The 57671-nt window shown below is 44.9% G+C and carries 49 protein-coding genes and 1 pseudogene (1 of these 50 running past the window's edge); 6 read left to right on the forward strand and 44 right to left on the reverse strand.

Going from position 1 to position 57671, the window contains the following annotated elements; all coding sequences use genetic code 11:
- Positions 1-978: 978 nt before the first annotated feature.
- From DW694_RS07950 to DW694_RS08025, 16 genes are all read right to left on the reverse strand, one after another.
- Positions 979-1767 carry a DUF975 family protein gene (locus DW694_RS07950; RefSeq protein WP_092069774.1) on the reverse strand — a complete coding sequence of 263 codons (789 nt, stop codon included), beginning with the start codon at positions 1765-1767 and terminating at the stop codon, positions 979-981.
- A gap of 100 nt (positions 1768-1867) precedes the next feature.
- Positions 1868-3076, reverse strand: a complete 1209-nt coding sequence (locus tag DW694_RS07955; protein WP_059086692.1) for an aspartate kinase — start codon at positions 3074-3076, stop codon at positions 1868-1870.
- A gap of 21 nt (positions 3077-3097) precedes the next feature.
- A complete protein-coding gene (locus tag DW694_RS07960; protein WP_021652697.1) occupies positions 3098-4309 on the reverse strand; it encodes a homoserine dehydrogenase in 1212 nt (403 codons plus the stop codon).
- A 4-nt stretch (positions 4310-4313) separates the two neighbouring features.
- Positions 4314-4766, reverse strand: coding sequence for an ACT domain-containing protein (locus DW694_RS07965; protein WP_021652696.1), 453 nt, complete (start codon positions 4764-4766; stop codon positions 4314-4316).
- Positions 4767-4937: 171 nt separating this feature from the next.
- Positions 4938-6057 (reverse strand): peptide chain release factor 2 gene (prfB, locus tag DW694_RS07970; RefSeq protein WP_110104007.1). Its coding sequence is split into 2 segments (ribosomal slippage): positions 4938-5981 and positions 5983-6057, totalling 1119 coding nucleotides; the frame shifts between segments, so codons are not numbered across the junction.
- A gap of 73 nt (positions 6058-6130) precedes the next feature.
- Positions 6131-6964: a carbon-nitrogen hydrolase family protein gene (locus tag DW694_RS07975; protein WP_118752828.1), complete on the reverse strand. Its 834-nt coding sequence runs from the start codon at positions 6962-6964 to the stop codon at positions 6131-6133.
- 255 nt (positions 6965-7219) lie between these two features.
- The gene (secA, locus tag DW694_RS07980; RefSeq protein ID WP_021652694.1) at positions 7220-9799 is read right to left on the reverse strand and encodes a preprotein translocase subunit SecA; all 2580 of its coding nucleotides are present in this window, start codon (positions 9797-9799) and stop codon (positions 7220-7222) included.
- A 232-nt stretch (positions 9800-10031) separates the two neighbouring features.
- Positions 10032-11831 (reverse strand): fibronectin type III domain-containing protein, encoded by a 1800-nt coding sequence (locus DW694_RS07985; protein ID WP_118752829.1) that lies wholly within the window; start codon positions 11829-11831, stop codon positions 10032-10034.
- Between the two features lie 70 nt (positions 11832-11901).
- Positions 11902-12771, reverse strand: a complete 870-nt coding sequence (locus tag DW694_RS07990) for a hypothetical protein (protein ID WP_118752830.1) — start codon at positions 12769-12771, stop codon at positions 11902-11904.
- Between the two features lie 173 nt (positions 12772-12944).
- The gene (gene raiA / locus DW694_RS07995) at positions 12945-13472 is read right to left on the reverse strand and encodes a ribosome-associated translation inhibitor RaiA (protein ID WP_015526242.1); all 528 of its coding nucleotides are present in this window, start codon (positions 13470-13472) and stop codon (positions 12945-12947) included.
- Between the two features lie 247 nt (positions 13473-13719).
- Entirely contained in the window at positions 13720-14490 is a 771-nt protein-coding gene (gene hisA, locus DW694_RS08000) for a phosphoribosylformimino-5-aminoimidazole carboxamide ribotide isomerase (RefSeq protein WP_118752831.1), read from the reverse strand.
- An 80-nt stretch (positions 14491-14570) separates the two neighbouring features.
- Positions 14571-15029 (reverse strand): hypothetical protein, encoded by a 459-nt coding sequence (locus DW694_RS08005; protein WP_118752832.1) that lies wholly within the window; start codon positions 15027-15029, stop codon positions 14571-14573.
- A 179-nt stretch (positions 15030-15208) separates the two neighbouring features.
- On the reverse strand, positions 15209-15964 hold the full coding sequence (gene dapB, locus DW694_RS08010; RefSeq protein WP_015526245.1) for a 4-hydroxy-tetrahydrodipicolinate reductase: 756 nt from the start codon (positions 15962-15964) through the stop codon (positions 15209-15211).
- 35 nt (positions 15965-15999) lie between these two features.
- The gene (dapA, locus tag DW694_RS08015) at positions 16000-16896 is read right to left on the reverse strand and encodes a 4-hydroxy-tetrahydrodipicolinate synthase (protein ID WP_015526246.1); all 897 of its coding nucleotides are present in this window, start codon (positions 16894-16896) and stop codon (positions 16000-16002) included.
- A 35-nt stretch (positions 16897-16931) separates the two neighbouring features.
- Positions 16932-17438 (reverse strand): cob(I)yrinic acid a,c-diamide adenosyltransferase, encoded by a 507-nt coding sequence (locus tag DW694_RS08020; protein WP_015526247.1) that lies wholly within the window; start codon positions 17436-17438, stop codon positions 16932-16934.
- Between the two features lie 131 nt (positions 17439-17569).
- Positions 17570-18196, reverse strand: a complete 627-nt coding sequence (locus DW694_RS08025) for a single-stranded DNA-binding protein (RefSeq protein WP_015526248.1) — start codon at positions 18194-18196, stop codon at positions 17570-17572.
- A 201-nt stretch (positions 18197-18397) separates the two neighbouring features.
- Here DW694_RS08025 and typA point away from each other — a divergent pair, with 201 nt between their 5' ends.
- Together typA and adhE are read left to right on the forward strand one after the other, a co-directional pair.
- The gene (gene typA, locus DW694_RS08030; protein WP_059086972.1) at positions 18398-20230 is read left to right on the forward strand and encodes a translational GTPase TypA; all 1833 of its coding nucleotides are present in this window, start codon (positions 18398-18400) and stop codon (positions 20228-20230) included.
- 788 nt (positions 20231-21018) lie between these two features.
- Positions 21019-23655, forward strand: coding sequence for a bifunctional acetaldehyde-CoA/alcohol dehydrogenase (gene adhE, locus DW694_RS08035; protein WP_044962213.1), 2637 nt, complete (start codon positions 21019-21021; stop codon positions 23653-23655).
- Positions 23656-23810: 155 nt separating this feature from the next.
- Here adhE and DW694_RS08040 read toward each other — a convergent pair whose 3' ends face one another.
- From DW694_RS08040 to DW694_RS08105, 14 genes are all read right to left on the reverse strand, one after another.
- Positions 23811-25001, reverse strand: coding sequence for a pyridoxal phosphate-dependent aminotransferase (locus DW694_RS08040; protein WP_118752833.1), 1191 nt, complete (start codon positions 24999-25001; stop codon positions 23811-23813).
- Positions 25002-25157: 156 nt separating this feature from the next.
- On the reverse strand, positions 25158-25712 hold the full coding sequence (locus DW694_RS08045) for a phosphatase PAP2 family protein (protein WP_021652681.1): 555 nt from the start codon (positions 25710-25712) through the stop codon (positions 25158-25160).
- 354 nt (positions 25713-26066) lie between these two features.
- Positions 26067-26741, reverse strand: a complete 675-nt coding sequence (locus DW694_RS08050) for a V-type ATP synthase subunit D (RefSeq protein WP_022427340.1) — start codon at positions 26739-26741, stop codon at positions 26067-26069.
- Positions 26742-26755: 14 nt separating this feature from the next.
- A complete protein-coding gene (locus DW694_RS08055) occupies positions 26756-28129 on the reverse strand; it encodes a V-type ATP synthase subunit B (RefSeq protein ID WP_015526254.1) in 1374 nt (457 codons plus the stop codon).
- A 1-nt stretch (position 28130) separates the two neighbouring features.
- Positions 28131-29900 (reverse strand): V-type ATP synthase subunit A, encoded by a 1770-nt coding sequence (locus DW694_RS08060; protein WP_118752834.1) that lies wholly within the window; start codon positions 29898-29900, stop codon positions 28131-28133.
- A gap of 24 nt (positions 29901-29924) precedes the next feature.
- The gene (locus DW694_RS08065) at positions 29925-30245 is read right to left on the reverse strand and encodes a V-type ATP synthase subunit F (protein WP_021652678.1); all 321 of its coding nucleotides are present in this window, start codon (positions 30243-30245) and stop codon (positions 29925-29927) included.
- On the reverse strand, positions 30238-31209 hold the full coding sequence (locus DW694_RS08070) for a V-type ATPase subunit (protein WP_118752864.1): 972 nt from the start codon (positions 31207-31209) through the stop codon (positions 30238-30240). Before DW694_RS08070 ends, DW694_RS08065 begins: the two co-directional genes overlap by 8 nt.
- 30 nt (positions 31210-31239) lie before the next feature.
- The gene (locus tag DW694_RS08075) at positions 31240-31833 is read right to left on the reverse strand and encodes a V-type ATP synthase subunit E family protein (protein WP_015526258.1); all 594 of its coding nucleotides are present in this window, start codon (positions 31831-31833) and stop codon (positions 31240-31242) included.
- Positions 31834-31852: 19 nt separating this feature from the next.
- A complete protein-coding gene (locus DW694_RS08080) occupies positions 31853-32323 on the reverse strand; it encodes a V-type ATP synthase subunit K (protein WP_015526259.1) in 471 nt (156 codons plus the stop codon).
- 4 nt (positions 32324-32327) lie between these two features.
- Positions 32328-34334, reverse strand: coding sequence for a V-type ATP synthase subunit I (locus tag DW694_RS08085; RefSeq protein ID WP_118752835.1), 2007 nt, complete (start codon positions 34332-34334; stop codon positions 32328-32330).
- 16 nt (positions 34335-34350) lie between these two features.
- On the reverse strand, positions 34351-34659 hold the full coding sequence (locus tag DW694_RS08090) for a V-type ATPase subunit subunit G family protein (RefSeq protein ID WP_022427344.1): 309 nt from the start codon (positions 34657-34659) through the stop codon (positions 34351-34353).
- A gap of 313 nt (positions 34660-34972) precedes the next feature.
- The gene (locus DW694_RS08095; protein WP_021652672.1) at positions 34973-36070 is read right to left on the reverse strand and encodes a substrate-binding domain-containing protein; all 1098 of its coding nucleotides are present in this window, start codon (positions 36068-36070) and stop codon (positions 34973-34975) included.
- A gap of 140 nt (positions 36071-36210) precedes the next feature.
- On the reverse strand, positions 36211-36909 hold the full coding sequence (locus DW694_RS08100) for an RluA family pseudouridine synthase (RefSeq protein ID WP_118752837.1): 699 nt from the start codon (positions 36907-36909) through the stop codon (positions 36211-36213).
- Between the two features lie 2235 nt (positions 36910-39144).
- A complete protein-coding gene (locus tag DW694_RS08105) occupies positions 39145-41403 on the reverse strand; it encodes a hydratase (protein ID WP_118752838.1) in 2259 nt (752 codons plus the stop codon).
- A 229-nt stretch (positions 41404-41632) separates the two neighbouring features.
- Between DW694_RS08105 and DW694_RS08110 the strand changes: the two genes are divergently transcribed.
- The gene (locus tag DW694_RS08110) at positions 41633-41899 is read left to right on the forward strand and encodes a hypothetical protein (RefSeq protein ID WP_015526267.1); all 267 of its coding nucleotides are present in this window, start codon (positions 41633-41635) and stop codon (positions 41897-41899) included.
- A gap of 32 nt (positions 41900-41931) precedes the next feature.
- On the forward strand, positions 41932-42132 hold the full coding sequence (locus tag DW694_RS08115; protein ID WP_021651433.1) for a hypothetical protein: 201 nt from the start codon (positions 41932-41934) through the stop codon (positions 42130-42132).
- A 171-nt stretch (positions 42133-42303) separates the two neighbouring features.
- On the opposite strand, the gene DW694_RS08120 is transcribed toward DW694_RS08115, so the two are convergent.
- The 5 genes from DW694_RS08120 to DW694_RS08140 all read right to left on the reverse strand — a co-directional run bounded on the left by DW694_RS08120 (position 42304) and on the right by DW694_RS08140 (position 48370).
- The gene (locus DW694_RS08120) at positions 42304-42903 is read right to left on the reverse strand and encodes a hypothetical protein (protein ID WP_118512691.1); all 600 of its coding nucleotides are present in this window, start codon (positions 42901-42903) and stop codon (positions 42304-42306) included.
- 149 nt (positions 42904-43052) lie between these two features.
- Positions 43053-44441 carry a UDP-N-acetylmuramoyl-tripeptide--D-alanyl-D-alanine ligase gene (murF, locus tag DW694_RS08125; protein ID WP_118752839.1) on the reverse strand — a complete coding sequence of 463 codons (1389 nt, stop codon included), beginning with the start codon at positions 44439-44441 and terminating at the stop codon, positions 43053-43055.
- Positions 44442-44505: 64 nt separating this feature from the next.
- The gene (locus tag DW694_RS08130; protein ID WP_330575605.1) at positions 44506-45621 is read right to left on the reverse strand and encodes a D-alanine--D-alanine ligase; all 1116 of its coding nucleotides are present in this window, start codon (positions 45619-45621) and stop codon (positions 44506-44508) included.
- Complete coding sequence (locus tag DW694_RS08135; RefSeq protein WP_118752840.1) at positions 45614-47014, reverse strand: L,D-transpeptidase family protein; 1401 nt, start codon at positions 47012-47014, stop codon at positions 45614-45616. The genes DW694_RS08130 and DW694_RS08135 overlap by 8 nt, the downstream gene beginning before the upstream one ends.
- A gap of 72 nt (positions 47015-47086) precedes the next feature.
- Positions 47087-48370 (reverse strand): hypothetical protein, encoded by a 1284-nt coding sequence (locus DW694_RS08140; protein ID WP_021651427.1) that lies wholly within the window; start codon positions 48368-48370, stop codon positions 47087-47089.
- A gap of 393 nt (positions 48371-48763) precedes the next feature.
- Between DW694_RS08140 and DW694_RS08145 the strand changes: the two genes are divergently transcribed.
- Both DW694_RS08145 and DW694_RS08150 read left to right on the forward strand, forming a co-directional pair.
- Positions 48764-49627, forward strand: coding sequence for a class I SAM-dependent methyltransferase (locus tag DW694_RS08145; protein WP_092069884.1), 864 nt, complete (start codon positions 48764-48766; stop codon positions 49625-49627).
- 61 nt (positions 49628-49688) lie between these two features.
- Positions 49689-49877, forward strand: coding sequence for a hypothetical protein (locus tag DW694_RS08150; RefSeq protein WP_118752841.1), 189 nt, complete (start codon positions 49689-49691; stop codon positions 49875-49877).
- 197 nt (positions 49878-50074) lie between these two features.
- Here DW694_RS08150 and DW694_RS08155 read toward each other — a convergent pair whose 3' ends face one another.
- The 9 genes and pseudogenes from DW694_RS08155 to DW694_RS08195 form a co-directional block, all read right to left on the reverse strand.
- Positions 50075-51001, reverse strand: a complete 927-nt coding sequence (locus DW694_RS08155) for a site-specific integrase (RefSeq protein WP_118623222.1) — start codon at positions 50999-51001, stop codon at positions 50075-50077.
- Between the two features lie 52 nt (positions 51002-51053).
- Positions 51054-54038, reverse strand: coding sequence for an HsdR family type I site-specific deoxyribonuclease (locus tag DW694_RS08160; protein WP_270426797.1), 2985 nt, complete (start codon positions 54036-54038; stop codon positions 51054-51056).
- A gap of 69 nt (positions 54039-54107) precedes the next feature.
- Positions 54108-54608: pseudogene (locus DW694_RS17190) on the reverse strand (restriction endonuclease subunit S); the annotation flags it as partial.
- A gap of 95 nt (positions 54609-54703) precedes the next feature.
- Positions 54704-54934, reverse strand: a complete 231-nt coding sequence (locus tag DW694_RS08165; RefSeq protein ID WP_118623218.1) for a hypothetical protein — start codon at positions 54932-54934, stop codon at positions 54704-54706.
- Positions 54927-55439, reverse strand: coding sequence for a DUF3990 domain-containing protein (locus DW694_RS08170; RefSeq protein ID WP_118752843.1), 513 nt, complete (start codon positions 55437-55439; stop codon positions 54927-54929). Before DW694_RS08170 ends, DW694_RS08165 begins: the two co-directional genes overlap by 8 nt.
- Positions 55436-55654, reverse strand: a complete 219-nt coding sequence (locus DW694_RS08175; RefSeq protein ID WP_118623214.1) for a DUF3791 domain-containing protein — start codon at positions 55652-55654, stop codon at positions 55436-55438. The genes DW694_RS08170 and DW694_RS08175 overlap by 4 nt, the downstream gene beginning before the upstream one ends.
- Positions 55655-55862: 208 nt before the next feature.
- Positions 55863-56144: a hypothetical protein gene (locus DW694_RS17420; RefSeq protein WP_330673189.1), complete on the reverse strand. Its 282-nt coding sequence runs from the start codon at positions 56142-56144 to the stop codon at positions 55863-55865.
- Positions 56145-56500: 356 nt separating this feature from the next.
- The gene (locus DW694_RS17050) at positions 56501-57652 is read right to left on the reverse strand and encodes a restriction endonuclease subunit S (RefSeq protein ID WP_207664236.1); all 1152 of its coding nucleotides are present in this window, start codon (positions 57650-57652) and stop codon (positions 56501-56503) included.
- Position 57653: 1 nt separating this feature from the next.
- A protein-coding gene (locus DW694_RS08195; protein WP_118623210.1) for a type I restriction-modification system subunit M crosses the window boundary here: on the reverse strand, positions 57654-57671 show its 3' end. It continues 1590 nt past the right edge of the window; the window shows 18 of its 1608 coding nt (coding positions 1591-1608); its start codon lies beyond the right edge, outside the window — the gene reads right to left on this strand; it ends in the stop codon at positions 57654-57656.

Below are 57671 nucleotides of genomic sequence, written 5' to 3' on the forward strand. Positions count from 1 at the left end.
TACATTGCAATCTTTTGGAATACTATGTTCTAACTAAATGGCATTGGGCCGTCTCCCCTTCTCGCGCTCTTCCCCTCCTGGCCACGCCGCTGTGATGCGTTGTGGAATGTGTAAGTGTATCGGCTCAGTCCTGTATTCTGCTGTATCGGCAGTGACAGGCTGAGCCGATTATTGATTCGGCCTTGCATTCTGCTGCACTGGCAGTAGCAGGCTAAGCCGATTATTGATTCGGCCATGTATTCTGCTGCACTGGCAGTGACAGACTGAGCCGATTATTGCTTCTGCCTTATATTCTGCTGTACTGGCAGTGACAGGCTGAGCCGATTATTGATTCTGTCTTGTATTCTGCTGCACTGGCAGTAGCAGGCTGAGCCGATTATTGATTCGGCCATGTATTCTGCTGCACTGGCAGTAGCAGGCTGAGCCGATTATTGCTTCGGCACTGTATTCTGCTGTACCGACAGTAGCAGGCTGAGCCGATTGTTGCTTCGGCACTGTTTATTGCTTCTTCACTGTTTATCGCTTCTGGCTGAATGGGAAAGTGGCCTGCGTAGCGGGCCTGTTCTCTGGATTGTGGTGTATCGCTGTTATTCAGGAACAGGCTTCGCCAATATATTTACGTCAGCATAAATCGGCTCAACCTTCCACAGCCAACGTAGTAGAATCCATCGCCCCTCCAATATCTTCACATATTCCTACAACCTACAATAGCTGCGTGCCCGGAAAGGGGGAGCTCGAGGGGGAAAAGCGGGCTTCGCAACTTTGAGTGCTTTCCCCCTCGTACCTGCCCATGCCAAAATGGTCCCCCTGAAAGGGAAAGTACCTGTGTTTCAAGCATCCCCCCGGAAAGGGCATCACCTGCGTTTCAAGCATCCCCCCGGAAAGGGCATCACCTGCGTTTCAAGCATCCCCCCGGAAAGGGCATCACCTGCGTTTCATGCATCCTCCCGGAAAGGGAAAACATCCTCCGGAAGGCGATCAGGCTTCGGTTTCATCGTGGAACTGCGGGATCGGAGTTACCGGGGGATAAGAATCCACCGGAGGTTCATCAAACTCTCCGGAAATATTCCGATAGAAAACTGCCATACAGGTTTCTATATAAGGCACCAGCCAGATCAGTGCCAGATACAATGTAAATATGGAAAAAATGATCCACGGAACAAAACTTAAGAGCATTTTCATATATTCCCAGTAATGTCCCTTCATAAGCTTTGCACTGGCTTTCAGTGCCTGCACTCCTTTTATGTCCGAATTATCGGACAGGATGTAATAGCTCATGGTGAACGGCATAGCTGCCAGCAGGTTCAGCGCGAACCCGAGAAGTGTGAGCAGCATGTAAGTTACTGCCCAGTTCATCTGCTCCTCCGTTGTATTTCCCATATTGCTTGTAAAAGAAAACCACGCCAGTGGAAGTGATGTCACCAGATTGATCAATGCCAGCACAAAGGATGCCACGATCACATGATCCGGCTGATGGCTGAAAAAGTACAGAAGGTCTCCGAAAGAGTAGGCTTCCCTTCTGGAAATATTCAGATAGATCCGGTAAAGTCCTGCGGAAAAAATACAGATCACCAGAGAAAGGACAAAGCTGAATACCTCTCCTCCAATGATCGCATACAGGGAATCTCCCGGAAAAAGTGCTGTAGAAATATAGCTTGAAACTGCGCTCATCGCCGCAACCGCAATACTCCCGATCACAGGGACCGTAAAATTGCCGGCCAGAGTTTCCCCTGCCAGCTTCTTACAACCCTTCAGATTTTTTCTCATAATTCTGTATCCCTTCGTTATAGAAGGCGGAGACTCATCCAAGCCTCCGCCCCGTCATTTTTTACTTCAGATATATCATATTCTCATATTTCACATCTGTTTAGTCTGCAAGATTAAACGCATCATGTACCGCATTCATGGCACGTACGCCATCTTTCTCGTTAATGAGAACCGTCACACGAATCTCAGATGTTGCGATCATATTGATGTTCACACCCTCATTGTAAAGGCTTTCGAACATTTTTGCAGCAACACCCGGATTGCTCATCATACCTGCTCCTACAATAGAAAGCTTGGCAATGTTTTTCTCCGCATGAAGCTCAGAATAGGCGATGCGTGCCTGGTTAGCTTCCAGAACACCCATTGCATCGTCCAGATCATTTTTATCAACAGTAAAGGAAATGTCCTTGGTTCCGGCACGGCCGATAGACTGAAGGATCATATCCACATTGATATTTTTCTTAGCCAGGGTATCAAAAAGCTTAAATGCCACTCCTGGTGAATCTTTAAGTCCGATCACAGCAATACGTACTGCATCTGTATCCAGAGCAACACCGCTGATCAGCATTCTCTCCACTGTTACTTCCTCCTTTACCACAGTTCCTTCGCTGTTGTTGAGACTGGAACGTACCACCAGCGGCACGCCGTATTTCTTTGCCATCTCCACAGAACGGTTATGAAGCACTCCCGCACCCAGAGTTGCCAGATCCAGCATTTCATCGTAAGTGATCTCCTTAAGCTTGCGGGCATTCGGAACCTTACGCGGGTCAGCGGTATAAACACCGTCCACATCGGTATAGATCTCACAGGCATCTGCATGAAGCGCTGCCGCAAGAGCTACGGCTGTGGTATCAGAACCGCCACGTCCAAGTGTGGTATAGTCATTATATTTATCAATGCCCTGGAAGCCTGTGACCACAACGATCCTGCGGTTATCCAGCTCTCTGCGGATACGTGCCGCCTCGATCTTTTTCAGGCGTGCGCTGCCATGTGCACTTGTTGTGTGCATAGCTACCTGAAAGGCGTTCAGAGAAACAGCCGGTACTCCCAGACTGTCCATAGCCATGGACATCAGTGCCACTGACATCTGCTCTCCGATGGTAAAAAGCATATCCATCTCACGTTTCGGAGGTTTGTCATTGATATCCTTTGCCATGGTGATCAGCTCATCGGTATACTTACCCATTGCAGAAAGCACGATCACCACGTCGTTTCCTTTTTTGTAATCTTCGATACATCTTCTGGCAACATTAAAGATACGCTCTTTGTTTGCCACAGAAGTACCACCGAATTTTTTTACAATCAACATGTTCTTTTCTTCCCTTCGGCATCAATCCTTTACACGGATCATTGCCAGTACTTTTCCGGTGAGCTTGCTGATCTTCTCATAATATTCAGCCTGCTTCATCACCGGTGTGATAAATCCGAATTCGTCCGGAAGGTCATCCGGCTCGATGGTCTGTACATCACCAAAAGCTTTTTCCACTTCATCCATAGTAGTATCAGACACACGTACAAAGAAACGTCCCTCAACTTCATCCATATCCATAAGCTTCAGGGCATAGCTGCTCCAGTTTGTCATGATATTTCTGTGGAGATGCTTTGCTTCATCCACAACATCTGCAACTACTGCACTTGCAGTCGGAAGCTTACCTGCTCCGCTTCCGTAGAACATGGCATCTCCAAGAACATTTCCGTGCACAAATACTGCATTAAACACATCATTTACACTGTAAAGCGGGCTACTCTGGCCTACCAGGAACGGCGCTACCATTGCATAGAAAGAATCTCCGATCCTGCGGCTTGTGGCAAGAAGCTTGATAGTCATGCCAAGCTCTTTTGCATATTCCATATCTGCCGGTGTAATCTTTGTGATTCCTTCTGTATAAATATCCTCGTAATTCAGGAATTTTCCGTATGCAAGTGAAGAAAGGATGGCGATCTTACGGCATGCGTCAGCACCTCCTACGTCTGCAGTCGGATCTGCCTCTGCATAGCCCTTTGCCTGAGCTTCCTTCAGAACCGTATCGAAATCACAGTTCTCTGTGCTCATCTTGTAAAGCATGTAGTTGGTGGTTCCGTTAAGGATTCCTGTGATCTCATCGATCTCATCTGCTGTCAGTGAAGAATTCAGTGCGCGGATGATCGGGATACCGCCGCCGCAGCTTGCCTCAAAAAGGAAGTTGATATTTTTTTCTTTTGCGATCTCCATGAGCTCGGAACCATGCTTGGCTACCAGAGCCTTATTGGATGTGCTTACGCTCTTTCCTGCCTGAAGCGCTCTTTTTACAAAGGTATAAGCCGGCTCGATCCCGCCCATAACCTCAACAACAATATCTACCTCCGGATCGTTTACGATCACTTCATAATCATGAACCAGAACTTTCTCAACCGGATCTCCCGGAAAATCTCTTAAATCAAGAACGTACTTGATGTTAATCTCATCTCCAGCTCTCTTGTTAATGCTCTCATGATTGGTGTTGATGACTTCAACAACTCCGCTTCCTACTGTACCGTAGCCTAATACTGCTATGTTTATCATATGCTTACTCCCTGCCTAAAATTTTCAAATAGTGTATACCGTCTCTCTGCTCAATATTCTCCACCATAGCCTCTGCGTCGCCTTCTCCCGGAAGGATGTCAACGCTCAGCGTCAGCGTTGCGACTCCGTTAATGGGAATACTCTGATGTATGGTCAGGATATTACCGTGAAAACGGGCAATCGTCTGCAGCACCATTGATAAAAGCCCCGGCTCATCGTCCATCTGAATGATAAAGGTGATGGTCTTTCCCTTGGTCTCCTCGTGGAAAGGAAAAATATCGTCCTTATATTTGTAAAAAGAACTGCGGCTGATCCCGGTCCTTTCAGCAGCTTCCTGAACAGTAGCCACCCGTTTGGATTCCAGCAGTCTCTTGGCCTCAACCACCTTGAGAAGTACCTCCGGCACTGCCCGTTCTCTTACTACATAGTATTTTTTCTTTTCAACCTGTTTCTGCATAGCAACCTCTCTGACTGCTGTTCACATTGTGGCCAGCAGCCTTCTGTCCGTTTCATAAAGACAACTGTTTTTGTACAAGAGATATATTATCATAATAAAAGAAACTCCACAAGCGCTTTTTTGCCTGCGGAGTCCTTTTCTCTGTCTTTATGGGGTTCCGTGACAGTAATGTTATTCTTTCTTTTTCGCCAGCGCGATCCATTTCAGGTATGCATTGATAAAAATGTCAATACCACCGTCCAGAACTGCGTCAACATTACCGGTTTCTTCATTGGTTCTATGGTCTTTTACCATGGTGTATGGCTGCAGGACATAGGAACGGATCTGGTTTCCCCAGCCGATATCTGTCACTTCGCCTCGAATGCCGGAAAGCTTCTCCTCAGCTTCCTGCTGTTTCAGCAGATACAGCTTGGCCTTCAGCATCTGCATAGCCTTATCCTTGTTCATGTGCTGAGAACGTTCATTCTGGCACTGTACCACGATTCCTGTCGGGAAATGTGTGATACGGATCGCAGAGGATGTCTTGTTGATATGCTGTCCACCGGCACCACTGCTTCGGTAGGTATCGATACGGATATCGTCATCATTGATCTCAACATCCAGATCCTTCTTGATATCCGGCATAACATCGCAGGATACAAAAGAGGTCTGTCTCTTTCCTGCTGCATTAAACGGAGAAATACGTACAAGACGATGAACACCCTTCTCGGATTTCAGATAACCGTAGGCGTTCTCTCCGTTCACCTGGAAGGTTACGGATTTCACACCGGCCTCATCACCGTCAAGGTAATCCAGGACCTCCAGCGCAAAGCCTTTCTTCTCCGCCCATCTGCTGTACATACGATAAAGCATTCCGCACCAGTCGCAGGCCTCTGTTCCGCCGGCTCCTGCGTTCAGCTTGATGATGGCGTTCTCTCCGTCGTACTCTCCGGAAAGGAGTGTCTTCACACGGATGCTGTCAAAGCTTGCCTGGAACTCGTCCAGCATTTCCTGGATCTCAGGGACGATCTCAGGATCATTCTCCTCATATCCCATCTCGATCATGGTTTCCATATCTTCCATCTGCGTTTCCAGATTATGGTATGTCTCAATATCGTCCTTGAGACTCTTTAACTGTTTCATCTTCATCTGGGATGCTTCCGCATTATCCCAGAAATCAGGCGCTTCCATCTCGCGCTCTAATTCTTCGACCTTCTGCTCTTTGTTAGCGAGGTCAAAGTGAATCCCTCACTTCCACTAATGGCTCTGTGTATGTTGCAAGAATACTCTTGAACTGATCTAACTCAACCACAGCTTCACCTTCTTTCTATATATTGATACAGGATTTCCTGTCTGTCTTATACAATACCATATGGGCATGGAAATTACAACGAAAACGTGGTCAGGGCGTAAATATCCCCTCTCCTGTGCTTCAGAAGCGGCAGCTGCTCCCGGACTTTTTTTACCTCGTCCAGATCCAGTTCCACAACCTTCACAGCCGGCTTCTCTTCCATCTCCATGAGGACTTTTCCCCAGGGGTCTGCGGCAATGGAGTGGCCCCAGGAATGATACCCGGCGTTCAGGTCTCTGGCGGGGGCAGCTCCGATGGTGTATACCTGGTTATCCACGGCTCTCTGGCGGAACATCAGCTCCCAGTGAAGGGGCCCTGTTGTCATGTTAAAAGCAGCCGGCGCGATGATCACCTGGGCACCTTCGTCCACCATCAGCCTGGCAAGCTCCGGAAAACGGAAGTCGTAGCAGATGCAAAGGCCCATTTTACCAAATTCTGTATCAAAAACCGTCACCTGGTCTCCCGGTGTCAGGGTATCGGATTCTTTAAAATACTGACCGCCTTTTACATCAATGTCAAAAAGATGCATCTTCCGGTGCTTACCGATCTGATGACCATTTCTGTCAAAGACATAGGAAGTGTTATAAATATTGCCGGCTTCATCTCTCTCCGGCATACTTCCTGCTACGAGATAAATTCCGTATTCCGCTGCCAGCCTGGAGCATTTTTCCCAGGTATCTCCGCCCTCAATTTCGGCATATTCCGGAAAGTATTTATTTTCGTAGGGGCAGCAGAACATTTCGGGCAGGACTGCCAGATCGATCCCCTGAAGCTCCGGGCTGGCAAGAAGTTCTGCTGCCTGGGTGATATTGCGAAATTTATCAGTATATACATGTGTCTGAAGAATTGCAGTTTTTATAATTGCCATATTATCATGTCCCTTCTCTTACAGCGAAAATTAAGTATCTGCTCTATTGACGCAGGATGACTTTCTCATATGCAGGGCGGGAGAATGAAGCGTAGCGGTGGCTACGGCGATTGACGACAACGCAGCATATAAAAAATCAGACAAGTCTATATGACTATTATTTAATATTCGCTGTACTCTGTTCCTATGTAACAGAAATCCCAGAAAAAATAGCCCCACCACATCATCCGGGTGAGACTATTTTTATCTTCCTTCTCAGATCTTGGCAGCCTTACGTCCGCAGCACTGTTTGTATTTCTTGCCGCTTCCGCATGGGCACGGATCATTCGGGTATACTTTATCTTCTTTTCGCTGAACCGGTTTCTTCGGGCCTGCGCTGTCATCTTTGTTTGTGCCGGTTACCTTAGCAACCTGCTCACGCTCGATCTTCTGCTCCACATGAACATGATACAGCATACGTACAGTGTCTTCCTGAATGGAGCTGATCATGCTGTTAAACATCTCGAATGCGTTCATCTTGTACTCAACAACCGGATCTCTCTGGCCGTATGCCATCAGACCGATACCCTGACGGAGCATTTCCATATCATCGATGTGATCCATCCATTTGCTGTCGATGCATTTCAGAAGGACAACTCGCTCAAGCTCACGAAGCTGTTCCGGTTCCGGGAACTCAGCCTCCTTCGCTTCATAAAGCTTCACAGCCTCTTCCTTCACAATATGCTTGATCTCATCTTTCTTATGGCCTTTTACCTTCTCTGCGGTCAGCGGGTGAATCGGGATGATCGGAGTGATCGCAGTGTTGAACTCATTAAGATCCCACTCAGAAGAATCCATGTCATCGGAAAAGCACATGTCTGTCATGCTGTCTACGATATCTGTGATCATCTTGTAGATGGCATCACGCATATTCTCACCGTCAAGTACCTGGCGACGCTCCTCATAGATGATCTCTCTCTGCTCATTGTTAACCTGGTCATAGTCGAGAAGATTTTTACGGATACCGAAGTTGTTGAACTCGATCTTCTCCTGGGCTTTCTCGATGGCATTGGAAAGCATCTTGTGCTCGATCTGCTCATTCTCCTCAACACCAAGGGATGTGAACACCTTCATCAGTCTCTCGGAACCGAACAGACGCATCAGGTCATCCTCAAGGGAAATGTAGAAACGGGATTCACCCGGATCTCCCTGTCGTCCGGAACGTCCACGGAGCTGGTTATCGATACGTCTTGACTCATGACGCTCGGTACCGATGATCTTCAGACCGCCGGCCTCTCTTGCCACATCGTCAAGCTTGATATCGGTACCACGGCCTGCCATGTTGGTCGCGATGGTAACGGCATCTGCCTGTCCTGCCTGAGCTACGATCTCAGCCTCAAGCTCATGGAACTTGGCATTCAATACATTGTGGGGGATTCCCTCTCTCTTCAGCATTCTGCTGAGAAGCTCGGAAGTCTCGATGGTGATCGTACCAACCAGTACCGGCTGATGTTTTGCGTGAGCTTCCTTAACTGCCTCTACAACGGCGTTGAATTTCTCTTTCTTTGTCATGTAAACAGCATCATCAAGGTCTTTACGCTGTACTACACGGTTGGTCGGGATCTCTACAACGTCCATGCCGTAAATATCACGGAACTCTTTTTCTTCGGTAAGGGCTGTACCTGTCATACCGCCTTTTTTATCATATTTGTTGAAAAAGTTCTGGAAGGTAATGGTTGCGAGAGTCTTGCTCTCTCTCTTAACCTTCACATGCTCTTTCGCCTCGATCGCCTGATGAAGACCATCGGAGTAACGACGGCCCGGCATGATACGACCGGTAAACTCATCAACGATCAGGATCTCGTCATCTTTTACAACATAATCCTGATCCTTGTGCATCAGATTATGTGCACGAAGTGCAAGGATGATGTTGTGCTGGATCTCCAGGTTTTCCGGATCTGCCAGGTTCTCGATATTAAAGAATTTCTCAACCTTCTTGATACCCTGCTCGGTAAGGTTGACGATCTTATCTTTCTCATTTACAACGAAGTCACCGGTCTCGATAACCTCCTCACCCATGATGGCTGCCATCTTGGTCATCTCATGGCTGGCCTCACCACGCTCCAGCTGCTGTGCAAGGATATCGCACACCTCATAAAGCTTGGTGGACTTGCCGCTCTGTCCGGAAATGATCAGAGGTGTACGTGCCTCATCGATCAGAACAGAGTCGATCTCATCGATGATACAGTAGTGAAGATCTCTCTGAACAAGCTGTTCTTTATAGATGACCATATTGTCACGAAGATAATCAAATCCAAGTTCATTGTTTGTTACGTATGTGATGTCACATCCGTATGCCGCACGACGCTCTTCCGGCTTCATGTCGTTAAGTACCACGCCTACAGTCAGGCCAAGGAACTCGTGAACCTTACCCATCCACTCAGCATCTCGTTTTGCCAAGTAGTCGTTGACGGTTACGATGTGGACACCTTTTCCCTCAAGGGCATTCAGATATGCAGGAAGTGTGGAAACAAGAGTTTTACCTTCACCTGTTTTCATCTCGGCGATACGGCCCTGGTGAAGGATGATACCACCGATGATCTGTACACGGTAATGCTCCATTCCAAGTACACGCTTGGCTGCCTCACGTACGGTGGCAAATGCCTCCGGAAGAAGATCATCCAGTGTTGCACCTTCTGCAAGACGTTTCTTATATTCTCTTGTTTTGTCTCGTAACTGCTCATCCGTAAGCTGCTGCATCTGAGACTGATAGCTTTCGGTTTTTTCAACCAGCGGCATGATACGTTTTACCTCACGCTGGCTGCGGGTTCCAAATACTTTTGAAAAAACATTCATGTTTCTGCTCCAATCATTTTATTCGAATAAGACTGCTGTCTCTGATCTGTCCAATTTTGGATCATTCCAGTTCTCTGTTGATATCCGTTATACTGGATCACATATGGTATATATTCTACCACTTTCCTGTTATAAAAACAATGAACAATTATTTAACAAATCATGTCAGGAACAACAGAAAATATCCCGCATAGGATCCTGTTTTCGAGGATCCCGCGGGATATTACAGATCTTATTTTCTTACTTTTACATTTTTCACACTGCTCCAGGCACCGTAATATGTCTTTCCGCTCACTTTTTTGTATGCACGGATACGAACATAATAAGTGCTTCCCTTTTTCAAACCGGAAAGTGTTCGGGTCAGTGCACTGGCGGACACTGTCCTGGACCCTCTCATGGACCTTGATGCCGCATACTGGATCTGATAGCCGGAAGCACCAGCTGCTTTTTTCCAGCGGACAGTCAGCTTCCCGGAAGCCTTGCTGGACGGTTTGTACTGCACCGGAGCTGTCAGACGGACGATCCGGCTGCCGTTTTTGTTATAAGCACTTAAAGCAGAACCCTTGTATGCGCGGACTGTATAGGTATACATGGTTCCTGATTTTACTGATCCGTCTGTATAGACCAGCGTATTGCTTCCGCTTACGGTAGCGATATTGACCCACTTGCTGCTGTTTCCGGTCCTTCGATAAATCTTATAGCCGGAAGCATTTGCAGCTTTTTTCCATTTGAAGACGATGCCGGCAGGGCTGTTGGAAGTGCCGGATAATCCGGGCGTGGTAAGCTTTACCGTTGTAAGGGCCGCGGAACGGAACTGGTATACGGCTGACTGTACTTCATCAGTCTTTTTCCATTCAGATTTCTGATAAACATACTTCTGGAAAAAGATATACATGTTATAAGTTGCGGCTTTGTTTATTCCTTTGGCAGATCCGATCCGCCATGTAGTATTCTTCCTGTTATCGGTTGGATTTGGTGAAGTACTCCAGTAAACCGGCACCCACTTCACATCTCCGGGCCCGGGATTTGTATTCGTAGTTCCCGCACCGGTCACAGTAAAATTATAATATTTATTCGGAGTAAATTTCAGCGGAAAATCCAACCCTCTTACAAAACTATCTTTGACATCTGGTATAGAAGGTATATAGGTCGGTGTCGGCGTCACATCATATTTCGGGCGGGTTCCCCTGTAATTCAACTTTAATTTTTTCAGGTTGCTGGTTCTTCCGTCTGAACCCAATACCTTAAGATACAGATCAAATTCTTTCTCTGTATCCAGATTCTTAAGATATATCACAAAGCTTCTGTTTGCAGTAACCGCCACACGAGAGTTTCCCGTATCGACCCTCGGAACATCAGAAGTTCCGTCCTTTTTTCTCGCTACAGCTTTATAGTAGCAGGCTCCGTTTGCATCAACTTTAAGTGTCACATTTACAGAATTGCGGCTTACCCATTTTTCTCCGGTCCATTTTACGTTTATTTTTGGCACCGGTGTTGGTGTCACTGTCAGTTCAGGATCCGCTGTCGGTGTCACTGTCGGTTCCGGATCCGTTATCGGTGTCACTGTCGGTTCCGGACCCGCTGTCGGTGTCACTGTCAGCTCCGGATCTGACGATGACATAGCTTCTGCGTTTTCTTCTTCCATACTGTCTCCTGCTTCTTCAGGTATCAGTTCTGTCAATAATACTTCCGGATCATCCTCACTGGAGATCTCTTCTGAAACTCCTTCCTCAGCTCCGCCGAAAGCATCCTCGCTGTTCTCCGCATTTTCTGCGTTTTCCACATCTTCCATGGTTGCATCGGAAGAGTTATCCACCATTTCCTCAGAAATATCCTCACTGTCTTCTGCAGGCTGCTCAGTCTCTCCCATAGACTCTGTAGTTTCCTCTGCGGAAAACACTTCCTGGCTGTCCGCAGCATTTTCTGTGATTTCTGCATCACCGCTGCCAAACTCTGCAGCCATACCGGTTGCCGGAAGCACCGTCACACAAAGTGCAGCACTTAAAAAAAGTGCCAGAACTTTTTTCTTCATTTACCTTCCTCCTTTTCTCCGTGAGTTACATATTTGTTATGTCAAGGAGATATTCGCACTCCACACAGTATTATTTTTCAGAAAGTGGGGCTGACTGAAACTTGTACTGTACAGACTGTATCTTATCCGTAGACTGCCATTTGGAATCCTTGCAGGTATATTTGCGGAAGAAAACATACAGATTAAAAGTTCCCTCCTGGTCGATTCCTTCCTTGGAACCGATCTTCCAGGTGCTTCGGATCCGGTTGGAATTCGGATTCGCAGATGTGCTCCAGTAAACAGGCACCCACTTAATGTCTCCGTTTTCCGGATCCTCATTATCGGTACCGGCACCGATAACCTTAAAATCATAAAATGTATCCGGGTAGAATTCCAGAGGAGAATCCAGCCCCTCTACCGTACTGTCCTCTGCCTTTGGTTTGGATGCTTTATGTTTTTTCTCAGAATCTGTTTTTTTCGCCGGGCGGCTGTCCTGATCCAGCTCCATCCGCTTCAGATCACTTAATTTCCCATTCTCATCCTCAATCTGGATATACAGATCAACTGCCTGGTCTGTATCCAGGTCTGCAAGTGTGATCCCGAACTCTTCATCCTCACTGATCAAAACCTCATCATTCACGGTATTTCCGGTCTCGATCTGAGGCACCTGGGGATTTCCGTCTTCCCCCCGCTCTGCCCATTTATAATAGCAGACGCCGTTAACGGCTGACGTAAGCGTTATCTCTGCCTGGGAATAGCTGTCCCATTTAAATCCTGTCCATTGTATTTCTGACTTTTGTGAATCCTTTGTATTGTTTTCTCCGGAACTCAGTTCCAGGTCCTCCACAGTCTGTTCTTTTATGGTGTCACCACTGTTAAATTCCGCTGCCATACAGGTAGCCGGTATCATGGTCATACCAAGAGCTACACTTAAGATCACCACAGGAAGCTTCTTTTTCATTTTTCCTTCCTCCTTTCGCATATGTCTTCATTATATAATTCTCCCCTATTGCTTGCAACAGAAAAGAAGCCTGATTTTGCTGTGACATAAAAGGCTCCGGAAACCTGCCGATTTCTCACACAGATTCCCGGAGCCTTCCATTCAATATTCAGTTGTGATAATAAAATCCCCTATCAGAACTCTGGTTCGATCAGTCCGTAAGTATTTCCTTTACGTTTATAAACTACGTTAACCTGCTCTGTCTCAGCATTAAAGAATACAAAGAAATTATGTCCGAGAAGCTCCATCTGTACGCATGCATCTTCCGGATACATTGGTTTGATCCCGAATTTCTTGGTACGAATGATCTTAACTTCCTCATCCTCTTCATAATCCTTATCAAGGTATGCCTTCTGGAAGTTTGTGGATTCCTGCTGCTTGTCAACGATCTTGTTCTTGTATTTACGAAGCTGACGCTCAATTACCTCTTCAACCAGATCGATGGATACATACATATCATTGCTTACCTGCTCGGAACGGATAATGTTACCTTTCACAGGGATCGTTACCTCGATCTTCTGGCGATCCTTCTCAACGCTTAAGGTTACTGAAATCTCAGTTTCAGGAGTGAAATACCTTTCAAGTTTACCAAGCTTGTCCTCAACAGCTGTTTTAAGTCCTTCGGTTACTGCTATATTCTTTCCACTAATAATAAATTTCATGACTTCCATCCCCTTTGCTGTTTTATGTTGCTATTATAACATATTAAATTGAATTTTAACATCACTTTTCAAAAATTTCATAAATTTTTTCCAAATTTATTCGATATATTCCCTCAAAATGTTTTTTTTGTCGTGAATGCGCAACTATTAGAGTATTTCATCTAATTAATTCATTACAAATGTATATCTGCACACCAGTGCCAGAAGATTGATGGGACAAAAGCATCTGCTTCACTATTTGTATATACTATTTCATTTTAGCCAGAGCTTCAAAGGGTATACTTCCGCCAAAAATATCCAAAGCACTGCCAACAGTCACATCCAGTCTGCCCTGACCTGCTTTTCGAAGCTCTTCAATATCTGCCATAGAACCCACACCGCCTGCATAGGTCACCGGATGGGCTGTATATTGTCCCAGAAGCTTTGCAAGCTCTGTTTCCACACCTCGGGCCTTTCCTTCCACATCCACTGCATGGACCAGAAATTCGTCGCAGAAGCTTCCAAGCCTTTCCATCAGCTCCGGTGTCACGATCTCTTCTGTAAATTTCTGCCATCGGTCTGTGACAATATAATATTTGCCATCTTTTTTGCGGCAGCTCAGGTCAAGTACAAGATGTCCTTTCCCTGCAGCATCACGGATCTTCTCCAGATTTTCCCAGGAGATCACTCCGTTTTTAAACACATAGGAGGTTACGATCACGTGGCTGGCGCCAGCCTCCAGATATTCTGCCGCATTCTCCGGGCAGATGCCGCCTCCGATCTGAAGCCCTCCGGGATATTTTCCCAGAGCCTGAAGTGCCTGGGCTTTCGTCGCTTCATAGTTCGGGGAATCCTTTCCGTTCAGAAGGATCACATGACCGCCCTTTAATCCTGCCTTCTTATAAAGCTCTGCATAGAATGCCGCATCCTGCTCTGACACAAAATTTTCTGCCGCCTGATCCCCCTGATCCTTCAGGCTTCCTCCTACGATCTGTTTTACTTTTCCGTTATGTATATCAATGCATGGTCTGAATTTCATAATCCTGTCCTCCATTTTCTTTCCATGCACTGATAATAGCATCTGAAACAGTTTTATGCAATGCTGTGGTAAAATATCTGTTATCTTCCTTCTACCGCATTTCCCACTGCGTTTCCGATATCATCCACTGCATTACCTACACCGTCGCCAAGGTCCTTTACACTGTCACCCAGCTCACCGGATACAGTTCCGTCATTTTCGTTTCTGTCAGCATCCGCAGCTCCGGGTGCTGCTGTCCCGTTATTTCCATTTCCTGCAGGCGTCACGGTAATATTTCCATCGGACATCTCATTGTTATCCGTGCCGGAATCCTTAATGCTCTCTCCATTGTCCTTCACACCGTCATTGTCTGCTTTTTCTTCCATAGTTTCATCTTCTACGGCAGTATTTTCGTTTGTATCTTTTTCCTTATCCTTCGTGTTTTTATCTTTTTCATCCACTGTTTCATCCGCATTGTTTACCTCTGTGCCGCAGGCTGTAAATGTACACAGAGACAGGGTAAGCAAAGTACCAAAAAGAATCGCCTTCCATTTTTTCATATGATCTTCTCCTTTTTCTAAAAAATTCTGTATTCCTAATATGGCACTTTTTCCGCTATCCTATTCTGGGAAAAATTTCAAAAACCGCAATTTCATCAAAAAAAGACGGGGTCCGATCTTACACGAACCCCGTCTGTATTACCTGTAATTTTATTCTGTTGCGGCTCAATCTGTCAGGATCAGCCGATCACGTCACTCATATCATAACGTCCTGCCGGTTTGCCTGCAAGGAATTTGGCTGCTTCTACAGCACCTTTTCCAAAAATAGCCTTGGAATATGCAGTATGCTTGAACTCGATCACTTCGTCCTGACCTGCAAAAATTATCTCATGCTCACCTACGATAGTTCCGCCGCGAACTGCGGAGATACCGATCTCCTTATCATCGCGTTTTTCACGTTTCTGGCTGCGGTCATATACATAATGATACTGATTATCCATAGCTTCATTAATGCTGTCTGCCAGCGCAAGTGCAGTACCACTTGGTGCGTCTAATTTCAGGCGGTGATGCTTCTCTACGATCTCCATATCAAAGCCTGCAGCTGCAAGAACCTTAGCTGCGTCCTGAACCAGCTTCAGAAGTGTGTTGATGCCAAGAGACATGTTTGCGGATTTCAGCACTGCTACCTTTCGGGATGTTTCTTCCACTTTTGCAAGCTGCTCCTGGCTTAAGCCGGTACTGCACAGAACAACCGGGATCTGGCGTGCCGCGCTGTACTCAAGAAGCTTGTCTGTTGCCTTTGCGGAAGAAAAATCAATGATTGCATCTGCCTCTACCTGACATGCGTCAATATCGGTAAATACCGGATAGCTGTTTTTTCCCTGATCTGCAATATCAATACCTGCTACGATCTCAGCATCCGGATCTTTCTCCACAATGCCGCTGATGACCTGGCCCATATGTCCGTTGCAGCCGTGCATGATGATTTTTACCATAGTATATTCTCCTTTACCTTTCGCTTACAGTCAGATCACTTAGCAAGCTTAAGGCCGAATTTCTCGATCTCTTTTGCAAGAGCTGCCTTTGTGTCCTCTTCCATCTCGCAGAGCGGCATACGAAGCGGCCCTACGTTCATTCCCATAAGGTTCATAGCTGTCTTAACAGGAATCGGATTTACCTCGCTGAACAGCGCATTGATCAGCGGAAGAGCTTTCAGCTGATCCTCTGTTGCTCCCTTGGTGTCGCCGTCGAAATATTTCATGACCATGTCATGTGTAAACTTCGGTGCAACGTTGGAAAGTACGGAAATAACTCCAAGTCCGCCAAGAGAAAGAATCGGAAGTACCTGATCATCATTTCCGGAGTAAAGCTCAAGCTGTCCGTCTGCCAGAGACATCATCTTGGCGATCTGGGAAAGATCTCCTGTTGCTTCCTTGATTCCGACAATGTTCTTTACATTCTTTGCAAGGTAAGCTGCTGTAGCCGGCTGGATGTTGCAGCCTGTACGGCTCGGTACGTTGTACATGATGAGCGGAGTTTCCGGAACTGCATTGGCAATTGCTGTGTAATGAGCGATAAGACCCTTCTGTGTAGCCTTGTTATAGTAAGGTGTTACAATAAGAAGAGCGTCTGCGCCATAGGAAGCTGCTTCCTTGGACATCATGATCGCTGTCTCTGTACAATTGGAACCTGTTCCTGCGATAACAGGCACACGTTTGTTAACTTTATCAATTGTGAACTTAATTGTCTGAAGATGCTCTCCGTGTGTCAGAGTAGAAGATTCTCCTGTTGTTCCACAGATAACGATGGCGTCTGTGCTGTTCGCGATCTGATCCTCAAGGATTTCCTCAAGTTTCTCAAAATTCACCTTACCGTCTTCATGCATAGGTGTTACGATTGCAACGCCTGTTCCTTTAAAAATTGCCATTTGTCTTCCTCCTTCTTTCTTCTGTGAAATATTGCTTATTCCCGTTCCTGGTCAGTCAGCTCTGTTGTTATCGTGGTAATACTATCCACATAGGGCTTCAAAGCATCCGGAAGCCAGCGTCCGGTCATAATTATATGCATACTTTCATCCTTCTGCTTAAGCATATCGATGATCGTCTCAACTGGAGCGATTCCTTTATCCATAAGCCCGAGGATCTCATCCAGCAGCAGAAAATCACACTCTCTGGTAGCAATTACCTTCCGTGCGAAATTAAGGCCATTGAGAATATTGGTTCTCTCTTCTGCCTTTTCCTGCTCACTTAGGTCATTATAGCAGGTGTCCATTTTTTCGAAACGGAAAATCTTGAAATCAAAATTATCCAGTTCCTCAAGGAAATCCAGTTCTCTGCGTTCCCTGCCCTTGAGGAACTGTATGATGATCACACTTTTTCCCTGTGTAGCAAAGCGCAGCCCCCGGCCTACAGCCAGAGTTGTCTTTCCTTTCCCGTTCCCGCAATAAACCTCTGTTATTTCTCTTTCCATGATTTTTCCTCTTACTGTTAGTGAAACCGGTAATTCCCCATTTTTCTGATTTTTTTAATATTACCGCAGATTGGCTGGAAATGCAAGTGTTACCTTAATGTTATCACCACTATTCCAAAATATATCCAATGTTACTCAACATATTCCAATTTACTCACCGAAACTTCATAGGCAATCCTTTTTTCTGTTTCGTTTTCACTAATCCGTTTCATGTACTCCCTGCTCTGGATCCTGCCCCAGATCAGTACATGCCCGCCTACTTCAAAAGCAGAAGCATATCTGGCATTTCTTCCCCAGCATATACATGGTATGTAATCGGATTTTCCGTAAGGTCGATTAACTGCCATCAGAAGATCTGCGATCTCTCTTCCCAACGGTGTTTTTCTGTATACAGGCGGTTTACAGATATATCCGTCCAAAAAGATCTGATTGACCGGCACAGTTTCTTCTTCCTCCCCCACAAACTTCACTTCCCGGGCAAAGACTGAAAGCACAAGCCGGTTTCTCTTTTCTTCATGACGGTTATAGGATCGGAACTGTCCGTGGATCTCGATATATTCTCCCACATAATCCTGTGTGATATCGATCAGCCGCTCAGACACCATCACCGGGATCCTGTCCTCCGAATCGCTGAGACGTTTTACCAGGATATCCATCATGTAAAATCCTTCTCCAAAGACCTGATGGCTGAAAGTAAACCCCGTAGCGATCCGTCCCATAACGGATACCTGATTGTTTTCAATAATTTTATCTGCCATAATAAGTAGCTCTCCTTCCTCTTCGTGTATTTCGTCTATATCAATCTATGTGTATTTGCGGTATAATATGCCTGAAAAATGAAAAACCAAAAATATTTTTTTATGTCTTGTAATCTCACAAAAATGTGATAGACTATAAATTTGGACATCATTTTTAACAAAAAAGATTACTTATATATGGAAAGAAAGGATTTGGATTATATGAAGACCAAGCGTGAAGATGTTCGTAACGTGGCCATTATCGCCCATGTCGATCACGGTAAAACAACACTTGTTGACGAGCTTTTGAAACAGAGCGGTGTTTTCCGTGAGAACCAGGAAGTCCAGGAACGTGTCATGGATTCCAACGATATTGAGCGTGAGCGCGGCATTACGATTCTCTCCAAAAACACCGCAGTTCATTATAAGGATGTAAAAATCAATATCATCGATACTCCAGGTCATGCGGACTTCGGCGGCGAGGTAGAGCGTGTGCTGAAGATGGTAGACGGCGTTATTCTTCTTGTGGACGCCTTCGAGGGTGCCATGCCTCAGACTAAATTTGTACTTCGTAAAGCTCTCGAACTGAACCTGCATGTTATTGTCTGCATCAATAAGATCGACCGTCCGGAAGCACGTCCGGAGGAGGTTGTCGACGAGGTTCTGGAGCTTCTCATGGATCTGGACGCATCTGACGAACAGCTGGACTGCCCGTTCCTGTATGCCTCCGCAAAGGCCGGCTACGCAGTTCGTAACCTCGATGATAAGCCTGAGAATATGGCTCCTCTTTTTGAGACTATCCTTGATGCGATTCCTGCTCCGGAGGGAGATCCGGACGGAGATACACAGGTTCTTATCAGCACCATCGACTACAATGAGTATGTAGGCCGTATCGGTGTCGGTAAGGTTGAGCGCGGAACCATTTCCGTGAACCAGGAGCTGATGCTTCTGAACCATCATGACCCTGACAAACACGAGCGTGTAAAGATCAGCAAACTCTACGAATTTGACGGACTGAACAAAGTTGAAGTTAAGAGCGCTACCATCGGAGCTATTGTTGCAATCTCCGGTATCGCGGATATCCACATTGGAGATACCCTCTGTGCAGGAGACAACCCGGAGTCCATTCCGTTCCAGAAGATTTCCGAGCCAACAATCTCCATGAACTTCCTTGTAAACGACAGTCCTCTTGCAGGACAGGAAGGTAAATACATCACTTCCCGTCACCTTCGTGACCGTCTCTACCGTGAGCTGAACACAGACGTCAGCCTTCGTGTAGAAGACACCGATACAACCGAGTGCTTCAAGGTTTCCGGCCGTGGTGAGCTTCACCTCTCCGTTCTTATTGAGAACATGCGCCGTGAGGGATACGAGTTTGCAGTCAGCAAACCGGAGGTTCTCTATCACACAGACGAGCGTGGACGTAAACTGGAGCCGATCGAAATCGCATACGTTGACGTTCCGGAAGAATTTTCCGGTACTATCATCCAGAAACTCAGCGAGCGTAAAGGTGAGCTTCAGGGTATGAGCACAGCAAGCGACGGAACTGTACGTCTTGAGTTCTCCATCCCCTCCCGTGGACTGATCGGATTCCGTAACGAATTCCTTACCTCCACCAAGGGTACCGGTATCCTGAACACCATGTTTGACGGATACGCACCATACAAGGGAGACTTCCCGTACCGTAAACAGGGTTCCCTCATCGCTTTCGAGGCAGGCGAGACTGTAACTTACGGTCTTTTCTCCGCTCAGGAGCGTGGTACTCTCTTCGTCGGACCTGGCGAGAAGGTTTACAGCGGTATGGTCATCGGACAGAACGGAAAGGCCGAGGATATCGAACTGAATGTCTGCAAGACCAAGCACCTTACCAACACCCGTTCCTCTTCCGCTGACGATGCACTGAAGCTTGTTCCGCCAAAGATCTTAAGTCTTGAGCAGGCCATTGAGTTCATCGACCAGGATGAGCTTCTTGAGGTAACACCGACAAGCCTTCGTATCCGTAAACGTATTCTGGACTCCAGAGACAGAAAACGTGCCGCATTCCGCAAGAGCTGATCGAACCTGGCTATCATTTACTGTTGAGCAGAAACCTTTTACAGTAATTCGGCGCAAAGCCGCATAGTGAATGCGGATGCTTTTATCCGCCTGACCTATATTTATATAAACTGCCATATGGGAAGCATTTCCTGTATGGCAGTTTTTTTTCTGCATTTCTGAAAAAAATCCCGATAATTTCCGCCTAATTATTCTGGAAATTTAAATAATTTCAAGTTTTTTGGTTTCTTATGTTATCACGCTTTACTTTGCCACAATATTTTTGTGAATTTTTTATCAAAATCATTCCGTATTTTTGTGAATTATTTATCAAATTCTCTATTGACGTCTGAAATCAGTTAAATTATAATGTGTACATGATCGTTTGACAAAAGTTTAACGTTAATGTTTTAACTACGTGTTGCGTTTTATCTTTTGCCGCCCTTCATATGTGTGCATGTTTTTTGTCAGTGCTGACAATTTTTTAACATGTTTTTTGTGCACAGTGCTGAATTTCAAAAATTTTTTTTAAGATTTTTCCAATAATTCAGCGTTCTGCAAAGTAAAATTTACAGTATTTTCCCCGAATTTTCTGTTCGTCATTTTGCACATAGCGACAAAATTCAGAATTTGCGTTTTTTTCAGAATTTTGATACTATATCAGTATCGAAACTAAAAATTCAATCAGATTGAATCAACAACGAAACGCAGCACGGGGACTTACAAAAACTCTGCAGCATCTGCCGGCGAAAAAAGGATAAGCCCGCAGGACCACAGACCATTATCATATGAAAACAGGAGGATTCCACATGGCAAAGAAAGAAACTATCCCTACCATCATCGACACTCCAGAAGCCCTGACCGCGAAAATGGCTGCAATGAAAGAGGCACAGAAGATCTTTGCTACCTACACACAGGAGCAGGTCGACAAGATCTTTAAGGCAGCTGCTACTGCTGCTGACAAGATGCGTATCCCACTTGCCAAAATGGCTGTTGAGGAAACAGGCATGGGTATCATGGAAGACAAGGTTATCAAGAACCATTACGCAGCAGAGTATGTTTACAATGCATATAAGAACACTCAGACATGTGGTGTTGTAGAAGAAGACAAGGCATACGGACTCAAGAAGATCCTGGAACCTGTAGGACTGATCGCTGCAGTTATCCCTACAACCAACCCGACCTCCACAGCAATCTATAAATCTCTTATTTCCCTGAAAACCCGTAATGCGATCATCATCAGCCCGCATCCGCGTGCTAAGAAATCCACTATTGAAGCTGCAAAAGTTGTTCTGGAAGCAGCTGTTGCCGCAGGTGCGCCGGAAGGAATCATCGGATGGATTGATATCCCAAGCCTTGACCTTACCAACATGGTAATGCAGAACGCAGATATCATCCTTGCCACCGGTGGTCCCGGAATGGTCAAAGCAGCTTACTCCTCTGGTAAACCGGCTGTTGGTGTAGGACCCGGAAATACACCTGCCATTATTGATGACAGCGCAGATATCCGTCTTGCAGTTAACTCCATCATCCACTCCAAGACCTTTGACAATGGTATGATCTGTGCTTCCGAGCAGTCCGTAACTGTTCTGGAGAGCATTTATAAAGAAGTGAAGGAAGAGTTCCTTTACAGAGGATGCTACTTCCTTAAAAAAGACGAGATCGAGAAGGTCAGAAAGACCATCCTTATCAACGGTGCACTGAATGCCAAGATCGTAGGACAGAAGGCTGCTACTATCGCTGAAATGGCAGGCGTTACTGTACCGGCTGAGACCAAGATCCTGATCGGTGAGGTTGAGTCCGTTGATATCAGCGAAGAATTCGCACACGAGAAGCTTTCCCCTGTACTTGCCATGTACAAGGCCAAGAATTTTGACGATGCTGTTGCAAAGGCTGCGCAGCTCGTTGCAGACGGCGGCTATGGTCATACCTCTTCCCTCTACATCAACGTAAATGAAACAGAGAAGATGGATAAATTCGAAGCAGCTATGAAAACCTGCCGTATCCTTATCAATACACCTTCTTCCCAGGGTGGTATCGGTGACCTTTATAACTTCAAGCTTGCTCCATCCCTTACTCTTGGCTGCGGTTCCTGGGGCGGTAACTCCGTATCCGAGAACGTTGGTGTCAAACACCTTCTCAATACCAAGACTGTTGCTGAAAGGAGAGAGAATATGCTCTGGATGAGAACACCGGAAAAGGTTTACTTTAAGAAGGGCTGTATGCCGGTTGCTCTTGATGAGCTCGGTACTGTTATGGGCAAGAAACGCTGCTTCATCGTAACAGACTCCTTCCTCTACAAGAATGGCTACACCAAACCGATTGAAGATAAACTGGATCAGATGGGCATCGTTCATACATGCTTCTCTGATGTAGCTCCTGACCCGTCTCTCGCTTCCGCCAAAGCCGGTGCCAAGGCTATGACCGCCTTTGAGCCAGACTGCATCATCGCTCTTGGCGGCGGTTCCGCAATGGATGCCGGCAAGGTTATGTGGATGCTTTATGAGAATCCGGACGCTGACTTCTCCGATATGTCCATGGACTTCATGGATATCCGTAAGAGAGTTTATACCTTCCCGAAGATGGGTAAAAAAGCTTACTTCGTAGCGATTCCAACCTCTTCCGGTACAGGCTCCGAGGTTACTCCTTTCGCCATCATCACAGATCAGGATACCGGCGTTAAATGGCCACTGGCTGATTACGAGCTTCTCCCGGATATGGCGATCGTAGATACCAATAACATGATGAGCGCACCGAAGGGACTTACCCGTGCTTCCGGTATCGATGTTATGACACATGCCATTGAGGCTTATGTTTCCATGATGGCTTCCGATTACACCGATGGTCTTGCACTGAAAGCGATCAAGCTTGTATTTGAGTATCTGCCGCGTGCATATAAAGATGGCAATGACGTAGAGGCCAGAGATCATATGGCTAACGCTTCCTGCATGGCAGGTCTTGCATTCGCCAATGCATTCCTCGGCGTTAACCACTCTCTCGCTCACAAGCTCGGTGCTTTCCACCACCTGCCACACGGTATCGCAAACGCAGTTGTTCTTCTGGATGTTATGCGTTACAACAGTGCTGAGGTTCCGACTAAGATGGGTACTTTCCCACAGTATCAGTATCCGAAGACACTTGCACGCTACGCTGAGATCGGACGTTCTGTAGGTCTTACAGGCAAGAACGATGCAGAAGTATTCGAAAAGCTTCTTGCTAAACTGGATGAGCTTATGAGAACTATCGAGATCCTGCCGACGATCCGTGATTACGGCGTAGATGAGAAGCATTTCCTGGAAACTCTGGATGAGATGTCCGAGCAGGCTTTCAATGACCAGTGTACCGGTGCCAACCCGAGATATCCGCTTGTATCCGAGCTGAAAGATATCTATCTGAAAGCTTATTACGGAGAAATGCCAAATAAAGAAAAGAAAAAAGCCAAATAAATGTGGAACATCCTTTTAACGAAACACAGTCGGGAGTCTATTCACTCCCGACTACGTTTCATTTGCTTATTCCCTCTTGCAAAAGATCCCCGATACAGGGCTGCATGAACAGACTGTACCGGGGATCTTTTATTCAACTGCTTTGTAATGATCGTTTATTTCAAGCCATACTCTGCTGCAAGTTTTTTAAATTCAGGAAGAGAATTCACAATTGTCTCATAGGATACACAATATGCAAGTCTCACATAACCGGGGCATGCGAAGGAGCTTCCCGGTACCATAAGGATGTTATATTTCTTACCGGCTTCACAGAAGGCTTTTTCGTCTTCAACCGGAGATTTTACAAAGAGATAGAAGGCACCCTGTGGTTTGATGCACTCAAATCCGCATTCTTTCAGGCCATTATAAAGTGCCTGCCGATTTTTATCATAAGCTGCAAGATCCGTCTTGGCGTCTACACATTTTGCAACTACCTTCTGGATCAGGGACGGTGCATTTACACAGCCAAGTGTACGGTTTGCAATGGTTGCTGCAGAGATCAGCTCTTCGCTTCCGTCTGCCTCATCAGGGATCACCAGATATCCGATACGTTCACCCGGAAGGGAAAGAGATTTGCTGTAGGAATAGCCTACAACAGTATTGTCATAATATTTTGTCAGGTATGGTACCTCCACGCCATCATAAGCCAGCTCACGGTATGGCTCATCGGAGATCAGGTAGATCACAGTTCCGAACTCTTTCTGTTTTGCTTCCAGGATTGCGGAAAGTTTCTTGATCGTTTCTTCTGAATATACAACTCCGGTAGGATTGTGCGGGGTATTTACGATAACTGCTCTTGTCTTCGGTGTGATCTTCTGTTCAAACTCAGCGAGATTTGGCTGGAAGGTTGTGGTATCCGGAGAGATTTCCACAAGGACACCATCATAATTGCGGACATATGCACCGTATTCCAGAAAATATGGCGCAAAAACGATCACCTCTTCTCCAGGATTCAGGATTGTTTTCAGAATCACATTCAGTCCGCTTGCAGCGCCGACGGTCATGATCAGATTCTTTGCGGAAAATTTTGTATCGAAACGTCTGTTGAGGGATTCTGCGATGGTCTGGCGTACATCCTCAAAGCCTGCGTTGCTCATATATCCGTGAAGAACTGTCGGATCCGTAGTGTTTACAAGCTCGATAATTGCTTCGCGGACGCTGTCCGGTGCCGGTACACTTGGATTTCCGAGGCTGAAGTCAAAAACCTTGTCTGCGCCATATTTCGCACGGAGGCGGTTTCCTTCCTCAAACATCATACGGATGGCGGAATTATTTTTTACGTAGGGTTTCATTTTTTCTGATATCATTTTGTGCTCTCTCCTTTTATCCGATTTTACAGGGTTTCATATCATTATTTCTACCATAGCCAAAATCTGTTGTACTGTCTACAATTTTACCCCGTCTTGCTTCAGCGTGTCAATACTTTGTCCAGGTAAAGTGCTTCATGTTTCCTATGGACAATGCTAGTGTACCTGTTTGTCTTCCGGTTTCGTTCGCACGATCCATACTGACAACGTGCTTCCCACCAGCGCGATCACGAATCCGGCCAGAACATCTGTCGGATAATGGACACCAAGATACAGTCTGGAAAATGCCACCAGTGCTGCCAGGACTACTGCCGGGATTCCGAATTTCTTCGGAAGCATCCGGAGCATTACCAGAGCAACGGCAAAGGATGCTGTGGTGTGACCTGACGGAAAAGAGAAATCCTTCGGTTTGGTGATCATAGGGATGAGAGCTTCGATTTCCGCAAAAGGCCTTGGTCTTGCCACTATATTTTTGAGAAGCAGGTTGGTAACGATCGCCCCGAAGATCAGGGATAAGGCTGCCGCATAGCCTGTTTTTCTTGTCTTTGGAACAGCAAGAAGAACAACTGCACAGAGGATCCAGAACCATCCTCCGTTTCCCAGAAATGTAACAGATTTCATAAATGGTGTCAGCATATCCGTTCTTAAATATCGCTGGATCAGGAGAAGGATTTCTCCGTCCAGCTGTTGTATTGACTGTAAAATATTCATATACCTCTTACTGATCAGACGCTACCGCAATCTGCTTTGCCAGCTGTTCATAGCCATGCAGCTGCCCGGCAGTTTACCTGGTCAGATCAGCTTTCTCCTCTTTCTTTATTTTTCATTTCTTTATTTTTCAACAGACAGAGCAGTTTTCTTTTATATTTCTGCATCTGCAGCTGTCTGATTTACTTATTATCTATTATACTGTATTTTTCTTGATTTTCTGATAACAAAAGCTAAATATTTTATAAATAAAACGCCCCTGCACTGCCGAAATTTCACACAGTACAGGGACATCTCCTTTCCGTTACTTAAAACTTTCTATATAAACTTTTCTTTTTCTTTCAGGATGGCTGCGCTTTACGCTCCGCGCTCTGCCTCCCGCTCCTTATAATGATGTGCCTCCTCCAGCATCATATCTTTCACCTTCATCAGTCGGATCTGAGTACTTCTCTCGTTCTCATCCAGCTTCATGGTGATGTATTTAATGTTTGCCCGGGCTTCCGGTATGATGACATGCTCCAGGGCATTTACACGACGCCTTGTTTTTTCGATCTCGGAAGCCATAAGCTGACAGGCCTTTTCCACTTCTGCCAGACGAAGCATATCCGGCAGGATGTCTGCCAGGGATTTTACCGCTCCGTCCAGATCACTGGATGTAAAAGCAAAGCCATAGGAATAAATATCGTTGGCATCCGGTGTTCTTGTTTTGTATTCAAAAACAGGAATATCCACACTCATGACATTCTTTTTTCCGGTTTCCAGATAAACTTCCTGCTTGGGAGCCATCAGTGCCGTATTCAGCGTCTCCTCCGACATTCCTGCTTTTGCAATGACAAAATTGGTGTTGGCGCTTCGGATACCGGCTTCTACTTTTTTTCGCAGCTCCATATTCTCCCGTACCAGATCCAGGAACTGTCTCATCAGCTCGTCCCGCTTATCCTTCAGAAGCTTATGGCCACGTACTGCAGTCACCAGCTTCTTTTTCTGCTTCGTAAGCTCCATACGGGTAGGATTCACCTGTGTTGATGCCACAAATCATCCCCCCTTTATACTTTTCCGTAATACTGATCAAGGAATTTGTCATCGATACGTTTCAGCTCGCTTCTCGGAAGAATGGAAAGCAGCTTCCAGCCGATGGCCAGTGTTTCCTCAATATCACGGTTAGCCTGATAGCCCTGGGAAACATATTCCTTCTCGAAAGCATCTGCAAATTTTGCATAGATCAGGTCAATATCGGAAAGAGCTGCCTCACCAAGAATGGTCATCAGCTCTTTGGCCTCTTTACCACGGGCATATGCGGCAAACAGCTGGTTCATGGTGTTTGCATGGTCTGCTCTTGTCTTGCCTTCACCGATACCCTTATCCTTCAGTCGTGACAGAGACGGAAGAACATCGATGGGCGGTGTGATTCCCTTACGGTAAAGCTCACGGCTCAGGATGATCTGTCCCTCTGTGATGTAACCGGTAAGGTCCGGGATCGGATGGGTCTTATCATCCTCAGGCATAGTCAGGATCGGAACCATGGTGATACTTCCTGATTTTCCTTTCTGACGGCCTGCACGCTCATAAAGAGAAGCAAGATCTGTGTACATATATCCGGGATATCCGCGACGTCCCGGAACCTCCTTACGAGCCGCGGAAACCTCACGGAGCGCATCCGCATAGTTTGTGATATCCGTAAGGATTACCAATACGTGCATGTCTTTTTCGAAGGCAAGATATTCAGCCGCTGTCAGTGCCATTCGCGGAGTAGCGATACGCTCAACAGCCGGGTCATTTGCCAGGTTCACAAACAGAACAGTACGATCTATAGCTCCGGTTTCCTTAAAGCTCTCTACAAAGAAGTTTGACTCCTCGAAAGTGATACCCATGGCTGCAAATACAACGGCAAACTGCTCATCTTTTCCGCGAACCTTCGCCTGTCTTGCGATCTGTGCTGCAAGCTGTGCATGGGGAAGACCGGATGCGGAGAAGATCGGAAGCTTCTGTCCACGTACCAGGGTGTTCAGTCCGTCAATCGCAGATACACCCGTCTGGATAAACTCCTCCGGATAGCTTCTGGCCGCCGGATTCATGGGAAGTCCATTGATATCTCTTCTCTCTTCCGGAAGGATCTCCGGGCCGTCATCAATGGGACGTCCCAGTCCGTCAAAAACACGACCCAGCATATCGCCGGATACACCAAGCTCCATGCTCCGTCCCAGGAAACGTACCTTGCTGTTGGAAAGGTTGATACCCGTGGAACTCTCAAACAGCTGCACCAGTGCATTGCTTCCGTCGATCTCCAGAACACGGCATCTTCTTGTTTCGCCATCGGCAAGCTCGATCTCACCAAGCTCGTCAAATGCCACATCTTCAACGCCCCGTACCAGCATCAAAGGGCCGGCAACTTCCTGTATGGTCCTATATTCTTTTGGCATTTTACAGGCCCTCCTTTTCCAGAAGTTCTGCAGTCTCTGCTGCAAGCTGGCGGGTTACCTTCTCATACTCTGCTGCCAGCTGATCTTCTTTTGTATATTTATAACGGCCGATCTGCTCACGTACCGGAAGCTTTACGATATCATTGATATCCGCACCCTGTTTCAGCGCATCCAGTCCCGCATCATAAAATGCAAGTACCAGACGCATCATATTGTGCTGTTTTTCCAGAGATGTGTAGGTATCGATCTCGTGGAAAGAGTTCTGGTGGAGGAAATCCTCTCGGATGGAACGGGCTGCTTCCATTTTCAGTCGGTCACCCGGAGAAAGCGCATCCATACCTACCATCTTTACGATTTCTTCCAGCTCTGCCTCTTCCTGAAGAAGGGTCATCATTCTCTGACGGAGCTTCATCCAGTCATTCGCTACATTTTCGTCAAACCATCCGCCAACGCTGTCCAGATACAGAGAATAGCTGGTCAGCCAGTTGATCGCCGGGAAATGACGTTTGTATGCAAGGTTTGCGTCCAGTCCCCAGAATACCTTTACGATTCGAAGTGTCGCCTGGGAAACCGGCTCGGAGATATCACCACCTGGAGGAGATACGGCGCCGATTGCTGTCAGGGCACCCTCTCTTCCGTCTTTTCCACTGCAGATCACATGTCCGGCACGCTCATAGAACTGTGCAAGACGGGAACCAAGATATGCAGGATAACCTTCCTCGCCTGGCATCTCCTCCAGTCGTCCGGACATCTCACGGAGAGCCTCAGCCCATCTAGAAGTGGAATCTGCCATCAATGCTACGGAATATCCCATATCACGGAAATACTCCGCAATTGTAATACCTGTATAGATCGACGCCTCACGAGCTGCAACCGGCATATCTGAGGTATTGGCGATCAGAACCGTACGCTCCATCAGAGACTGTCCTGTTTTTGGATCCTTCAGCTCCGGGAACTCGTTCAGAACATCTGTCATCTCATTTCCACGCTCACCGCAGCCGATATAGACCACGATATCTGCCTCAGCCCATTTTGCAAGCTGATGCTGGATAACCGTCTTACCGCTTCCGAAGGGGCCGGGAACTGCTGCCACACCACCCTTGGCAATAGGGAACATGGTATCAATAACACGCTGTCCTGTTACCAGAGGCTTGGCTGGCGGAAGTTTCTTCTTATATGGACGGCCACGTCGTACCGGCCAGTGTTGCATCAGGGTCAGCTCTTTATCGCCGTCTGCTGTGGAAAGAACTGCAACGGTCTCATCCACGGTAAACTCGCCGGATTTAATTTCCTTCAGAGTACCTTTCATATTGGGAGGTACCATAATCTTCTGTGTAACAACGATAGTCTCCTGAACGGTTCCAAGAACATCGCCGCCCTCCAGCTGATCTCCCACCTTCGCAACTGGAATGAAATTCCATTTTTTATCCCGCTTCAGGGCAGGAACCTCAACGCCTCGTTTCAGGTTGTTGCTGCCTGCTACCTTCATGATGTCATCCAGCGGACGCTGGATTCCATCGTAAATGCTTGTAATAAGGCCAGGACCAAGCTCCACGGAAAGGGGCACCTCCATGGACTCTACCGGTTCTCCCGGACGAAGTCCTGAAGTCTCCTCATATACCTGTATGGAAGCCTCATCTTCATGCATCTCAATGATCTCACCGATCAGACGCTGGCTGCTTACACGAACCACGTCATACATATTTGCATCCCGCATACCCTTGGCAATTACCAGCGGTCCTGCCACCTTCTTAATGGTTCCTCTGCTCATCTGAACCAATCACCTGCTTTCTTGTCACTCATTACTGAAAAGAATATCGGAGCCAACTGCCGTCTCCACGGATTTCTTTACATTTTCGATACCTGCACCTGTATTTCCGGAAATTCCGGGAATCTGAATGATCGCAGGCATCAGCTCCTCACTGTATTTACTGATCTCTGCGGAAAGCTGGGCCGCCAGCTGTTCCGTAATATAAATAACCGCATATTCACCGGCCGCCAGACGGTTAAGCTTCTCTTTACCTTCTGCAGGATCCTCCACCGGAAAAGTATCAAGGCCAAGAGCCGCAAACCCGTAAATGCTGTTATAATCACCTAAAACTGCGATCTTATACATACATTTCCCTTGCCCTTTCCCGGATAAACTCTTCCGGAAGGCCGCTGCGCTTTCCGGTGAGAATGATCCGCACCGTCTTGATCTCATTTTCACGGGCAAGCACATAAGCTACCAGCGGTCCCAGTGAAAATGAATTGTACAGCTGAGGGCGGATGGTCTCCATGATCTGGTTATCACACCATCTCTCAAAAGCGGAAGCTGATTCCGCCAATGCCAGAGCTCCGTCCCCATATTTCGTTTCTGCCAGATAACCCATGATCTGATCCATTCCGCTTACTGCCGCGTGGATCAGTCTTTCCTTATCCAGTGTGTCACATTCTGCCATGGCTTTTTTCATAAAGTCCGAACTTTTTCCTGTTTTGCAGGCACGGACTGCGATCCGGATATCTGCTACCGCTACCGTGGATTCCGCATACTGCCGGACGATCTCCTCTTTTGACCGTTCTCCGGCTTTTTTTATGGCATCCAGTGCTGCCCTGTCTACGATAATATCCGCAAGCTGTCCGTCTCTTGTGTGCAAAAAGGTCTCATAGGCTTCTCTTGCCGCTTCCCGCATATCCTCAGGAAAACGATCATATTCCTTATCTGTCAGGAATTTCACCATATCCTCTCCGTCAATGGAACAGTCGCTGAAAAAAATATTCGGCGCTGCCCCTTGCAGGATGCTTGCCTTCACAGCCGCTTTCAGGTTATGGAAAAGATCCTGATAGGAAAGAACAGAAAACACAGATCGGTCCGCTACCAGCGAATCCATGATCTCCCAGATCTTTTCTCTCTCCCGGGAAAGAATGGCATCCGCACCGGCTGCAGGATCACCGTTTCCCCAGCCCTTCTCCGTAAGAATCTGAAGGCACTGCTGCTCATCCTGACATGCCAGAAGCTGCTCGATCGCTGCCTGATTCAGAAGTCCGGTCTCCAGAACACGTATCCGCGCCACCGCATAGGCATAATCTTCACCAAACATCATTCACGCCCTCCTTTTTGCGATGGTGTTTTACGCAAACAAAATCTTTCTTACCTGATCCAGAAGCTCATCCCGCTTCTCTGCGAACATGGCATCAATGGAACAGTTTTCCTCAATGCCGCCGTATATCAGGATAAAACCTCCGTCTATGTTTCGGGTTTCACCGGAAATTTCCAGCACACCACCCTTTTTCTGTGCCAGGCTCTTTATTTCCTCACGGAAACCTGCCGGCATACGTTCCAGATCCTTTTTTGAAAAACAGATCTCTCCTTCTCTTGGAAGAAGATATTTCTCAGCCATATTCTTAAGGATCCCAAAATATTTTTCTTCATCCAGATTCTTCACACGGTCACAGGCATCTGCGATCACATTTCCGATCAGCTCCTGCTTGGCTGCAAGAACTGCGGTACGCTTCTTCATATCTGCAGCGGAAGCTGTCCGCTCTTCATAGCTTTTCACCTTTGCCCTGGACTGTTCTTCTCTCTGCTGCCGGATCTTATCTGCCTTTTCTCCGGCTTCCCTGAGGATCTCTGCGGCTTTTTTCTCCGCATCACTGATCGTAACGGCTGCAGAAGCATCGGCCTCTTCAAGAATCTGGCTTACCATCTTCTCTAATCCTGTCATGCTCTGCCCTCCTGATGAATCAAACCTGAATTCCGCTGACTGCAAGAATGGAGATCAGAAGAGCCAGAATCGCATATGTCTCAACCATTGCAGGGAAAAGCATGGCTTTACCGAACTGCTCCGGCTTCTTGGCTACGATACCGATGGAAGCTACGGAAGTTTTTCCCTGATGGATCGCAGAAAGAAGACCTGCGATAGCGATCGGAAGACAAGCCACAAAGATCATAAGACCGGTTTCCAGGGAAATATCAGCAACACCGCCGCCCAGGATACCAACCTTGGAAAGTGCAAGGAATGCTACCAGCAGTCCGTAAATACCCTGCGTACCGGGAAGAAGCTGAAGAAGCAGAACCTTAGCAAATTTGTCCGGGTCTTCAGTTACAACACCTGCTGCTGCACGGCCGGCTGTACCAACACCGATGGCGGAACCTATACCTGCAAGAGCTACGGAAATTGCTGCTCCCAATAATGCCCAAACGATACCACTCATAATATTAATCCTCCTTAATATCTACATATTTTGTATTTTCGCGGAAGGGGTGGAACTCTTTTCCTCCGCCCTCAAAGAATTTGCCGAAAAACTCTACGTACTGTAATCGGCAGGTGTGCACGTATGCACCCAGAAGATTGATCAGAAGGTTAAAGATATGACCAATCACAAATACAAGGATAAATACGATCCATCCCAGAATACTGTCTCCCAGCATACTTCCCATCTGGTTCATAACTGATGCGATAACTCCGGTAGCAAGTCCCAGGGCCAGAAGTCTGGAATAGGAAAGGATATCACTGACCCATCCCGTGATATTGTAAAGATCGTAGGCTCCAAGCGCCAGCCTCAGGAACGGATTCTTCTTATCTCTTCCTGACATAAAGAGAATTCCCACAGCACCGATGATCGCCATCCATTTTCCGACCTGTATCACTGCCGGTGAAAGGTTCAGATCCATCTGAGAAATAGAACGGAACATGCTGCTTGGGATAAAGATCAGGATCAGTCCCATAAGAAGCAGGAACCAGAGTACTACGTCACAGAAAAAGTCGAGATATTTTCTGTCACGTAACAGCATGTAGCCCTTAAGACCCATTCCCAGAAACATATGGATCAGGCCAAACAGCATGGAGAACACCAGAAGTCTCATTGGCTCATTTAAAGGTGCAAACCATACCGGCTTCACCGTGACCGGCCTGTGCAGATATACCTTCGAAAATACATCGATAAAATCTCCGAAATATCCGCCAAACATCACGCCCCAGAACAAAGTGGACAATCCACAGTACATAAAAAGCCGGATGGATTTCTGCATTCCGCTCTCCATCCTGGGGAACTTCAGAAGTACTCCCAGACAGACTGCAAAGACGATCAGTCCATATGCTGCGTCTGACAGCATCAGTCCGAAAAGAAATACATAGCAGGCTGTCATGATCATGGAAGGATCGATCTCTCCCTTTCCGGGAAGACCAAATGCTGCCAGAACTCCCTCTCCTGCTGCTCCGAATTTGCCGTTCTGAAGGGCAACCGGAACATTTTCTCCCTCAGCATCTTCTGCTTCAAAAACAATATCGTACTTCTCCGTAAGCCGTTTCTCCATTGCAGGAACCTGTTTCTTCGGAAGATATCCTGTCACAAAAAAAGTGCTCTCCGACTGGCGGAGCTGTCCTAATACCTCATATTTCTGTGCACGGATCCGGAAATAATCGGACAAAAGCTGAAGAGAGCTCTTCCTGTCGTGAAGAGCGCGTATCTGTTCCCGGATCTGTTCGGACTCTTCCTGAATGTGTACCACTTCATTCTTAAGGTTCTCCAGCTCCTGTGCCGGAACCTCTGATACCAGCTGTGCCGGTCTTGCAAATCCCTGCATCCGAAGCGCTTCTTCCAGTTCCTGTGCCTGTGCTTTCAAGCAGACAACCACCAGGCTCAGCTTACCGGCGTCATTTGAGATTTCCCGAATGTCAAAGGCTTCAAGCTGTGGTGCATCCGCTGCCAGCTGACTGTATACCTGATCCAGAGTTATATTTCCATCAATACTTCCCACAAGTACCGCTGCTTTCGCTGTACCGCCGAAGTTCATCGGAATATCCAGCTTCAGCCATGGAGCAAGAGCTGCTTCCTGCTGCTCGATCTTAACTGCTGCCGCATTGTTCTCTGTAAGCTTCTTCCGGTATCCCTGGATTTCTCTAGCTGTTCTCAGGATCTCTTCCTGATCCCGGATAGCTTCTTCCTCCTGCTTCCTTCCGATCAGCGGTTTCCCTGCCAGGGATGCCAGCATGGATTGCTTTTCCTTCGAAAATTCATCCAGTATTTCGATTGCCTGATCACAAAGGGATGCGTTTTTCTCAAAGATCAGCCGGGCATTCATAGTATCCATCGTCTTAAGCTCCGGATCCAATTCCGCTGCATCGATCTCCAATACTCCAAGTGACTGCAGTTCTTCCAATATGGCCTTACGGTTCTTTTTCATTGCGCAGATACTGATTCGCTGCATCTGCAATACTGCCATTTTCGCACTCCCCCTCTCAGAACAAACTGTCCATTACTGTCTGGATCGCCTGCTCGTGCTTCGACTCCGCTTTCTTTTTCAAAGCTGCAAGCTCTTCCTCCGCCTGTCCAACGACAGTGTTCTCTGTACTGTGTGCACGTTCCTCGGCTGCTTTCATATCAGATGCCGCCTGTTCGCCGGCGGCTGTTTCCGCCTTTCTGATAATATTCTCTGCCTCTTTCTCAGCTTCGCTGATGATACTCTGTGCACGGACGGATGCATCCTTTATCTTCTGCTGTGCTTTTGCCTCCGCCTCTTTCACTGCCTTGATCGTTTCCTGGATCATCTGATCACCGCCTCTCTGCATATCCAAATTGTACCACAATCGCTTTTTCAAAACAATGTTTATTATGCAATTTAACGATAAATTTATTTGTATTGTGTCAAAAAGTCGTCATATATGTTATATTTTTGCCATTTTTTCGCACACTTTTTATTTGTTTATTCTATTCATATTTTTTATTTTTATTCAAAAAAGCCATCAGCCCGATGAAAATGTTTTTTACATCTTCATCGGACTGATGGCTTTCAGTTATGAACGGACGGTGAATGCGGACTAACCTATTTAACCGACCTACAGTGGCTATCTGTTCTATTTGTTAATTGTACAGGTAATTTGCAATGTCTTCGCTTTTGATATTCTCAGCATCGATCCATACCGGATCAAGTAAAACCTTCTTATCAATCTTTGTTTCCTTCTTCGGTGCAGTAGACTGAATAGCCGCCCACATGGTCTGATATCCCATCGCATAAGGATTCTGTGAAAGCACTCCCAGTTCTTCCCCTTTCTGGATCGCTTCCTGCTGTTTGCTGGTTGCATCTACGCCTACCATAGCAACTTTATTTTCTCCTGTGTCCTTATTTACCTCCAGAAACATTTCAGAAACCTCGGCATTGGTGCAGAAAACTCCATCCAATGCCGGATATTTATCCAGAACTTCCTTCATGGCTTCCTTCATATCATCAACCTGGTCAGAATATACGGTTTCCACCACCTTAATATCCGTATAATTTGCAATATTATCCAGAAATCCTTTTACACGCTCCTGCGCGCTCTGTGTTTTCTCCTGTGCGGAAAAAACAGCCACATTTCCCATTTTTCCAATGGCGCTGCCAAGCTTATATGCTGCATATTTGCCGATCTGTGTATTGTCTGTTCCACGGAAAGCTCTGACCAGCTTTGTATCACTGACATTGGAATCAAATGCGACCACCGGAATTCCGTTCTCTTTCGCTGCTTCCAGCTGTGCCTGACAGGAATCCATATCTCCGGCAGAAAGACACACTACAGATGGATTCTCAGCGATCACTGCATCAAGAGTATTGATCTGACTTTCTACGTCCTCTTCATCATCCGGACCCTCAAAGGTCATCGTGATCTGCTTGTCTTTTTTGAAACCATACGCTTCATTTACGTCCTTGACAGCAGCTTCCATTCCTTCTTTTACTTTATTCCAGAACTCGCCTTTTTTGCTTTTGCTGACAACAGCTATTCTGGCACCTTCTTCAATAGAAAGAGTGTCATCGATCTCAGGGATCAGCGGGCTTTTTTCTTCTTCCACTTCGGTTGCTTCAGGGGTTTCCTGGACATCTGCTACAATCGGTGCAACAAGCTTTTCTACTTCTTCTTTCTGACAGCCTGTCAGCAGGGTTGCCACAGCCAACAAGGCTGCTGACGCTACTGCAGCTCTTTTCATTGTAATCTCCTCTTCCTCGCTGGTTACTGTTCTTTATCGTCTGCCTTGTCCGTCCACAGTAACTTATACTTTACAAAAATCTTACATTTGGTTACTTGCTTTTTACATTATACACTTTTTCGTATTTCCGTCCAGAGTTTTTACACTTTTTTCACAAAATCCAGAAACGCGCTTCCCTGTGGCTCTGTTTCAAACTTCATCATTTTTCCTGTTCTGGGGTGTTTGAATTCCAGACAACTGGAACAAAGTCCCAGTGATGTACCTTTTTCTCCCGAAGGATTATATTTCCGGTCTCCGAGAAGGGGCAGTCCCTCATGAGAAAGCTGCACACGGATCTGATGATGCCGACCTGTTTCCAGCCTGATCTTAAGAAGTGTCCGGGATTTTCCGTTTATCTCCTGCTGATCCAGAACTTTATAGTGAAGGATCGCTTTTTTTGCTCCCGGTGTATTGGCAGACACCACCTGAGACATGTTGGCTTTTCCATTTTTTTTCAGATAGTCTGTAAGAGTCCCTTCTGAGCTCTTTGCTTTTCCCTCCGTTACTGCCAGGTAATATTTTCCGGCACCTCCTGCCATCATCTGTTTACTCAAATTTCCTGCTGCTTCGGATGTTTTCGCAAATACAAGAATGCCTTCTACCGGCTGATCAAGGCGATGTACTACTCCCAGATATGGGATCTTTCCCTGTGTTTTTTGTGCCAGATAATTTTTCAGGGCACTTTCCATATCCATTGTTCCTATTTTTGCTGCCTGCACCGGCATTCCTGCTGTTTTTCTGCACACAAGGATCTCTTTGTCTTCATATAAAATATTTTCTTCAATCTGATAATTCCACATATTTTCTCATCTTACTTCCTTTCTCACAGAAGTATAACTGATGATGTTTTTGATGGCAACTGATAAATATAACTGTTCGGAAAATCTCTGATCGAAAATTTTGCTCTCTGCTCGGATCATATTATTTTATCCAGAGTTTTTCGGAACGGTTATATACTTAATATATGCAATCTTATATACACAACGAGACGGTCATCACTTTTTTTACTTTTACAGTTTCCAAAAATGATGACCGTCTCAACACTCTTCGTTATTCAATTTTTCTTCCTCTTCGTTCTTTCGAATAAAGTTTTCTTGTTATACTTATTACATTTATCAATCGAAATCTTTGATTTTATATACTTTATAAAATAATTTCGATTCTCTTTATTCAATTTTGAAATTTTTCTTTTTCAGATTCTCTCTTCTTTTTTATTTCCTGCTCATAAACGACTGATATATGTAAGTATATCTTTTCGATTATTTAGAAAGTTTTATAGATCAGAAATCGTTTTTTACGATGTTTGATTTCCTGTTTATCTGAAGACTTTCGGTGGTTATACTTTTTCCTGTTCACTAAACAATTCTGGACTTAACTTCTTAAATTCAAAACCATTTGTCATCTCTGTACTTTGCGATCTGCTGATTCAAATCGACCTATTGGGATTTTCTCCTCTGCAGTTCTTTAAAGTATCCTGGAAAAAAGTTCCTGCCCGATTCTTCTGTTTTTAATATCCTCTCAGATATTCTTCTGATGCAAAGCTTCAATCCATATCCTAATGGTTCTGATATGCATTTCAAAGTATCGTTCTCATCTTCACGTTTGTTCTTGGAATCTCTTCTTTCCAACGAACCGGTGAGTTGAGGGTTTTACTCTTTCGGGAAATATTTCTTTACATATTTCCTGAAATCTTTGTATCAGGTGTGTGACAGTTGTTCAATATGAGTTACCGATTCTATATTACCTGAAATACTGATTTCCTTTTGTTTCTGATTTCTTAAAATATAAGTAAGATTTAAGAGGCTCTTATTTATATTTCATAAAAGAAACTTCTGTTTTCTTAAGGTGTATCATATGTGATCTGTATCAGGTCTTTCTTGCAGGAAATCCGGTTCCTGTCACTCTCATATTGATGATGGTGTTTGTTTATGTTCCCACTGGAATCACCTTTTCCTTTCTTCATCCTTCATGTGCATCTATGCTATGAATTGAATGATTTTCTTTTTTGTTTTTCTCTTGTTGTTTTTGATGGTCTTATAATAACATCGTTGCAGGTATTTGTCAATACATTTTTGTGTTTTTATGCTATTATTTTTATTTATTTGTTTTATTAGGTGTTTATATTTTATAATTTGTTTATATTTTTTATTATTTTCTGTTAATTTACGATATTGTGAAGTTGTGAAGAACGGGATGGTATGTCGCGAACGGACGGGCGTGAAGGACGGGCGGGGCGGGTGAGGCTTCGGAGGTCTAGTGCTTCTAAGGCTGCGGGGATTCTGCTAAAACCGCTGAAAAAATCCCAGAACTCGCTGACGCTCAAACAGCTGGGATTTTTCCAGCAACGCAGCCTCCCCGCGGCCTAAGAAGTACTACGACTCCTGCAGAGTCACCCGCCCCGCCCGTCCTTCACGCCCTGACTTTCGAACATGGAAAGTTAGTTAGAAAAGTTTCTGTGTGACTGTATTGGCCCTGCAAACATTGCAATGTTTGTACTTTGCAATGTTTGCAGGGGATTGAGATGTTGAGCTTTTCTTGATATTTTTACCGGGGCTGGGGTTTGTCTCTGGGAATGTCAGCGTGAGGTGTCCTGTGGGGAGCAGGGGCTTCGGAGTGAGCCTTTGGTCATACTTGGCGGCTGAGGTGACCTGTGGAAAGGTATTCTGCGGATACAGGCCGCAGAATAAGGCCCATCTGTCTGAGCCAGGTACGCATCAGCGTACATGGCGTGTTATGGGCCGGCCTTTTCACAGGTTGCCTCAGCCGCCAAGTATGACCAGGCGAAACGACAGCCTCTGCTCCCCACAGGACACCTCACGCGTCCGCATCGTCATAAGTATCCACAACCCTAAAAACTCCCCACAACCACACCTCTAAACTCTAAAAGTAAAAAAGCAGACCGGCAACCTCGATTAAAACGGTCACCAGTCTGCAAAACAACACGGAAATTCTTAAATTACTATATTCCGCTCTGCAGCATATTCATGAACACACTTCCATCACCTTCACGCTCTATATGTGTTCAATCCCTGCATCTATTTACGATTATAATTGATCAGACAACCCTTAAGGATGATCTCTCTCTCATCATCTGTCAGCTCACCCAGAGTTACATCGAACTCCTTCAGAGCGTCACCTTCAACAGTATATCCCTTGATCACGTCTGCTTTTTCCTCAACCGCCTTGCGGATTCCTGGGAAGAACAGATAATCACCGTTCTTGAACGGAAGATCTCCGGACGGGATCAGGAATGGAAGCATACCCCAGTTGATCAGATTGGAACGATACCTCTTGGTTGCATACTCATTGGCAATGTTTGCCCAGCCGCCAAGTACCTTCTGGCAGGATGCAGCCTGCTCTCTGGCAGAGCCATCGCCCGGTTTCACTGCAAAGATGGTACTTCCTACGCCAAGGTTGGTCTTATCTACATCCGGATAAGTCTTGTTGATGGTTTTAATAACCGGTTTCAGTTCCGGAACAGCCTCTGCCGGGCAGTTACCTGCCTGAATCGCCTTCTGTGCTGCCTGGATCTCTTTTGCACGGCCAACATAAGCCGGATCCTTTCTGGACAGTGTGAACTCTGCAAGTCCAAGCGGATTGGAACGGTAGGAGGATGTCTCACCGGACGGGATCAGCTCGTCAGTGGTAGTAACCGGATCGTGGATCTCGGAAACAACCTTCAGGATCAGGTTGTCTGCAAGTGCAGCCATCTCCGGCCAGTCTTTGATATTCGGTCCAAACTGGATCTCTACGCTTGGATCTGCCACGCCCTTGCTGTCAAATACACGGTTCTCGTAGATAGACTTATCGAAGTAGTATTTATGCTCGGAATAGCTTCCGTCAAACTCCTCTGCTGAGGTAAGGAATCCCTTGTTTGCTGCTGTAGCTGCAATGGAACGTGCATCCATAAGTGCAACCGAAGAGATCTGACCGTTCTGGATCTTGGAGCCTTCACGGTTCGGGAAGTTTCTGGTTGTATGACGGATACTGAATGCATTGTTTGCAGGTGTATCTCCGGCACCGAAGCACGGTCCGCAGAATGCAGTTTTCACAACTGCGCCTGTTCCGATCAGGTCTGCAAGAACACCATTCTTAGCCAGTTCCATGTAGATTGGAGTACTTGCCGGGTATACACTTAAGGTGAAGGCATCATGGCCGATATTTTTGCCCTTGAGGATATCTGCTGCAGCGCAGATATTCTCGAATCCACCGCCTGCACAGCCGGCGATGATTCCCTGCTCAACATAAAGCTTGCCATCAACTACCTTGTCTCTCAATGTGAACGGAATCTTTCCGTCAAGGCTTACCTGTGCTCTCTTCTCCACATCTGCAAGGATATCGTCAAGGTTTGCCTTCAGCTCATCGATGGTGTAGGTGTTACTTGGGTGGAACGGCATTGCGATCATTGGTTTGATCTCACTGAGGTCGATCTCTACACAGCCGTCATAGTATGCAACGTTGCCCGGTTTCAGTTCTTTGTAATCCTCCGGTCTTCCGTGGATCGCATAGAATTCCTCGATCTTCGCATCTGTCTGCCAGATGGAGGAAAGACATGTGGTTTCTGTTGTCATAACATCAACACCGATACGGAAATCTGCGCTTAAGCTGGCAACGCCTGGTCCAACGAACTCCATAACCTTATTCTTCACATAGCCGTTGGCAAAAACCTCGCCGATGATGGCAAGCGCAACATCCTGCGGTCCTACACCCGGACGTGGAGCACCTTTCAGATAAATAGCAACTACTCCTGGCATATTAATATCGTATGTCTGGCAGAGAAGCTGTTTTACAAGCTCCGGTCCGCCCTCTCCCATAGCCATGGTTCCAAGTGCTCCGTATCTTGTATGACTGTCGGAGCCGAGAATCATCTTTCCGCCGCCTGCAAGCATTTCTCTTGCAAACTGATGGATAACTGCCTGATGAGGCGGTACATAAACTCCGCCGTACTTTTTGGCACAGGTGAGACCAAACATGTGGTCATCTTCATTGATGGTTCCGCCTACTGCACAGAGGGAGTTATGGCAGTTGGTCAGTACATATGGTACCGGGAACTTCTCAAGTCCTGAAGCTCTTGCAGTCTGGATGATTCCTACAAATGTGATATCATGGGAAGTCAGTTTATCGAATTTGATCTGAAGTTTCTCCATGTTATCGGATTTATTATGAGCCTTGAGAATAGAATATGCGATGGTATTCTTAGCAGCCTCTTCTTTCGCTACAGGCAGATCAGCCTGGTTCTCGGGAATGATTTCCTGTCCGTTCTGAAGATAAACGCCGGTATCGTAAAGTTTCATTTCGGTTCCTCCAATCTGTAATGATTCTTTTTTTTTCATAATTTCGTTTATTATAGAGGATTTTTACACATTAGTCAATAAAAGTGAGCACACCTGGTGCATTGTTTTGTATACAAGCGTTATTGTCCTGTGCTTTACTTTCCCTGCAAAATCCGCTATACTGAAGACCATATCGGACGGATATTCATATTCTGCCGGCTGTGACAGTTTCAATACGGAGGTACTGTTTATGTTTCGTTTATGGGGAAAAATATGGAAAGACAATCGCATGCTTCAGGACACCGTTGTCTGTGATGACAGCGATGATACCAGAACCCACAAGATCTTTCACGGACTTGAGGAAATCTGTTATCAGATGGATCTGGGAAATCCTATCTGGCTGGATGCCACAGTGCGGGATTTCAAAAAGCATGATAAGGCCCGTTTTTATCAGGATAATTTCATTGAACATATTGAGTTCGACTACCTGGAGATCCAGGTGATCGAGGAAGACTGAATAACATATAAAAGGACGCAGGAAAGCCACGAATGCTTATCCTGCGTTCTCTTTTTTTAAAAATTCCCAATCTGGGAGGTATATTTCAGAAGATCATGCTTACTGCCTTTAATGAAGTTTATGCTCTCAGCCAGGAGAAAAATGTAACGCTCCGTATGGCAGCTTACATGGTTGCGATCAAGAGGATCACCACAGCCGGCAAGCTCCGTGGCGGCCCGATCTCCATGGGGTGATAAGGTATAGCTGATAAATTCCTTATCTTACACAACTGCATACATAAAAAAGCTCTCCGGCGGATACAGAGAATCGTATCTGCCGGAGAGTTTTTTTTGCATCCGGTTTCCTTATTCCGGAATATCTTTGTGTACATTTCTGTATTTTCTCAAATATACCGGGATATGTTTTTACTCTGCATTCATAAATTCCCGTATGATCTCCCGCATGATCTCTTCCTCCTCCGGAGAAAGCATCTTGCTGAAGTGGCTTCCGGTAGCAGCCGTCTGACGGATACTTCTGGTGATCTTATCTACGATCTCTTCCTGCAAAACAGGATCCGGTTTTTCTGCGACCGGTACTTCCTCTACCCAGGTACGGACCTGTTCCACATAATCTGCAAGAGAAGCCATCACAAGCTCTTCCTTATAAGAAAAGTCCAATGCCTGACGAAGAAGAAGCAGTACTACCGGCACTGCTGCCCCTATATAGAGATAAAGCATAGGCAATCCTTCCCTGTATCCCAGTCTGCTGTTGAGAAAAACAGACAGTCCCAGAAGAAATGTACAAAACAGTGACGGATACCACACAAATCGGTTCATCCGATGCCAGAGCCTGTCCCTTGACTTCCACAGGTTCAGCCATTTTTCTTTCAGATTCTGTAATCGCTGCGTATTTCGGATCATTCTTCGGTAGGTAAGGTTTGTTGCCAGCATCCCCAGACCGCCGATACATCCCATGGATGTCATGACGTAAAGCGGGATGTTCAGCTTCATGATCATCTCCAGCATAAGCCCTCCCTTTTTCACTGCCGCACAGTGCCTGAGCGTACTTTCGTTCTATAGCTGCACTGCTCATCGCCTTAGGAATATTATACTTCTATATAACTTAACTGGAAAGAATTTTCGTTCGTCAAATGCTGCCCCTGTTTTCGGTCTTTTTACATTTCCTGCAGTGCTTTGACTACATTTTCAAATTTCATGAAGTGAGAAGCCTTTACGAGGATGGTATCTCCAGGTTTCACATATGTGTTCAGGTTCTTAAGAAGGCTTTCCAGATCTTTTTCCCGGATGACTGTCAGGTCCGGATTGGTCTGAGATGCTTTTTCCGCGATATGGGCTGCAAGTGGTCCTACGCAGATGCATGCGTCGATCCTGCACTGACCTGCATGAACGCCTACACCTTCATGAAGTGCAGCTTCATCAGTTCCAAGCTCACCCATATCACCAAGGATGGCAACCTTTCTTCCAAGTCCATCCTGAAGAACATCCAGGGAAGCCTTCATGGACATGGGGTTTGCGTTGTAGCAGTCATCTACGATCATGAATTTATCGGTCTCGATCATATTGAATCTTCCGCTGACCGGTTCCAGGCTTTCGATGCCATTTTTGATCTGCTCTGCATTCAGTCCGTAAAGTCTGCCCACAGCTGCTGCTGCCAGCGCATTGGATACCATATGACGTCCCGGCATTGGAATATCTACATGAAATATCTGGAGCTCTCCGTTCTCTGCCATTTTTCCCTTCAGACAGATGTCACAGCTCATTCCCTTCAGTCCACGGCTTTCCACATTTTCACAGGTAACAGAAGCATTTTCTCCGTTTCCGAAAAATACTGGCTGCATACCGTTGTATTCCTTTACTGTGGAGAGCTTATCATCATCACCGTTAAGTACGATATTTTTCTTCACATACTGAAAAATCTCTGTTTTTGCCTTCAGGACGCCGTCTCTGTCCCCAAGGTTTTCCAGATGACAGGTTCCGATGTTTGTGATCACGCAGGTGTCCGGTTTTGCGATCTTTGCAAGACGGGTCATCTCACCGAAATCACTGATTCCCATTTCCAGAACTGCGATCTCATCTTCATCACGAAGGCGGAATACTGTCAGTGGAAGTCCCAGCTCATTGTTGAAATTTCCCTGGGTTTTCAGTGTACGGTATTTTTCCTTCAGCACAGAGGCGATCACCTCTTTTGTGCTGGTCTTTCCAACGCTTCCTGTGATTCCCACAACAGGAATATCAAGCTGCTCCAGATAAAACTCCGCAATGTCTTTTACTGCCTGAAGGGAGGAACCTACCTGGATATACGGATGATCCGCTCCTTCAAGAGTTCTCTCGGATAAGGTTGCAAGTGCACCTGCTTCCATTACCTGCGGGATAAAACGGTGAGCATCCACACGCTCTCCTACTACCGGTACAAAAAGACCTCCTTTTTCCACCTTACGGCTGTCAGTTGTGATCGCAGTCACTTCCTCCTGAAGTTTTTCCTGCGGGCCGTGGTAAATACCATTGCAGACTTTTGTGATATTTTCCAATGTAAGATTTTTCATGAATAAAATCCTTTCTTTTGCCAGAAACTCCTCCTGTCAACAGGAGGAGTTACGGTCAGATATTTTATTTTCTGTATTTCTTAAAAGAAATGCGAATCAGTTCTTCACAGAGGTCCGGATAGTCGATTCCCAGGACCTTTGCTTCCTGCGGGATCAGACTGGTGGGTGTCATTCCCGGAAGTGTGTTTGCCTCCAGGCAGTACATATCACCGTTTTCTTTCATCATGAAGTCAAAACGTGCATAGCCTTCAATGCAGAGAGCCTTTGCGCCAGCTTCCGCATAATGCTGCATTTTCTCAGTCAGTTCCGGTGAGATCTCAGCCGGACAGGTTTCTACTGTGGAGCCTGCCTGATATTTGTTTTTGTAATCATAAAAGCCCTGCTTCGGTGCGATCTCGATGATCGGATAAGCCTTTCCGTCTACAACTGCAACGGAAAACTCACGGCCCCTGATATACTCTTCAACAACTACCTCATCTTCATAAGAATAAGCACCATCAATGGCATCCTCATATTCTTTCTGATTATTTACAATATAAACACCTACGCTTGAACCACCGCAGCATGTTTTTACAACAACAGGAAATTCCATACCAAGATCATGGATGTTTCTTGTGCAGTTTTCTTTCAGCATGGAAACGCCCTTCGGTGTCGGTACCTGATCCATGAGAAAGATCTTCTTAGTGAGACCCTTATCCATAGCAAGGGCACTGCTTAAATATCCGGTTCCTGTGTAACGGATTCCCAGGAGATCGAAGGTTGCCTGAACCTTTCCATCCTCTCCGTTGGAACCGTGAAGTCCCATAAATACAATGTCTGCTGCCTGACACAATTCCAGTACATTCGGTCCGAAAAAGCTTCTTCTTGTGCGTTTGATCTCTTCGATATCATCATCGAAGCTTCTCATATACTCTGCCGCAGAATCTACCTCATAATCTTTATCTCCAAAGGGCTCATCCCAGTCCACCGGCTCCAGTCCGCAGAAAATATCTACAAGAATGGCATTATGGCCTTTTTTACGAAGTGCCTTGCAGACACCTGTTCCTGTTACGATGGAAATCTCTCTTTCTGTACTGGTTCCGCCTGCCAATACAACGATATTCATACTTTCATCTCCCTTGATGATCTTGTGTTTTCTTTCTTCGTATTCTTTTAATATTTCTTTTAATCTCTTATTCATAAACTACGATCGGTACTCCTACACTAATATTATTATAAATGATTGCCGCCTTATCCTTCGGGGTGTTTACACAGCCATGAGAACCATTTGTGATATAGATCTGCCCACCATACTGTGAACGCCAGCTTGCGTCATGGATTCCGACTCCTCCGGAAAACGGCATCCAGTATGTAACCGGTGATGCATATCCAGGTCCCTTCAAAACTGCCGGTGAACGCATGGCATCCAGTGCAAAGCATCCGGTTGGTGTGGAATGGCCCTTTCGGACACAGCCGGTAACTACCGGTGTATCTACCAGAAGCTGTCCGTCTTTATAGAATACCATTCTCTGGTTGGTCAGGTCAATCTCTACATATGTATTTCCGATATCATTGGTATCTCTGCAAAGTCCACTGTAAGCATAAGCCGGCTGTCTCACTTCTGTGGTTCCTGCAAGAATGGCATTATAAAGCCATTCAGTCTCTGCGGTCTGATCGATAGCCCATCCATAATCACCGCCCTTGATGGTTTTCTGGCGGCCATCGTAGGTGGTAAATGTCCTCGTGCAGCCAAAGGTATCATATTTGTATCCCAGGCTGTTCACATAAGCTGCAACCTGGTCTTTGTTTACTATATAATCTCCGTTTGCGTCCCTGACCAGCCAGTCTTTGATGGTATTTCGGTCAAGCTGTTCAGACCGGTCCGAAAAATCATAGGTGATCACGCAGCTGGTAAGCTTGTTCATCTGATCACAGTCTTTTTTCAGAGCTTCATCGTCTTTATATATCGATGGTTTTTTGTAGCAGTTTTTCTTTTCCAGACTGACTGCTTTGTCTCCTGCGGAAACAGCTGCACGGATCACCTTCTGAACCTTTTTTGTATCCAGGGTCGTTCCTTCTTTTTCCGGCTGGATCTCGTAGGTTTCGCCATTATCCTTAATGCATGCGTCTTCAGGCTTTTCCATATTGTCCTTCTGCATGCATTTCAGATTCTTCACAGCCTCTGTCAGCTTGTTCTGATCTTCATAAGCAGTATCCGTTGCCAGTGTATATTTTTTCTTCTGATTAAAAGCAAGGAACCATTTGTACCGGTCCTGTTTCTTGATCAGCTTTTTGGCTCCGCCATCCGGCTTGTAGACCAGGCCGGCTTCTTTTGCGGTAATGCTCTCTTTTCCGTTGTTTCTTGTATCAACGGTAAGAACATATGCCTGCACTTCCTTTGCAAGAAGCTTTTCTGTTTCATCTGCAGTTTTATAGGAGCAGTTAAAACCATTCACCTGAGATCCCGGCAAAAAATGATCTGTAAAATAGTGTACACCATATCCATAAGCCCCTGCTGTAAGGATCAGCAGGATCATGATCAGTGCAATGACCAACTTTTTGCCCGTTTTCATTTTTTCTTTTTCCTCATCCATGAGCTCTCTCCAATAGTTATGACTGCCCGGTATTACGCGTGCTGAAATACCGGGCAGTCTGATGTGATCGATTTATTTCTCCAGAAGTTTTTCCACACTTACAAGCTTCACACAGAGAACAAATACCTCTGCTGCCTTGCCAAGCTCCTCAACGCTTGGGTAGCTTGGTGCAATACGGATATTGCTGTCTTTCGGGTCCTTTCCATATGGATAGGTTGCGCCTGCTCCAGTCATAACAACGCCTGCTTCTTTTGCTTTGGCAACGATGGCTTTCGCACAGCCTTCCATAGAATCAAAGGAAATAAAATATCCACCATGCGGTTTGGTCCACTCACCGATTCCAAGTCCGTTAAGCTCTTTATCCAGTGTTGCGAGAACAAGCTCGAATTTCGGACGAAGGATGTCTGCGTGTTTCTTCATATGCTCATGCAGTCCGTTGATATCTTTGAAGAAACGAACGTGACGAAGCTGGTTCAGTTTGTCGTGTCCGATGGTCTGTACAGTCATGTATTTGCGGAAGTCATCCAGGTTCGCCTTGGATGCAGCAACTGCTGCGATACCGGAACCAGGGAAGCTTACCTTGGAGGTAGAAGTAAATTTATAAACAATGTCCGGATTTCCTGCTTTCGCACACTCATCAAGGATCTCAAGAAGGAAATCCTGATTGTCATCATAAAGATGATGGATGCTGTAAGCGTTATCCCAGTAAATACGGAAGTCCGGTGCAGCCGGCTTCAGATGCGCAAAACGCTTAACTGTTTCTTCGGAATAGGTGTAGCCCTGCGGATTGGAATATTTCGGAACACACCAGATTCCTTTTACTGCCGGATCTTCATTGACATATTTCTCAACCATGTCCATATCCGGGCCTTCCGGAGACATCGGAATGTTGATCATCTCAATGCCGAAAAATTCTGTGATACGAAAATGACGGTCGTATCCTGGTACAGGACAGAGGAATTTCACCTTGTCAAGCTTGCACCATGGTGTATTTCCCATTACTCCGTGGGAATAGGAACGTGCAATGGTATCGAACATTACGTTCAGACTGGAGTTACCATAGATGATGATGTTCTCTGGCTCTACCTCTGACATCTCACCGAGGAGTCTCTTGGCTTCCGGGATTCCGTCGATGACTCCATAGTTACGGCAGTCCACACCGGTCTCACATTTCAGATCTGCATCCCCTGCAAGTACTTCCATCATTTTCATGGAAAGATCAAGCTGATCCGGTGCAGGTTTACCACGGGACATATCCAGTGCCAGACCTTCGGCTTTGATCTCGTCGAACTCACGGTCGAGTTCTTTCTTTAAATCGAGTAGCTCTTCCCTGCTCATCTCACAATATTTTTTCATAAGTTTGCTTCTCCTCTTTTTGTGCACAGTTTCATATCTGCGGTTGCTGTGTTTCTTCTGTTAACGATTTCTGTCTGTCAGGAATTCTCTGCAAAATCTCTTCCGCAAAAAACAGCCACAGTTTCACGGAAGCGGGAATCCTCTGCCCCGGCAGAAAATCTCTGCGTACATTTTAGTATGTAAAAGCGCTGTTGTCAAATCTTTCGTGGAAAATTCTGCACTTCTCTTGCACAGCATCCATTTTTCCTCTATACTGGAAAAAACATTATTATGGCGTTTTTATGGATTCATGTCCCGGTCAGCCGGATCTGGTACAGTAATCTCCGGAAATGCTATATAAAAATGCTATATATATCTTATAAATTTACTATTATGAAAGAGGTATTGATCATCATGTGGATTGCAGATGGATGGAAAGAATATGAAGTTATTGATACATCAAAAGGAGAAAAGCTGGAGCGCTGGGGGGATTATCTTCTGGTTCGTCCGGACCCGCAGGTAATCTGGGATACTCCCCGCAAAAACCGTGGCTGGAAGCATATGAACGGACATTATCACAGAAGCAGCCGTGGCGGCGGTGAGTGGGAGTTCTTTGATCTGCCTCATCAGTGGGAGCTCCATTACAAGGACCTCACTTTTAATCTGAAGCCTTTCAGCTTCAAGCATACAGGACTTTTCCCGGAGCAGGCTGTGAACTGGGACTGGTTCGGTGAAAAGATCCGCAATGCGGGACGCCCGATCAAGGTCTTAAATCTTTTTGCCTATACCGGCGGCGCTACTCTGGCTGCAGCTGCTGCCGGCGCTTCCGTTACTCACGTGGACGCTTCCAAGGGTATGGTGAACTGGGCAAAAGAGAATGCTGCTGCTTCCGGACTTTCCGGTGCGCCGATCCGCTGGCTTGTGGATGACTGCGTGAAGTTCGTAGAGCGTGAGATCCGCAGAGGAAATCATTACGATGCGATCATTATGGACCCGCCTTCTTACGGCCGCGGACCTAAGGGCGAGATCTGGAAGATCGAGGATGCGATCCATCCGCTGATCAAGCTTTGTACGAAGATCCTCAGTGATGATCCGCTGTTTTTCCTGGTAAATTCCTATACTACAGGTCTTGCACCGGCTGTTCTGACTTATATGCTTGCTACGGAGCTGAAGCCCTGGAAGGGTAATGTGGAGTCACAGGAGATCGGACTTCCTGTGACGGAGAGTGGGCTGGTGCTTCCTTGCGGAGCTTCCGGACGGTGGAGTTCCTCCCGGTAAGATTTGTATTGAAACGCTTCTTTGACAGGTCTATAATATAAAAAAAAGGAGCGTGATCTTTATGAGTACGGAAACTACGAAGAATACTCTTCCTTTTACCTGCACGCCGGCTTATGACCGGGATGCCTGTAAAGGGTGTGTCTGTTCTACCTGCTATGAACAGGAATTTTGTGACCGGTGCAGCTCCTGTGTAGAGCAGGGACATCGGAAGGAACGATGCAATGCTTATGAGGGAGCCTACAATTACTGATTGGCTACAATTTATAGCAGCTCCGGAATTAATGTGAAAAAAGGGCCTGTAAAAAAGTGTTATCTGATTCACTTTTTACAGGTTCTTTTTTCAATCAGCGTAAGTATTTCTTTTTGTCAGACGCATATCTGCAATCCTTATTTGCTATGTAACTCTATAACAGACAACATTTTCATGATTTTTATTAATATAATACTTTATAAACCGGACAGAGTTCGCATAACCAGGTCCACATCTTTATTTTCCAGTTCCTGAATAATGTGCAGATATGTTTTCTGTGTTGTTGTCATACTGGCATGCCCCAGTCTTCTGGCCACACTGGCAATGGATACCCCGGCAAACAACAGTAATGATGCATGGGTATGCCTGAGTCCATGAATCGATATTTCCGATATTCCACATTCTTTGCAATGTCTGGTCAGTGCATCATTTACTGTAGAATTATATATCTTTGTTTCGCCTACAAAAATCGGTTCGTCCTGGGGAAGTCCCTTTATCAATTCCGAAAACTTAACTACGATCTGCCAGTCAATCTGGATTTTTCTTACAGATGATTTATTTTTTGTTGGTAGAAATCCACCATCACCTTTATAATCCCAGGTTTTACTTACAGATAAAGTCTGTCGTGCAAAATCAAAATCTGCCGGTGTGATGGCAAGTGCCTCCGAAAAACGCATGCCAGTCTTTGCAACCAGAAGGATAAAGCAATCCCAATTTACCTGCTCCCCAATGTCCAGATGTGCGATCAGGGTATGAAGTTCAAATTGATTAAGATATTTTATCTTCTTTGCGCCTGGTGATTTTCCTTTGATAATCGCCTTTCTGGTTGGATCACGTTCAATGAGACCTTCGTCTACCGCATCCAGAACCGCACCTTTCAGCTGATGATGAAAATCCAGTGTTGTCTGTCTTTCATGTTCCCTGGCATAGTCATTAAGCAGTTTCTGGTACGTTGTCCGGGTAAGTTCCGACACCTGCAGATTCGGAGCAAGTTTTTTTACCCATTTCAACGTCATCAGATATTTTGCCATTGTCGCTTCTCTGATTGCACCTCTTTTGTATACTTCTATCCATTGATGATAATACTCGTAAAACAGCTGTTTTTTGTTTACATCATTCTGCATAGGTTATTCCTTTCCAGAAATCACTTACACTGATATAAGCAATTACAGTATATTATGCAATATTGATCAGCGGCTTTATTTCCTCATCCAGGATCTTACCTAATTCTTCTATACAGCGCCGATTATACTTAAATTTTGGCAAAGGTTTTTCCTGTGCTGCCTTATACTCTGCATAATTAATAGTATCTTTGATCACGCTTTCATTAGGTATCTTTCCATTTCTGTAATGCATGGCCGCATACATTACATCTTCTTTTGATGCATACCAGGTTGTACAAAAATCCGAAACCACTTTATCAATGCAATCATATTTCATTTTTTCCATTATATTAAGAATGGATTTTCCCCTGAATTTTCTGTCATCCATTTCAATTTCATAGATCAGATCTGTCATGATTTTTGCTACCTTAGAGTTTGTTTTCTGCAATTCACAGACATATTGCTTAACCTCATCTATACGCTTTTGACGTTCTTCCGGTGAACTATCTTCTGAATCTTCATCCGGTGTAACAATATTCTGGATCAGATTAATGATATATTCATAATCAATTTTGGTGTTACTGTACGCCATTAACTCATAATCCAAATCTGCTGGTTGCGTCTCATCATCCCCTGGCTGGTCTTTTCCATCTCCGTTTGCGATTCGGATTTCTTCCATTGCATTCTGATAATACCCGGCATAATCCTCGTATTCTTTCTGAGTAATACAATATTCCTCCAGCATACTATCCTCATATTTTGTAAAAGATTTCAGCTGTGCAAACAGTCGGTCAAAATTCTGGAATATTTTTACAAACACCTTCTTCTCTTTCAGTGACATATCCGCTATTTCATCCGGTGTTTCTGCTGAAATACGTAAAGCTGCCAGTGCCTTACGAAAGGCCGGTTCCACTTCTTCCCAATCTGCTACAAATGTTGAGCCTGTACTGCCGGCAGAATATAATTTTACGGCATCGTCCACACTTTTCCGGAATAATTTCGGTGCCTGAAAGGTTACGATCTGTCCATAGGTTTTATTTCTGTTAAAAATACGGTTTGTTCTGGAAAATGCCTGGATCAGATCATGGGGTCCCATGGGTTGTCTGTCAATAAAAATTGTGGACAGACACGGAGCATCAAATCCCGTCAACAGTCGATCTACAACAATAACCAGATCCAGCTGTTCGTTTCGGCTTTTGAATTTTGCATCTTTGCGCGCAAGACGCTTATTCAGATTTCCGTTGTAGCTCTGGATCTGAGAAAGCTCATATTTTGTTCCAAACATCCTATTGTATTCATCTAATGATCTTTGCATCTTCTGCTGATTTACGTGGGAACCTTCTTCATTTTCTGTTACTGAATAGGTAATGGCAAATTTCGGAAAATCCGGAAGCACCTGTCGGATTCTCTCATCGATCTTCAGCGACGTTTCTCCCTTTTTTACTCTTAAAAGAAGATCATAATACTTCTGTGCCAACTGAATGGAACTTGTTGTAAGAAGTCCCTCATAGGTTTCTCCTTTTCCGTTCTGAAATCCCAGCTTATAATAAGATTTATTCAAAATAACATCCAGCACTTTCAACATATGAGCTTCATTATCATATGCACTGGTATCGGTTTCATCTGTAATCTGTTTCGGTCCATTATGCTCCACCTGAAAGCCCAGTACAGCATTATCATGAATCGCATTCTGTATTGTGTATTTGTGAAGACATTCCCCATACAGATCCTTCGTTGTACGTGGCAGATCTCCCAGCTGTGGATATGGATTTTCCGGAAATCTTGGCGTGCCGGTAAATCCATACCATAAAGATCTTCCAAAAAAATGTTCCAGTTCTCTTTTGGTTTTTGGTGTGACAGCCCTGTGACATTCATCCACTACAAAAGCGATTTTAAGATTTTTAATTTTTCTGTATTCTGGTGTATCTTCTATAATTCGCTTACTGATCAGTATCTGCAGCTTCTGTATCGTTGTTACAATTACCTGCCGGTCGCCGGACTTCAGTTTATTTTTCAGATCTGTTACATTGCTGGTTTCATCAACATCAATGGAATCATTGTTGGCATAAGCCTGAAATGCCATGGTTGTCTGTGTGTCCAAATCTCTTCGGTCAATGAGAAAGATTGCTTTATCAATAGAAGGAATATCCATAAGAAGATTCCTTGTTGCTTTGTATGAAGTCAACGTTTTTCCGGAGCCGGTTGTATGCCATACATAGCCGGATTTTGTAGTTTTGGATGCTTCCCGTATGGATTCAATCGCATGAATCTGATATGGTCGAAGAAGAATCAGTCGTTTCGCATCTTTATCCAAAACAGTATATCTTGCGATCATCTCATGAGCTTCCGGAATACGAAGTACACTTTTTGCAAAATCAAGATAATCCGATACCGGCTTATTTTCCCTATCTACCCATCCGCTCATAAACTTCTCGTTCAGCTCTGTATCACTGGCTGCTGCAAAATATCTGGTGTCTACTCCATTACTTACCACAAACATCTGTACTGCTGAAAAAATACCGGTGAACTTGCCTTCTCCGATATATTTTTTTATCTGACGAAATGCCTCCATATAGGAATGCTGCTTGTTTTTCAGCTCAATATGTATCATGGGAAGACCGTTGATAAGCAAAGTCACATCAAATCTTCTGTCACGCTCCGAAATGCCTGCATCTTCATCACTTTTCAACGCTTCATACTGATTGATGACCTCATAAACACTGCTACCTCCCGCAATATGCTCATGATTCATAACTACCAGATGCAAACGCTCGGTATCTCTCTGCACATGAACCTGAACTTTACCATTTTCACCGACAAGCCACTCACCAGCCTTATAAAAAGAAGAAAACTGCAGCTGATTTTTTACCTGTTCAAATTCTGTATCAGACAACGGTTCTCCGTTTAATCGATCCTTATTGTTCTGTTCCAGGATATATTTGAAATTTTCCCACAGATCCTCCTCTGTTTTCAGATCCTTACGGTATGTCCACTGAGAATCTCCATAAACAAGTTGTTCGATCAGTTTTTCTTCTAATATTCTCTCTAATTCAGACATTTGCGTTGTCTCCTTTGTGATTTTGGTGTATTTTCGTAGTATTCGGGTGAATGGTAGCTTGCGCTGGTGAAGAGTGATGAGGTGGTCGATGTGGCTCAAATAAGAAGCTATTTTTTTCTGCTCAGCTACCGAAGGCAATGAAATCGGTAGTATTTTAATTAGTTCAGCATTATAGCTTTGCTGTTTCGTTCCCTGAGTATAATTAAGCCCGTACTCTTCTCCGACTTTTCTATACCATTGAAATAAAAAATCCGAAGTAAGCAAATCTTTCTTTGGAAACAATGCCATACATGACTGATTGAGTGTTGTATCAAACCCAAGTAATGCGCAGTTTCCACGGGTTCCAGCCGCTTCAAGACCTGTAATAGCCATTATGAAAGTACCCTTAGGAACTATCCGTAAATTGGCTGATTTTTGACCGTCTTCTGTTATCATTTCTATGCTGTCGTATACTGTTCCACGATTTAATTCTCCGCTTGACAGCCATTTTATATTTCCGTTCCAATATTCACTTTTATTTCTCGATGGAGTTTGTCCATTATACATATCATCAAGGACATCCCCCAACTTACGCTGTTCCCAAGCATTAGATTATAAAAACAACAATACCAGGCACTTACACTGACAATCAGTAAACTTCCGCATTCACAACTTATTTGATGCGATTAAATTTCTGCCTGAATAATATGTCCAAAATTCATTTCATCTTTAAATAAATCGTATACATATTCCGGGCTTTCCAAATACAATCCCGTTTCTTTATCTACAAGCTTTTCAAAAACTTCCGAATTATAAAATTTGTTCATCGCTTCATCATATTCTATATTCTGATCGGTACTGATCATATCAACAATATCCTGTATGGAATATTCCAGCAATTGATCCTTTTTACACATCTTTGCTCATCACCTTTCGCAAAAGTTTCACGCTGTTTTCAGTATGAAAGGAATATTGTGAAGAAGTTTTCTTATAAATCATTCCCTTTAATAATGTTTGAAAATCTATAACTTCATTTTCGTACTGTCGAAACAGCAAAGCCATATTGTCATCTGCGACAGGGCCTATGACAATATCATATTTATTGTCTTTGTTACACAAAGTATCTTTCGTATCTGTAAATGCCCTGCTTCTATTATTCATTACAAATTTTGCCCATTCTTCTGTCGTCTGTATCCCGAAATCTTTAATTTTAAGATTATATAAATCTCTGAAATTATCATCAATCTCATAGACATTTATAATCGGCATTTTTCCATAAATCCTTGCTACTCTTGCTGCCATCTTTTGAGCCTGTTCTTCAATATCTGTCAGATAGAATCCCTGTCCAAAATCCTTGTATGGTCTGCACATTGCCAGATTTATATTATCAATCACTATATTACTCCCATGATATAATCTCATAATGTACCCCCGTTATTTTTGCACAGAATTCCCAGATCCTCTAATATTGTTTCAAAATCCAGTGTATGCTCAACATCATAATTTTCTTTAATAAAAGCTATTCCTTTATAACGAAAAAGATATTGAAATGCCTCTTTAATGCTCAGATCATACTTATTGGCAAATTCATTTACACATGCAACAGTAAAACCTATTTTTCTTTTCTGTTCACTCATTAAAATCACCTCATTATTCTGAACTCATAAAACAATTTTCTTAATCCAATAATTTTCCTGCCTCATAAGAACATCTAATATAGTCTGGATTACTGTAATATACACTGGAATTATAATCAGATATTTCATCGCTGATAAAAGAACTGTAAACCATTTTTATCGCTTCAACAATGTCCTGATATAAAGAATCTACCTCTGATATCAATGTCTAATATACACGTCCTATTGCTGTAACGGTCGGTACTTCATATCTGCATTTTGAAATATTATCATAATTCCCATTCGGTATCCCATAATCTTCAATCCATTCATCAGCTACCTGCTCGAAGGAAAGACAATGATTAATACCTGCAACTTTCAGCTGATGTGCCAGGGCTTTATCAGGCATTCGAACTACAACATCTTTACTTTTATTATGCGTTTTTCTGGAAACATATTCAATCATTGTGCACACATAAAATAAATCATCTTTATTCCATTGTATCGTCATTGACAGCTTCACCCCTCTCGTATTCAAGACATTCCCAAACCCGAATACTATGATTCAAGAAATCATTTACAAAATTCTAAATTTTATCATCTGTCATTGGACCTTCTACAGTATCAAATTCTTGCATTTTTCCATCAAAAATCTTTTGTATATCTGTTTTTTCTGATTTCAGGAAATTCAACGATCTGACGTTCTACTTTACCATGCTCCATTTTGCACCCTCCATACCTTACAGTTCATACATCATTATCCATCACTTGCTTTCATCTTAAGCCATATTTTTTTATTTCATTAAGCATTTTCAATAGTATTTTTTTCACCTTTTAGAATTCTTATGAAAGCCTTATTTATTTTTCCTAAATAAACATATTTTGTAACATAAATTTCTTTAATTTCTTTATTTCTTCGCACTTATGCTGGTGAAGAGTGATGAGGTTATCAAGACTTCTAAAATAATCTCCAATTTTCTTTTGCTCTTCAAATCCAGGGCATAAAATAGGGATTTTTTTACATGTCTCCTTATTAAGTTTTGGCATTGCCATTCCTGTATTATATTGCGTATAGTCTTTTCGTTCTAATGAATTGCAAATAAAATTATTTTCATTTCCCTGCTTTGTTCGAAGAACATGCGCATGGTTATTTACCCAGTATTTTCCGCTTGCTAGAAAGCATACCGGATAATTTCTGTCAATAATATTGGCACCATCTTCACTTAACAATATCAACTCTTCGTCGAATAAATATCCATCCACATAATCAACAATACCAGAGGCTCCATAATATGGATACGGGCCAGAAATGCGTTTTGCACCTTCTAAAGGTTTTCTCATTGTATCAAGAAATTCAACTACATCATCTAACTTACGCTGTTCCCACTCGTCAGTAAATCCTTTGAATCTGATTTCCGGAACTTTACTGCCATTTTGTGGAAACATTTTTTGAAGCATATATTTTTTTAGTTTTTTTGTTTCGTCGCACTTGCGCTGGTGAAGAGTGATGAGGTGATCGAGCTGTATAAAGTAATCAGCTATTTTCGTCTGTTCAAAAACAGATGGAATATAAAATTGAATCGTTGACAATGCTGGATATTTTAAATTCCAGGTATCTGACGTAAGCCCTTGGGACCATCTTTGAAAGATTTGTAAAGTAGATTCTTTCTTAAATAGTTCCATAAAAAATTTACTATTCGCTTCTTCAGTTGGTACTAATACAGTGTATGCAGGGCTTACTATTCCGTCATATTCTGAATTTCCTACAGCCCCTTGCCACATACGCATAGAATTATACGGCAAATCCCCTTTTCGCACAATTTTGTAATTACTTTTATCGTCTGATGCCGTATTACGCTTGTCGGAATCTGCCTGCTTAATGACACCATTTCCGATTGTTACAGATAGTAACTCTTCACTACCATTTGCACGTTCAGACCTTTCTTTTAGAACTTCTCCCAACTTACGCTGTTCCCACTCATCATCAAATCCTCTAAATCTAATCGTTGGTTTTGCCATACTATCTGCCCTCCATTTT

Origin of the sequence: Ruminococcus sp. AM26-12LB (assembly GCF_003480785.1) — a bacterium.
Classification (GTDB): domain Bacteria; phylum Bacillota; class Clostridia; order Lachnospirales; family Lachnospiraceae; genus Blautia_A; species Blautia_A fusiformis.

Bases quoted from the DNA above. Each gene is read 5' to 3' on its own strand.
- DW694_RS07950 (WP_092069774.1), bottom strand. From the start codon at position 1,767: ATGAGAAAAAATCTGAAGGGTTGTAAGAAGCTGGCAGGGGAAACTCTG.
- DW694_RS07955 (WP_059086692.1), bottom strand. From the start codon at position 3,076: ATGTTGATTGTAAAAAAATTCGGTGGTACTTCTGTGGCAAACAAAGAG.
- DW694_RS07960 (WP_021652697.1), bottom strand. From the start codon at position 4,309: ATGATAAACATAGCAGTATTAGGCTACGGTACAGTAGGAAGCGGAGTT.
- DW694_RS07965 (WP_021652696.1), bottom strand. From the start codon at position 4,766: ATGCAGAAACAGGTTGAAAAGAAAAAATACTATGTAGTAAGAGAACGG.
- DW694_RS07975 (WP_118752828.1), bottom strand. From the start codon at position 6,964: ATGGCAATTATAAAAACTGCAATTCTTCAGACACATGTATATACTGAT.
- secA (WP_021652694.1), bottom strand. From the start codon at position 9,799: ATGAATGTTTTTTCAAAAGTATTTGGAACCCGCAGCCAGCGTGAGGTA.
- DW694_RS07985 (WP_118752829.1), bottom strand. From the start codon at position 11,831: ATGAAGAAAAAAGTTCTGGCACTTTTTTTAAGTGCTGCACTTTGTGTG.
- DW694_RS07990 (WP_118752830.1), bottom strand. From the start codon at position 12,771: ATGAAAAAGAAGCTTCCTGTGGTGATCTTAAGTGTAGCTCTTGGTATG.
- raiA (WP_015526242.1), bottom strand. From the start codon at position 13,472: ATGAAATTTATTATTAGTGGAAAGAATATAGCAGTAACCGAAGGACTT.
- hisA (WP_118752831.1), bottom strand. From the start codon at position 14,490: ATGAAATTCAGACCATGCATTGATATACATAACGGAAAAGTAAAACAG.
- DW694_RS08005 (WP_118752832.1), bottom strand. From the start codon at position 15,029: ATGAAAAAATGGAAGGCGATTCTTTTTGGTACTTTGCTTACCCTGTCT.
- dapB (WP_015526245.1), bottom strand. From the start codon at position 15,964: ATGGTAAAAATCATCATGCACGGCTGCAACGGACATATGGGCCAGGTC.
- dapA (WP_015526246.1), bottom strand. From the start codon at position 16,896: ATGGCAATTTTTAAAGGAACAGGCGTTGCAATCGTAACACCTATGCAT.
- DW694_RS08020 (WP_015526247.1), bottom strand. From the start codon at position 17,438: ATGGAAAGAGAAATAACAGAGGTTTATTGCGGGAACGGGAAAGGAAAG.
- DW694_RS08025 (WP_015526248.1), bottom strand. From the start codon at position 18,196: ATGGCAGATAAAATTATTGAAAACAATCAGGTATCCGTTATGGGACGG.
- typA (WP_059086972.1), top strand. From the start codon at position 18,398: ATGAAGACCAAGCGTGAAGATGTTCGTAACGTGGCCATTATCGCCCAT.
- adhE (WP_044962213.1), top strand. From the start codon at position 21,019: ATGGCAAAGAAAGAAACTATCCCTACCATCATCGACACTCCAGAAGCC.
- DW694_RS08040 (WP_118752833.1), bottom strand. From the start codon at position 25,001: ATGATATCAGAAAAAATGAAACCCTACGTAAAAAATAATTCCGCCATC.
- DW694_RS08045 (WP_021652681.1), bottom strand. From the start codon at position 25,712: ATGAATATTTTACAGTCAATACAACAGCTGGACGGAGAAATCCTTCTC.
- DW694_RS08055 (WP_015526254.1), bottom strand. From the start codon at position 28,129: ATGCCAAAAGAATATAGGACCATACAGGAAGTTGCCGGCCCTTTGATG.
- DW694_RS08060 (WP_118752834.1), bottom strand. From the start codon at position 29,900: ATGAGCAGAGGAACCATTAAGAAGGTGGCAGGACCGCTGGTAATTGCC.
- DW694_RS08065 (WP_021652678.1), bottom strand. From the start codon at position 30,245: ATGTATAAGATCGCAGTTTTAGGTGATTATAACAGCATTTACGGGTTT.
- DW694_RS08070 (WP_118752864.1), bottom strand. From the start codon at position 31,209: ATGTTTGGTGAAGATTATGCCTATGCGGTGGCGCGGATACGTGTTCTG.
- DW694_RS08075 (WP_015526258.1), bottom strand. From the start codon at position 31,833: ATGACAGGATTAGAGAAGATGGTAAGCCAGATTCTTGAAGAGGCCGAT.
- DW694_RS08080 (WP_015526259.1), bottom strand. From the start codon at position 32,323: ATGAGTGGTATCGTTTGGGCATTATTGGGAGCAGCAATTTCCGTAGCT.
- DW694_RS08085 (WP_118752835.1), bottom strand. From the start codon at position 34,334: ATGGCAGTATTGCAGATGCAGCGAATCAGTATCTGCGCAATGAAAAAG.
- DW694_RS08090 (WP_022427344.1), bottom strand. From the start codon at position 34,659: ATGATCCAGGAAACGATCAAGGCAGTGAAAGAGGCGGAGGCAAAAGCA.
- DW694_RS08095 (WP_021652672.1), bottom strand. From the start codon at position 36,070: ATGAAAAGAGCTGCAGTAGCGTCAGCAGCCTTGTTGGCTGTGGCAACC.
- DW694_RS08100 (WP_118752837.1), bottom strand. From the start codon at position 36,909: ATGTGGAATTATCAGATTGAAGAAAATATTTTATATGAAGACAAAGAG.
- DW694_RS08105 (WP_118752838.1), bottom strand. From the start codon at position 41,403: ATGAAACTTTACGATACCGGCGTTTATCTTCAGAACGGACAGGAAATC.
- DW694_RS08110 (WP_015526267.1), top strand. From the start codon at position 41,633: ATGTTTCGTTTATGGGGAAAAATATGGAAAGACAATCGCATGCTTCAG.
- DW694_RS08115 (WP_021651433.1), top strand. From the start codon at position 41,932: ATGCTTATCCTGCGTTCTCTTTTTTTAAAAATTCCCAATCTGGGAGGT.
- DW694_RS08120 (WP_118512691.1), bottom strand. From the start codon at position 42,903: ATGCTGGAGATGATCATGAAGCTGAACATCCCGCTTTACGTCATGACA.
- murF (WP_118752839.1), bottom strand. From the start codon at position 44,441: ATGAAAAATCTTACATTGGAAAATATCACAAAAGTCTGCAATGGTATT.
- DW694_RS08130 (WP_330575605.1), bottom strand. From the start codon at position 45,621: ATGAATAAGAGATTAAAAGAAATATTAAAAGAATACGAAGAAAGAAAA.
- DW694_RS08135 (WP_118752840.1), bottom strand. From the start codon at position 47,014: ATGGATGAGGAAAAAGAAAAAATGAAAACGGGCAAAAAGTTGGTCATT.
- DW694_RS08140 (WP_021651427.1), bottom strand. From the start codon at position 48,370: ATGAAAAAATATTGTGAGATGAGCAGGGAAGAGCTACTCGATTTAAAG.
- DW694_RS08145 (WP_092069884.1), top strand. From the start codon at position 48,764: ATGTGGATTGCAGATGGATGGAAAGAATATGAAGTTATTGATACATCA.
- DW694_RS08150 (WP_118752841.1), top strand. From the start codon at position 49,689: ATGAGTACGGAAACTACGAAGAATACTCTTCCTTTTACCTGCACGCCG.
- DW694_RS08155 (WP_118623222.1), bottom strand. From the start codon at position 51,001: ATGCAGAATGATGTAAACAAAAAACAGCTGTTTTACGAGTATTATCAT.
- DW694_RS08160 (WP_270426797.1), bottom strand. From the start codon at position 54,038: ATGTCTGAATTAGAGAGAATATTAGAAGAAAAACTGATCGAACAACTT.
- DW694_RS08165 (WP_118623218.1), bottom strand. From the start codon at position 54,934: ATGTGTAAAAAGGATCAATTGCTGGAATATTCCATACAGGATATTGTT.
- DW694_RS08170 (WP_118752843.1), bottom strand. From the start codon at position 55,439: ATGAGATTATATCATGGGAGTAATATAGTGATTGATAATATAAATCTG.
- DW694_RS08175 (WP_118623214.1), bottom strand. From the start codon at position 55,654: ATGAGTGAACAGAAAAGAAAAATAGGTTTTACTGTTGCATGTGTAAAT.
- DW694_RS17420 (WP_330673189.1), bottom strand. From the start codon at position 56,144: ATGACGATACAATGGAATAAAGATGATTTATTTTATGTGTGCACAATG.
- DW694_RS17050 (WP_207664236.1), bottom strand. From the start codon at position 57,652: ATGGCAAAACCAACGATTAGATTTAGAGGATTTGATGATGAGTGGGAA.